Origin of the sequence: Sphingomonas pituitosa NBRC 102491, from assembly GCF_001598435.1 — a bacterium.
GTDB classification, from domain to species: Bacteria; Pseudomonadota; Alphaproteobacteria; order Sphingomonadales; family Sphingomonadaceae; genus Sphingomonas; species Sphingomonas pituitosa.
Genome location: NZ_BCYY01000032.1, coordinates 1 through 44838, shown reverse-complemented (window position 1 = coordinate 44838; position 44838 = coordinate 1). Strand labels below are relative to the sequence as shown.

Annotated in this window: 48 protein-coding genes and 1 tRNA gene; 27 read left to right on the top strand and 22 right to left on the bottom strand. The window is 68.6% G+C overall.

The annotated features are described in order from the left end of the window. Positions 1-113 precede the first annotated feature (113 nt). From gltX to SPI01S_RS19870, 8 genes are all read left to right on the top strand, one after another. Positions 114-1445 (top strand): glutamate--tRNA ligase, encoded by a 1332-nt coding sequence (gene gltX, locus SPI01S_RS19905; protein ID WP_066726797.1) that lies wholly within the window; start codon positions 114-116, stop codon positions 1443-1445. 90 nt (positions 1446-1535) lie between these two features. Continuing rightward, positions 1536-2207 (top strand): energy transducer TonB, encoded by a 672-nt coding sequence (locus tag SPI01S_RS19900; RefSeq protein ID WP_066726809.1) that lies wholly within the window; start codon positions 1536-1538, stop codon positions 2205-2207. Between the two features lie 73 nt (positions 2208-2280). After that, positions 2281-2628, top strand: a complete 348-nt coding sequence (locus SPI01S_RS19895; RefSeq protein ID WP_066726796.1) for a hypothetical protein — start codon at positions 2281-2283, stop codon at positions 2626-2628. A 14-nt stretch (positions 2629-2642) separates the two neighbouring features. Next, positions 2643-3590: a bifunctional diaminohydroxyphosphoribosylaminopyrimidine deaminase/5-amino-6-(5-phosphoribosylamino)uracil reductase RibD gene (gene ribD, locus SPI01S_RS19890; RefSeq protein ID WP_066726794.1), complete on the top strand. Its 948-nt coding sequence runs from the start codon at positions 2643-2645 to the stop codon at positions 3588-3590. After that, positions 3590-4198: a riboflavin synthase gene (locus SPI01S_RS19885; protein WP_066726792.1), complete on the top strand. Its 609-nt coding sequence runs from the start codon at positions 3590-3592 to the stop codon at positions 4196-4198. The genes ribD and SPI01S_RS19885 overlap by 1 nt, the downstream gene beginning before the upstream one ends. Next, positions 4185-5321, top strand: a complete 1137-nt coding sequence (gene ribB / locus SPI01S_RS19880; protein ID WP_066726790.1) for a 3,4-dihydroxy-2-butanone-4-phosphate synthase — start codon at positions 4185-4187, stop codon at positions 5319-5321. Before SPI01S_RS19885 ends, ribB begins: the two co-directional genes overlap by 14 nt. Continuing rightward, entirely contained in the window at positions 5321-5740 is a 420-nt protein-coding gene (gene ribH, locus SPI01S_RS19875) for a 6,7-dimethyl-8-ribityllumazine synthase (RefSeq protein ID WP_066726788.1), read from the top strand. Before ribB ends, ribH begins: the two co-directional genes overlap by 1 nt. A gap of 4 nt (positions 5741-5744) precedes the next feature. Continuing rightward, positions 5745-6221 (top strand): hypothetical protein, encoded by a 477-nt coding sequence (locus SPI01S_RS19870; RefSeq protein ID WP_245653696.1) that lies wholly within the window; start codon positions 5745-5747, stop codon positions 6219-6221. Here SPI01S_RS19870 and SPI01S_RS19865 read toward each other — a convergent pair. Then, complete coding sequence (locus tag SPI01S_RS19865) at positions 6209-7324, bottom strand: alkene reductase (RefSeq protein WP_066726787.1); 1116 nt, start codon at positions 7322-7324, stop codon at positions 6209-6211. The two genes, SPI01S_RS19870 and SPI01S_RS19865, sit on opposite strands and share 13 nt — an antisense overlap. Before the next feature lie 55 nt (positions 7325-7379). On the opposite strand from SPI01S_RS19865, the gene SPI01S_RS19860 reads away from it, so the two are divergent. Together SPI01S_RS19860 and SPI01S_RS19855 are read left to right on the top strand one after the other, a co-directional pair. Then, the gene (locus SPI01S_RS19860; protein WP_066726784.1) at positions 7380-8285 is read left to right on the top strand and encodes a DMT family transporter; all 906 of its coding nucleotides are present in this window, start codon (positions 7380-7382) and stop codon (positions 8283-8285) included. Positions 8286-8331: 46 nt separating this feature from the next. After that, positions 8332-8988, top strand: a complete 657-nt coding sequence (locus tag SPI01S_RS19855; protein ID WP_066726782.1) for a COQ9 family protein — start codon at positions 8332-8334, stop codon at positions 8986-8988. A gap of 132 nt (positions 8989-9120) precedes the next feature. On the opposite strand, the gene SPI01S_RS19850 is transcribed toward SPI01S_RS19855, so the two are convergent. The 6 genes from SPI01S_RS19850 to hemC are packed head-to-tail and all read right to left on the bottom strand — an operon-like array spanning position 9121 to position 14421. Then, entirely contained in the window at positions 9121-10227 is a 1107-nt protein-coding gene (locus SPI01S_RS19850; RefSeq protein ID WP_066726780.1) for a CaiB/BaiF CoA transferase family protein, read from the bottom strand. Continuing rightward, positions 10224-10742 carry a GNAT family N-acetyltransferase gene (locus tag SPI01S_RS19845; RefSeq protein WP_066726779.1) on the bottom strand — a complete coding sequence of 173 codons (519 nt, stop codon included), beginning with the start codon at positions 10740-10742 and terminating at the stop codon, positions 10224-10226. Before SPI01S_RS19845 ends, SPI01S_RS19850 begins: the two co-directional genes overlap by 4 nt. Beyond that, positions 10742-11926 carry an acyl-CoA dehydrogenase gene (locus SPI01S_RS19840; protein WP_066726778.1) on the bottom strand — a complete coding sequence of 395 codons (1185 nt, stop codon included), beginning with the start codon at positions 11924-11926 and terminating at the stop codon, positions 10742-10744. The genes SPI01S_RS19845 and SPI01S_RS19840 overlap by 1 nt, the downstream gene beginning before the upstream one ends. 1 nt (position 11927) lies before the next feature. Continuing rightward, the gene (locus SPI01S_RS19835; RefSeq protein ID WP_066726777.1) at positions 11928-12824 is read right to left on the bottom strand and encodes a hypothetical protein; all 897 of its coding nucleotides are present in this window, start codon (positions 12822-12824) and stop codon (positions 11928-11930) included. Between the two features lie 32 nt (positions 12825-12856). After that, positions 12857-13519: a uroporphyrinogen-III synthase gene (locus SPI01S_RS19830; protein ID WP_066726775.1), complete on the bottom strand. Its 663-nt coding sequence runs from the start codon at positions 13517-13519 to the stop codon at positions 12857-12859. Continuing rightward, complete coding sequence (hemC, locus tag SPI01S_RS19825) at positions 13516-14421, bottom strand: hydroxymethylbilane synthase (protein ID WP_066726773.1); 906 nt, start codon at positions 14419-14421, stop codon at positions 13516-13518. Before hemC ends, SPI01S_RS19830 begins: the two co-directional genes overlap by 4 nt. A gap of 116 nt (positions 14422-14537) precedes the next feature. Here hemC and tsaD point away from each other — a divergent pair, with 116 nt between their 5' ends. Together tsaD and SPI01S_RS19815 are read left to right on the top strand one after the other, a co-directional pair. Continuing rightward, the gene (gene tsaD / locus SPI01S_RS19820) at positions 14538-15563 is read left to right on the top strand and encodes a tRNA (adenosine(37)-N6)-threonylcarbamoyltransferase complex transferase subunit TsaD (RefSeq protein ID WP_066726770.1); all 1026 of its coding nucleotides are present in this window, start codon (positions 14538-14540) and stop codon (positions 15561-15563) included. Beyond that, positions 15560-16537: an NAD(P)H-dependent glycerol-3-phosphate dehydrogenase gene (locus SPI01S_RS19815; protein ID WP_066726768.1), complete on the top strand. Its 978-nt coding sequence runs from the start codon at positions 15560-15562 to the stop codon at positions 16535-16537. The genes tsaD and SPI01S_RS19815 overlap by 4 nt, the downstream gene beginning before the upstream one ends. A gap of 122 nt (positions 16538-16659) precedes the next feature. Here the strand turns inward: SPI01S_RS19815 and SPI01S_RS19810 are convergent, their stop codons facing one another. Further along, entirely contained in the window at positions 16660-17061 is a 402-nt protein-coding gene (locus SPI01S_RS19810) for a DUF1489 family protein (RefSeq protein ID WP_066726805.1), read from the bottom strand. A 37-nt stretch (positions 17062-17098) separates the two neighbouring features. Continuing rightward, positions 17099-18502 (bottom strand): magnesium transporter, encoded by a 1404-nt coding sequence (gene mgtE / locus SPI01S_RS19805; protein ID WP_066726766.1) that lies wholly within the window; start codon positions 18500-18502, stop codon positions 17099-17101. A gap of 116 nt (positions 18503-18618) precedes the next feature. Here mgtE and SPI01S_RS19800 point away from each other — a divergent pair, with 116 nt between their 5' ends. The 6 genes from SPI01S_RS19800 to SPI01S_RS19775 all read left to right on the top strand — a co-directional run bounded on the left by SPI01S_RS19800 (position 18619) and on the right by SPI01S_RS19775 (position 23422). Next, positions 18619-19074: a peptidylprolyl isomerase gene (locus tag SPI01S_RS19800; RefSeq protein ID WP_066726764.1), complete on the top strand. Its 456-nt coding sequence runs from the start codon at positions 18619-18621 to the stop codon at positions 19072-19074. A 269-nt stretch (positions 19075-19343) separates the two neighbouring features. After that, positions 19344-20543, top strand: a complete 1200-nt coding sequence (gene sucC / locus SPI01S_RS19795) for an ADP-forming succinate--CoA ligase subunit beta (RefSeq protein ID WP_066726763.1) — start codon at positions 19344-19346, stop codon at positions 20541-20543. Further along, positions 20540-21013 carry a GFA family protein gene (locus tag SPI01S_RS19790; protein WP_066726761.1) on the top strand — a complete coding sequence of 158 codons (474 nt, stop codon included), beginning with the start codon at positions 20540-20542 and terminating at the stop codon, positions 21011-21013. The genes sucC and SPI01S_RS19790 overlap by 4 nt, the downstream gene beginning before the upstream one ends. Before the next feature lie 60 nt (positions 21014-21073). Then, the gene (locus tag SPI01S_RS19785) at positions 21074-21823 is read left to right on the top strand and encodes an electron transfer flavoprotein subunit beta/FixA family protein (RefSeq protein WP_064313586.1); all 750 of its coding nucleotides are present in this window, start codon (positions 21074-21076) and stop codon (positions 21821-21823) included. Then, complete coding sequence (locus tag SPI01S_RS19780) at positions 21823-22752, top strand: electron transfer flavoprotein subunit alpha/FixB family protein (RefSeq protein WP_066726759.1); 930 nt, start codon at positions 21823-21825, stop codon at positions 22750-22752. Before SPI01S_RS19785 ends, SPI01S_RS19780 begins: the two co-directional genes overlap by 1 nt. 7 nt (positions 22753-22759) lie before the next feature. Continuing rightward, positions 22760-23422, top strand: coding sequence for a phytanoyl-CoA dioxygenase family protein (locus SPI01S_RS19775; protein WP_066726758.1), 663 nt, complete (start codon positions 22760-22762; stop codon positions 23420-23422). Between the two features lie 83 nt (positions 23423-23505). Here the strand turns inward: SPI01S_RS19775 and SPI01S_RS19770 are convergent, their stop codons facing one another. From SPI01S_RS19770 to SPI01S_RS19760, 3 genes are all read right to left on the bottom strand, one after another. Beyond that, entirely contained in the window at positions 23506-24069 is a 564-nt protein-coding gene (locus SPI01S_RS19770; RefSeq protein WP_066726756.1) for a fasciclin domain-containing protein, read from the bottom strand. A gap of 84 nt (positions 24070-24153) precedes the next feature. Further along, positions 24154-24849, bottom strand: a complete 696-nt coding sequence (locus tag SPI01S_RS19765; RefSeq protein WP_066726755.1) for an anti-sigma factor — start codon at positions 24847-24849, stop codon at positions 24154-24156. Continuing rightward, the gene (locus SPI01S_RS19760; RefSeq protein ID WP_066726753.1) at positions 24842-25417 is read right to left on the bottom strand and encodes a sigma-70 family RNA polymerase sigma factor; all 576 of its coding nucleotides are present in this window, start codon (positions 25415-25417) and stop codon (positions 24842-24844) included. Before SPI01S_RS19760 ends, SPI01S_RS19765 begins: the two co-directional genes overlap by 8 nt. Positions 25418-25532: 115 nt before the next feature. Between SPI01S_RS19760 and SPI01S_RS19755 the strand changes: the two genes are divergently transcribed. Beyond that, positions 25533-26600, top strand: coding sequence for an AI-2E family transporter (locus tag SPI01S_RS19755; RefSeq protein WP_245653695.1), 1068 nt, complete (start codon positions 25533-25535; stop codon positions 26598-26600). Between the two features lie 141 nt (positions 26601-26741). Beyond that, positions 26742-27860 carry an MFS transporter gene (locus tag SPI01S_RS19750; protein WP_066726748.1) on the top strand — a complete coding sequence of 373 codons (1119 nt, stop codon included), beginning with the start codon at positions 26742-26744 and terminating at the stop codon, positions 27858-27860. On the opposite strand, the gene nhaA is transcribed toward SPI01S_RS19750, so the two are convergent. From nhaA to SPI01S_RS19725, 5 genes are all read right to left on the bottom strand, one after another. Next, positions 27761-29023 (bottom strand): Na+/H+ antiporter NhaA, encoded by a 1263-nt coding sequence (nhaA, locus tag SPI01S_RS19745; protein WP_066726746.1) that lies wholly within the window; start codon positions 29021-29023, stop codon positions 27761-27763. The two genes, SPI01S_RS19750 and nhaA, sit on opposite strands and share 100 nt — an antisense overlap. Before the next feature lie 171 nt (positions 29024-29194). After that, entirely contained in the window at positions 29195-30790 is a 1596-nt protein-coding gene (locus tag SPI01S_RS19740) for a lysine--tRNA ligase (RefSeq protein WP_066726744.1), read from the bottom strand. Between the two features lie 41 nt (positions 30791-30831). Next, complete coding sequence (gene feoB / locus SPI01S_RS19735; protein ID WP_066726743.1) at positions 30832-32688, bottom strand: ferrous iron transporter B; 1857 nt, start codon at positions 32686-32688, stop codon at positions 30832-30834. After that, complete coding sequence (locus tag SPI01S_RS19730; protein WP_066726742.1) at positions 32685-32963, bottom strand: FeoA family protein; 279 nt, start codon at positions 32961-32963, stop codon at positions 32685-32687. Before SPI01S_RS19730 ends, feoB begins: the two co-directional genes overlap by 4 nt. Positions 32964-33226: 263 nt before the next feature. Next, entirely contained in the window at positions 33227-34030 is an 804-nt protein-coding gene (locus SPI01S_RS19725; protein WP_066726741.1) for a DUF72 domain-containing protein, read from the bottom strand. A gap of 63 nt (positions 34031-34093) precedes the next feature. Between SPI01S_RS19725 and SPI01S_RS19720 the strand changes: the two genes are divergently transcribed. Continuing rightward, positions 34094-34786: a FadR/GntR family transcriptional regulator gene (locus SPI01S_RS19720; protein ID WP_066726740.1), complete on the top strand. Its 693-nt coding sequence runs from the start codon at positions 34094-34096 to the stop codon at positions 34784-34786. A 29-nt stretch (positions 34787-34815) separates the two neighbouring features. Here the strand turns inward: SPI01S_RS19720 and SPI01S_RS19715 are convergent. Next, positions 34816-34890, bottom strand: a tRNA-Gly gene (locus SPI01S_RS19715). A gap of 217 nt (positions 34891-35107) precedes the next feature. On the opposite strand from SPI01S_RS19715, the gene SPI01S_RS19710 reads away from it, so the two are divergent. From SPI01S_RS19710 to SPI01S_RS19695, 4 genes are all read left to right on the top strand, one after another. Further along, a complete protein-coding gene (locus tag SPI01S_RS19710; protein ID WP_066726739.1) occupies positions 35108-36004 on the top strand; it encodes a tetratricopeptide repeat protein in 897 nt (298 codons plus the stop codon). Next, positions 36001-36609 (top strand): LON peptidase substrate-binding domain-containing protein, encoded by a 609-nt coding sequence (locus SPI01S_RS19705; protein ID WP_066726737.1) that lies wholly within the window; start codon positions 36001-36003, stop codon positions 36607-36609. Before SPI01S_RS19710 ends, SPI01S_RS19705 begins: the two co-directional genes overlap by 4 nt. Before the next feature lie 145 nt (positions 36610-36754). Beyond that, on the top strand, positions 36755-37093 hold the full coding sequence (locus tag SPI01S_RS19700) for a P-II family nitrogen regulator (protein WP_010542740.1): 339 nt from the start codon (positions 36755-36757) through the stop codon (positions 37091-37093). 14 nt (positions 37094-37107) lie between these two features. Next, positions 37108-38535, top strand: coding sequence for an ammonium transporter (locus SPI01S_RS19695; protein ID WP_066726735.1), 1428 nt, complete (start codon positions 37108-37110; stop codon positions 38533-38535). 160 nt (positions 38536-38695) lie between these two features. Here SPI01S_RS19695 and SPI01S_RS19690 read toward each other — a convergent pair whose 3' ends face one another. Further along, positions 38696-39121, bottom strand: coding sequence for a protein tyrosine phosphatase family protein (locus SPI01S_RS19690; protein WP_066726730.1), 426 nt, complete (start codon positions 39119-39121; stop codon positions 38696-38698). A gap of 64 nt (positions 39122-39185) precedes the next feature. Beyond that, positions 39186-40955: a DNA helicase RecQ gene (gene recQ, locus SPI01S_RS19685; RefSeq protein ID WP_066726803.1), complete on the bottom strand. Its 1770-nt coding sequence runs from the start codon at positions 40953-40955 to the stop codon at positions 39186-39188. A gap of 110 nt (positions 40956-41065) precedes the next feature. Between recQ and SPI01S_RS19680 the strand changes: the two genes are divergently transcribed. Both SPI01S_RS19680 and SPI01S_RS19675 read left to right on the top strand, forming a co-directional pair. Beyond that, the gene (locus SPI01S_RS19680) at positions 41066-41578 is read left to right on the top strand and encodes a GAF domain-containing protein (RefSeq protein ID WP_066726798.1); all 513 of its coding nucleotides are present in this window, start codon (positions 41066-41068) and stop codon (positions 41576-41578) included. 75 nt (positions 41579-41653) lie between these two features. After that, positions 41654-43105 (top strand): ATP-binding protein, encoded by a 1452-nt coding sequence (locus SPI01S_RS19675; protein ID WP_066726728.1) that lies wholly within the window; start codon positions 41654-41656, stop codon positions 43103-43105. A gap of 2 nt (positions 43106-43107) precedes the next feature. On the opposite strand, the gene SPI01S_RS19670 is transcribed toward SPI01S_RS19675, so the two are convergent. Beyond that, positions 43108-43782, bottom strand: a complete 675-nt coding sequence (locus SPI01S_RS19670; RefSeq protein WP_066726727.1) for a phosphatase PAP2 family protein — start codon at positions 43780-43782, stop codon at positions 43108-43110. Positions 43783-43994: 212 nt separating this feature from the next. Then, the coding region (locus tag SPI01S_RS19665) for an ATP-binding protein (RefSeq protein ID WP_157084806.1) at positions 43995-44838 on the bottom strand (844 nt) is incomplete at its 5' end.

The following is a 44838-nucleotide window of genomic DNA, read 5'->3' as shown; positions in this document are numbered from 1 at the left end:
GTGGTGGCCTCCTGAGCCGCTGCGATGTCCCGATGCCCGCGCCCTTTAGTGCGACGTTTCCGTGACGCAAAGAGGGCATTGCCGCTTTGCCTGTGCCAGCCTAGGCCGGACGCATGACCGTCGTTACCCGTTTCGCCCCCAGCCCCACCGGCACGCTGCATGTCGGCAACCTGCGGACCGCGCTCCACAATTGGCAGTTCGCGCGCCGCCATGGCGGTACCTTCCTGCTGCGGATCGACGATACCGACCAGGCGCGTTCGGAAGAAGCATTTGTCGAGGCGATCCGCGCCGATCTCGCCTGGATGGGGCTGACTCCCGATGCCGAGGAGCGCCAGTCGGCACGATTCGAGCGCTACGAGACGCGATTCGCCCAGCTGGTCGCCGACGGCCGGGTCTACCCCGCCTATGAGACGGCGCAGGAACTCGACCTCAAGCGCAAGGTGCTGCTCGGCCGCGGCCTGCCCCCGGTCTATGATCGCGCCGCGCTGGCGCTCACCGATGCGGATCGCGCCAAGCTGGAGGCCGAAGGCGTGCGCCCGCACTGGCGGTTCAAGCTCGATCACGGCGCCGCGATCGGCTGGGACGATCTGGTGCGCGGGCCGCAGCGCTTCGAGGCGAAGCTGCTCAGCGATCCGGTGGTGCGCCGCGCCGACGGATCGTGGCTGTATCTGCTGCCCAGCGTGATCGACGATATCGACATGGGCGTCACCCATGTCGTGCGCGGCGAGGACCATGTCTCCAACACCGCGACGCAGATCCAGATGTTTGAGGCGCTCGGCGGTGCCGTCCCCGGCTTCGCGCACGAGGCGCTGCTCACCGGCAACGAAGGCAAGCTGTCGAAGCGGCTGGGCTCGCTGGGCATCGACCATTTCCGCGAGGCGGGCATCGAGCCGCAGGCGCTGATCGCGCTGCTCGCGCGGCTCGGCACCAGCGATCCCGTCGAGCCCTTCGCCGATCCGACGCCGCTGATCGCGAGCTTCGATTTCGGGCGGTTCGGCCGGGCGCCGGCGCGGTTCGACGAGGCGGAGCTTGCCCAGCTCAACGCCCGGATCGTGCATCAACTCGATCACGCGGCCGTCGCCGATCGCCTGCCGGCGGGCATCGACGCCGCCGGCTGGGAAGCGATTCGCCCGAACCTCGCCAGCGTCGCCGAGGCGGCGGACTGGTGGGCGGTAGTCGAAGGGCCGATCGCCGCGCCGCCGGTGGCGGACGAAGACCGCGACTTCCTCGCCCAGGCGCAGGCCCTCGCGGGGGGGCTGGACTGGTCCGCCGATCCGTGGCGCGCGCTCACCGATGCGCTGAAGGCCGCCACCGGGCGCAAGGGCAAGGCGCTGTTCCTGCCGCTGCGCCGCGCACTCACCGGCCGGGACCACGGCCCGGACATGGCCGCGCTGCTGCCGCTGATCGGCAAGGATCGTGCGCTGGAACGGCTCGGAGCAGGCTGAGCCGTTCCATCTTTACGCTAGCAATGTAACGTTGTACCATCACCTTCATCCGGCGTTCATAGACCGGTGTTGGAGAAGGAGTGCAACGTCATGCATGCCGATACCCGTTATCATGCCAATGCACCGCGTTCGGTCAGTTTCGGCGCGGCGCTGGCGATCAACGGCGCGATCGTCGCCGGGCTGATCTTCTCGGCGCCCCAATTCATGCCCAAGCCGCAGCCCAAGCCGTTTGAGGGCAAGAACATCCCGCTGCCGCCGCCGCCGGTGGAACCGATCAAGCTGCAACCGAAGCCTGAAAAGGTCGTCACGCCTACCCAGCCGCTCCCGACGATTCCCGATCCCGTGATTGCCCAGCCCACTGACAATCGGATCGAAGCCACGAACGTCATCGCGGATCCGCCGGCGCCTTTCATCAAGCCGGCCGAGACCGGGCCGTCGGTCGTCGCGGATCCCCCCAAGGCGGTTCTGGCGCTGATCGGTGCGACCACGGACCCGCGCTATGCGCAGGATTTCCAGCCCGAATATCCCAGCCAGGAGATGCGCGCGCAGCGCGACGGCCTCGTCACCCTGCGGGTGCTGATCGGCACCGACGGCCGGGTGAAGGCGGTGGAGCAGGTCAGCGCGAGCAGTGACGCCTTCTTCGCGGTCACCAAGCGCCAGGCGCTGGGCAAGTGGCGGTTCCGCCCGGCGACGCGCGGCGGCGTCGCCGAGGAAAGCTGGAAGACGATGACCGTGCGGTTCCGGATCGAAGACGCCCGCTGATCGCCCTCCGATCTCAGCGGCGTGGACGCGGGGGCTGGCCCTGGAGCCCCCGCGTCCCTATCTTCGCCCCTCGATGACCTTCCTCAAGTACATCTCGCCGCTCAAGGCGCTCCGCGACCTGCGTGGCTATCTGGCGACGCGCAAGAAGCACGAATTGTGGTTCATGATGCTCGCGCTGGTGGTGACCTTCGGCATCATCGTCGCGTTCGTGAAGGATTCGCACGTGCCGGTGCCGTACAGGAAGAACATCATCTACGTGGACAGCTGGCCGATCACCCGCACCGAGGAAGAGATCCGCGCCAAGCAGAAGGTCGACGAGGCCAAGCGCAGGCAAGAGGAAGCGGCCTTCCTGGAGCGGCAGAAAAAGCGCGCGGCCGACTTCAAGAAATATGACGACTGGCTGAAGAAGCACGGGATTTGAGCGACGCACGCTGGATGGCGGTGGCGCTCGGCCTGGCCGAGCGTGGACGGGGGCGGACGGCGCCCAACCCTAATGTCGGCTGCGTGCTGGTCCGCGACGGTCGCGTGATCGGCCGCGGCTGGACCCAGCCCGGCGGCCGCCCGCATGCCGAAGCGATGGCGCTGGCAGAGGCCGGCGACGCTGCCCGCGGTGCCACGGCCTATGTCACGCTGGAGCCCTGCGCCCATGTCTCCCCGCGCGGGCCCGCCTGCGCCGAGCTGCTGATCGCGGCGGGCGTCGCGCGCGTGGTCGCCGCGCTGCGCGACCCCGATCCCCGCACCGACGGCACCGGCTTCGCCCGGTTGCAGGAGGCCGGCATCGCGGTCGAATCCGGGCTGATGGAAGCGCAAGCCCGGCGCAGCATGGCGGGTTTCCTGACCCGACTCGCCAGGGGCCGACCGCACGTCACCCTGAAGCTCGCCACCTCGCTCGACGGCCGCATTGCGCTCTCCACCGGCGAGAGCAAATGGATCACCGGTCCGCAGGCCCGCGCGCACGCCCATCTCGAGCGCGCCCGGCACGACGGCATCCTGGTCGGCCGCGGTACCTTTCTCGCCGACGTCCCGAAACTGGACGTCCGCCTGCCCGGCCTCCCCGATCGCGCGCCCCGCCGCATCCTGCTTTCCTCCACCGGCCCTACCCCGCCGGACTGGGAGCGGATCGCCGACATCGCCGATATCCGCCACCTCTCCGGCATCGACACGCTGATGGTGGAAGGCGGCGCCAAGGCGGCGACCGCGTTCCTCCGCGCCGACCTGGTCGACCGGCTGCTTCTCTACCGCGCGCCGATCCTGCTCGGCGGCGGCAAACCCGCGGTCGAGGCGTTCGGCCTCGCCGCATTGTCCGAGGCGCATGATCGCTGGCGCCTGCTGGACTCTCGACTGCTTGGCAGCGATCGGTTCGAGGTCTACGAGCGCAACTGATGTTCACCGGAATCGTAAGCGATGTCGGCACGATCGACGCGGTAGAGCGCCAGGGCGACCTGCGCGTGCGCGTGTCGACGGCCTATCCCACCCATGAGATCGATCTCGGCGCCTCGGTCGCCTGTTCGGGCGTGTGCCTGACGGTGGTCGACAAGGGGCCCGGCTGGCTCGACTTCGACGTGTCGGGCGAAACCGTCTCGCGCACCGCCGACGACCAGTGGACCGCCGGCCGCAAGCTCAACCTCGAGCGCGCGCTGCGCCTGGGCGACGAGCTGGGCGGGCATATCGTCACCGGCCATGTCGACGGCGTCGGCCGGGTCAAGCTGGTCGAGGCGATCGACGGCTCGCACCATGTCGTGATCGCGGCGGGGCCGGAGATCGCGCCGTATGTGGCGCCGAAGGGCTCGATCACCGTCGACGGCGTGTCGCTGACGGTCAACGCGGTGGACGATACCCCGCAAGGTGTCGAATTCCACCTCAACATCATTCCCCACACCGCCACGGTCACCACCTTCGCCACGCTGGCGGAGGGCCAGGCGGTCAATCTGGAGATCGACGTGCTGGCGCGCTATCTCCAGCGCATGGAGGCATTGCGTGCCAAAGGCTGAACTCGCCGCGCTCAAGCACGGCTTCCTCTCCTCGCCCGAGGAACTGATCGACGAGGCCCGCAACGGCCGCATGTTCATCCTGGTCGACGACGAGGATCGCGAGAATGAAGGCGATCTGGTCATCCCCGCCCAGATGGCGACGCCGGACGCGATCAACTTCATGGCCAAATACGGCCGCGGCCTGATCTGCCTGGCGATGACCAAGGCGCGCGTCGACCAGCTCGGGCTCGAGCTGATGAGCCGCGCCAACGGCACCCGCCATGAAACCGCCTTCACCGTCTCGATCGAGGCGAAGGAAGGCGTGACCACCGGCATCTCCGCCGCCGACCGCGCCCGCACCATCTCGGTTGCGATCGACAGCACCAAGGACCGCGCCGACATCGTCACGCCGGGCCATGTCTTCCCGCTGGTCGCGCGCGACGGTGGCGTGCTGGTCCGCGCCGGCCATACCGAGGCGGCAGTCGACGTCGCCCGGCTCGCCGGCCTCAACCCCGCCGGCGTGATCTGCGAGATCATGAAGGACGACGGGACGATGGCCCGGCTCGACGATCTCGTCGGCTTCGCCCAGCTCCACAACCTCAAGATCGGCACGATCCGCGACCTGATCGCCTATCGTCGCCGCCACGACCATCTCGTCGAGCAGCGCGCCGAGGCGAGCTTCACCAGCGATTGGGGCGGCGAGTGGCGCGCGCTCACCTTCTGGAACAAGGCCACCGGCACCGAGCAGGTCGCGCTGGTCAAGGGCCGCATCGATCCGAGCAAGCCCACGCTGGTGCGGATGCACGCGCTCTCTCCCTTCGCCGATGTGTTCGGCGAAGGCGGCACGCGCGGCGGGCTGCTCCGCAAGTCGATGGAGATCATCGGTGCGGAAGGTGCCGGCGTGGTGGTGGTGATCAACCGGCCGCGCCCCGACGGCTATACCGTCGCGCTGCAGACCCGTAGCGGCGCGATCCCGCCCAAGGACATGGACGAGCTGCGCGATTACGGCGTCGGCGCGACCATCCTTACCGAACTCGGCGTGCAGGACATGATCCTGCTCTCCAACACCCATCACACGCTGATCGGGCTCGACGGCTATGGCCTGTCGATCGCCGGCACGCGGCCCATCGATCCGGAGCAATAATGGCCAACATCCTCATCGTCGAAGCACGCTTCTACGAGCATCTCAACGACATGCTGATCGCTGGCGCCAAGGCGGCGATCGAGGCGGCCGGCCACAAGGCCGAGGTGATCACCGTGCCGGGCGCGCTGGAAATTCCGGGCGCGGTGGCGCTGGCGGCGGACAGCGGCCGCTACGACGCGTTCGTGGGCATCGGCGTGGTGATCCGCGGCGAGACCTATCATTTCGAGATCGTGGCGGGCGAGAGCGCGCGCGGGCTGATGGCGCTGTCGATGGACGGGGTCGCGATCGGCAACGGCATCCTCACGGTCGAGAACGAGGCACAGGCGCTGGTCCGCGCCGATCCGAAGCAGAAGGACAAGGGCGGCGAGGCCGCCAAGGCGGCGCTGGCGATGCTGGCGCTCAAGGCCAAGTTCGGCTGATCAGATGGACATGCCGCCCTCCCGCTACCGCGTAGAAGAGCGGGGGCGGCGGCTGGTCGTGGTGGATCGCGCCACGGGGCGCGCAGTGTCCCAGACCAAGTCTCCGCTTCCGCTTGCGGGAGGGGGGGGCGGCAACGGGGCACGCCGGTCGAGAATAGCCCCTCCCCCGGGCGGGCGGGGTGCGCAAGGCTGGAAGTTCGGGTTCAAGCAGCCGCGCGCCACGCCGGACAGCTTCGTCACGCGCAGCTGGTTCGACAAGAAGGCACCCCGCACCATCAAGCTCAACTACACCGCCCATTCGCGGCTGGCGGCGCTGCGCTTCGGCGGCGCGATCCTGATCGCGTTGCTGGTAACCGGCAGCTTCCTGTTCTGGCCGTGGTTCCCCTTCATCCTTGCGGCGGTACTGGCGCCGGCGAAGATGCGCGCGCATCTCCACCAGGCCAGCACGCGCTGGATCGACGGCTTCGATCAGGCCGACTGAAGGACGCTCTCGTCGGCGGTCGGATAGTCGGTATAGCCCTCCGCCCCGCCGACATAGAAGAGGTCCTCGCGCTGCGGGTTGAGCGGCAGGCCCTCGCGCAGGCGACGCGGCAGGTCCGGGTTGGCGAGGAAGGTCCGGCCGAAGGCGATCGCATCAGCCTCGCCCGCATCGAGCGCCGCCTGCGCGCTTGCCGCATCATAGTCCGAGTTGAGCGCCAGCACGCCGCGATACGCCTTGCGCATCAGCGGATGGATCGGCGGCTGGTCGGGCACGCCACGGGTGCCATCGGCCCGCGGTTCGCGCATTTCCAGGAAGGCCACGCCGATATCGTCGAGCGCCGCCGCCGCCGCTTCGAACAGCGGCGCCGGGTTGCTGTCGTTGACGCCCTGCACCTCGCCATTGGGCGACAGGCGCACGCCGGTACGGTCCGCGCCGATCGTGTCGACGACACGCTGGCTCACCTCGCGCAGCAGCCGGATGCGGTTCTCGATGGAGCCGCCATACGCATCCTCGCGGAAGTTCGAATTGTCGCGGAGGAACTGGTCGATCAGATAGCCATTGGCGGCGTGGATCTGCACCCCGTCGAAGCCGGCGCGGATCGCGTTCTCGGCGGCGCGCTGGTAATCGTCCAGGATGCCGGGGATCTCGTCGAGGCGAAGCGGCCGCGCGAGGCTGTACGGCCGCTTGATCTCGCCGGCATCCTCACCTGCATAGGTGCGGACGCTGCCGGGCGCGGTGGTCGCCGATGCCGAGACCGGCGGCTCGCCGCCAAGAAAGTCCGAATGGACCAGCCGGCCCATGTGCCAGAGCTGCGAGACGATTCGGCCGCCCGCTTCGTGCACGGCGGCGGTGATCGGCTTCCACGCCTCGACCTGCGCGTCGCTCCAGATGCCCGGCGCATAGGCCCAGCCGAGCCCCTGCTGGCTGATGCCGGTCGCCTCGGTGATGATCAGCCCGGCGCTGGCCCGCTGGCGGTAATAGTCGACCATGACGGGCGTGGGCACATGGCCGCGGGTCGAGCGCCCCCGGGTGAGCGGCGACATCCACACGCGATTGGCGGCGTGGATCGCGCCGATCTGAATCGGATCGAACAGGCTGGGCATTGAAATTCCCTCATGCAGCTTGTGACTTGGCGGAGATAGGGCGCTAAACGGCGCCATGCACCGCAACGCACCGACAACAAAAACTTCCCCGGCACGAAGCCATGTTGCGACAGCGCTCGTCGCGGCACTGATCGCCAACGCCGCGCTCGCCACCGGCCCGCTGTTCGTGCGGATGGCGGATGTCGGCCCGGTCTCGGCCGCGTTCTGGCGGCTGATCATCGCCACGCCGATCCTGTTCGCCGCCGCCACCGCGATGGGGGAAAAGCCGATCGCGCTGGCACGCGGGCGCTGGTGGCTCCTCTCCATCGCCGGCGTGATCTTCGCGCTCGACCTGGCGAGCTGGCATGTCGGCATCGTCCGCACCACGCTCGCCAACTCGACCCTCTTCGGCAACTCGGCGTCGTTGATCTTCCCGATCTATGGCTTCGTGATCGCGCGCGCCTGGCCGAGCAAGATGCAGGGGGCGGCATTGCTGCTGGCGGCGATCGGCGGCGCGCTGCTGCTGGGACGTTCGGCGGAGCTCTCCTCGCGCCATCTCGCGGGCGACCTGTTCTGCCTGCTCGCGGGCGTGTTCTACGCGGTCTATTTCGCGCTGATGGCGCGGGTGCGGACCAGCCTCGGCCCGGTGCCGGCGCTGGCGCTGTCCTCGCTCGCCACCATCCCGCCGCTGCTGGTGATCGCGCTCGCGCTGGGCGAACAGATCGTGCCGCATCTCTGGTGGCCGCTGCTCGCGCTCGCCATTGTCAGCCAGCTGATCGGGCAAGGCTGCATGATCTACGCGCTCGGCCATCTCTCGCCGCTGGTGATCGGCATCGCGCTGCTGGTGCAGCCGGCGGTGGGCGCGGCGCTCGGCTGGTTCATCTTCGACGAGAAGCTCGCGGCCGCCGACCTGTTCGGCGCGGCGCTGGTTGCCGCGGCGCTGGTGCTGGTGCGGCAGGGCGCGGTACGGCCGAAGGGGTAGACGCCAGCGGTTGCCGGGGCGCGGCTTCGCGCCTAGATCAGGCTCCATGGATCTCGCCGACGCCACCCTCGACGAACTGCGCGCGGCGCTCGCCCCGTCGCTTGCCGCCAACGCCGCCTTCGACGGCTGGAACGCGCGTGCGCTCGACGCCACCGCCGACGGCATGGGCGTCGATCGCGACGTGGCGCGACTCGCCTTTTCGGACGGTCCGCTGGCGATGATCGATGCCTGGTTCGCGCATATCGACCGGGCGATGCTCGACGAACTCTCGCCCGAGACGCTGGCGGGCATGAAAATCCGCGCGCGCATCACCGCGCTGGTCGAGGCGCGGCTGGCGCTGCTCGCCCCGTACCGCGACGCGCTGCGCCGGGCGCTGGCGATCCTGGCCATGCCGCAGAACCTGGCGAAGGCCAGCAAGCTCGGCTGGCGCGCAGCGGACGCGATGTGGCGCGCGGCCGGCGACACTGCGACCGATTACAATCACTATACCAAGCGAATGACGCTCGGCAGCGTCTATGCCGCGACCATCGCCGTGTTCGTCCAGGACGAAAGCGAGGAATGGGCGGATACCCGCGCCTTTCTCGGCCGCCGCATCGACGGCATCATGCGCTTCGAAAAGGCCAAGGCCGGGTTCGTGGGCCGGACGACCAACCGGCCGAGCCTTTCCCGCTTCATCGGCCGGCTGCGCTACCCGGCGATCTAGGCGTCCCACCCCTCATCCGTCACCCCGGCGAAAGCCGGGGTCCATTGGGGTCTCCGCACCGGCTCTCTCTTGCACGGAGTGGCGAAGGGATCCCGGCTTCCGCCGAGATGACGGCCAGTGGGACGCAACTCGTCAGGGCCGCGCGGGGCTCGCGCGCTCGGCGACCATGCGTTCGCCGTCGATCGTGATCGGGCTGGCGAGCCCCGGCAGCCCGTCGCGCACGATCGCCAGCCCCCGCGCGATCACCTGGGGATCGGCGAACACCTCGTCGACGCGGTTGATCGGCCCGGCAGGCACGCCCTGCGCCTCCAGCGCCTCATAGAGATCGGCCTTGGCCCGATCGAGCATCGCGCGGGCGAGCTGCGGGATGAGGGCGTCGCGGTTCGTCACACGCGCCGGATTGGTCGCGAACCGCAGATCGTTCGCGAGGTCGAGGCCGAGGATCGCGCAGAGCTTCGCGAACTGCGAGTCATTGCCCACCGCCACGATCAACTCGCCGTCGCGGCAGGCAAAGGCTTGATAGGGCACCAGGTTCGCATGGCCGTTGCCCATGCGATGCGGCACGATACCGCTCGCCATCCAGTTGAGCGCCTGGTTGGCCAGCACCGCCACCTGCGTGTCAAGCAGCGCCATGTCGATATGCGCGCCGACGCCTTCCACGTCCCGGCGGCGCAGCGCGGCGAGGATCGCGACCGCCGAATAGACCCCGGTGAAGATGTCGGCATAGGCGACGCCCGCCTTTTGCGGCGCGCCGTCGGGCTCGCCGGTGAGGCTCATCGCACCGCCCATGCCCTGGATGATGAAATCATAGCCGGCGCGGCCCGCATAGGGCCCGGTCTGGCCGAAACCGGTGATCGAGCAGACGATCAGCCGCGGGTTCGCCGCGCGGAGGCTGGCGGCATCGAGCCCGTATTTCACCAGCCCGCCGACCTTGTAGTTCTCGATCACCACATCGGCATCGGCGATCAGCGCGCGCGCCGCCGCCTGCCCCTCGGGGGTGGCGATGTCGATGCCGACGCTGGTCTTGCCGCGGTTGCACGCGTGGAAATAGGCGGCGTCGCGGTTCTCACCGTCCGCATCGTGGAGGAACGGCGGGCCCCAGTGCCGGGTATCGTCCCCGGCGCCGGGCCGCTCGACCTTCACCACCTCGGCCCCAAGATCGGCGAGCAGCTGCCCGCACCAGGGGCCGGCGAGGATACGCGCGAGCTCGACGACCTTGATGCCGGCGAGCGGCTTCACGGGCGCCGGATCGCGTAGACGACGTGGTCGGAGAAGACCTGGCCGCCGCCGCGATGGTTGCGCCCCGGAATCAGCTGCCCGCCGATCTTCGCCATCGCCCCGCGCGACCGTACATTGTTCTCGCCGACCAGGAACAACACCGTGCCGACGTAGCGGTGGATATGGTCGAGCATCAGCCGCTTGACCTCGCGATTGTAGGTGCCGCCCCAATAGGCGCGGGCGAGGAAGGTCCAGCCGATCTCGATCTCGTCTTCTTCCGGCACGTGATAGTCGTAGCGGCTCGAGCCGATGATCGCGCCGGTCGCCTTGTCCTCGATCGCCAGGCCGCCGCCACAGGCCAGCGCCTCGGCGAAGAACTGGCGGAACACCGGCTCCTGCCAGCGATCCGGCCGCGGATGCACCTCCCAGATCAGCGGATCGGAGGCGACGGCGTAGAGCGCCTCCCAATCCGCCGCGACCAGCGGCCGGATGCGGACGAGCGCACCCTCCAGCACCGGCTGCCGATCGGGCGCCATCAGAATGCCGCGATGCCGGTGATCGCCCGGCCGAGGATCAGCCCGTGCACGTCATGCGTGCCCTCATAGGTGTTCACCGTCTCGAGGTTGATCGCGTGCCGGAGCACGTGGAATTCGGCCGATATGCCGTTGCCGCCGTGCATGTCGCGCGCGACGCGGGCGATATCGAGCGCCTTGCCGCAATTGTTGCGCTTGATGATGCTGATCGCCTCGGGGCTCAGCGTGCCCGCGTCGAACATCCGCCCGCAGCGCAGCGCCGCCTGCAGCCCCAGCGCGATCTCGGTCTCCATGTTGGCGAGCTTGAGCTGCACCAGCTGCGTCGCGGCGAGCGGCCGGCCGAACTGGTGGCGATCCAGCGTGTACTGGCGCGCGGCGTGGAAGCAGGCCTCGGCCGCGCCCATCGTGCCCCAGGCGATGCCGTAGCGCGCGCGGTTGAGGCAGCCGAACGGGCCCTTGAGCCCCTGGACGTTGGGCAGCAGCGCGTCCTCGCCCACTTCCACCCCGTCCATCACGATCTCGCCGGTCACCGAGGCGCGCAAGCTCAGCTTGCCCTCGATCTTCGGGCTGGTGAGGCCCTTCATCCCCCGCTCCAGCACAAAGCCGCGGATCGCGCCGTCATGCGCATCGCTCTTCGCCCAGACGACGAAGACGTCGGCGATCGGCGAATTGGTGATCCACATCTTGGCGCCGGTGATCCGGTAGCCGCCGTCGATCTTCTCGGCGCGGGTGCGCATGCCCGCCGGGTCCGACCCCGCATCCGGCTCGGTCAGGCCGAAACAGCCGACCCATTCGCCGCTCGCCAGCCTGGGCAGATATTTCCGCCGCTGCTCCTCGCTGCCGTATGCGTGGATCGGGTGCATCACCAGCGAGCTCTGCACGCTCATCGCCGAACGATAGCCCGAATCGACCCGCTCCACCTCGCGCGCGACCAGGCCATAGGCGACATAGCCGAGCCCGGCGCCGCCATAGGTTTCGGGGATCGTCGGCCCGAGCAGGCCCAGCGTGCCCATCTCGGTCATGATCTCGCGGTCGAAGCGTTCCTCCAGATAGGCGGAGGTGACGCGCGGGAGTAGCTCGCCCTGCGCATAATCGCGTGCGGCATCGCGCACCATCCGTTCCTCGTCGGTCAGCTCGCCGTCGAGCCCGAACGGATCCTGCCAGTCGAACCGGCCCATCTCTGCCATTTCAGTCGTTCCTCGGTGTCTCCGGTGCCGGGGCGGGGGCGGGTGCCGGCGCCACGACCGGGGGTTTGGGCGGCGTTGCAGCGGCCGCCTTCTCTATCTCGTCCAGTGCCTTGCGCGCGTTGACATAGCGTGAAGCCGCACCGGTCCAGCCTTCCGCCACCGAGGCGCCGGGCATGTGCGCCACTTCGGCGATCGCGGTCTCGACATTGCCGGCGGCGAGGGCGCTGCGGGCGCGGCGGAGGCGTTCGGCCGGGCGCGGGCTCGGCATGCCGACCTGGTGCAGCACGAACAGGTCGCCCACGAAGCTGCGGAAACGCACCCACAGGCTGTCATCGGGCCCGGTGCCGAGGCGCGGCGCGATCGTATCGAGCGCGATGCGCAGGTCCTCGAGCGTCAGCGGATCCGCGGCCGCGGTGACGATCGCCGCGACGGCCTCCGCATGCCGCTCGCCGAACCGCGCACGCAGCTGCTGCTCCAGGCTGCCCAGCGGCTGGCCGCGCTCGACGGCGCGGCGCACGGCGGCGGCGACCATCAGCCGTTCGGCCTGGGTGGAATATTGCGCCGCATTGCGCGCGCTCTCGTCGGCCCGGCGCAGTTCCAGCTCCAGCGCGTCGAGCCTGGCCGCCAGTGCGCTTTCGCGCGCATCGAGCGTCGCCATGTCGGTCGCGGGCGGCAGCACCGGCGGCGGCATCTTCAGCGGCGGTGCGGCGGGGACGGGCGCAGCGGCGGGCTTGGTCGTGGTGGTGGCGGGCGTGGTCGCCAGGTGCGGGCCGGCCAGCTGGATCGCGCCCGCCGTCAGCGCGACGCCGGCGAGGAAGCCAAGCCCAGCGGGGATCATGCGGTTGCGGCGCGGACTCAGGGTTCGGACCGGCTCGGGCGCCAGGGGCTCGTCGCTCATGGGCGCCCTTTTCGCCGCCTGTGCCCCCCGGGTCAATCGGAGAGCGCGATGGCGGTGTCGATCAGCGCTTCGGTTTCCGGATACGCAGCGATCGCGACCGCGCGCCAGCCGGTCCCCGCGCCTGCCGCCGCGGCCTCGGAAAGCGCGGCCAGCAGCAGCGCGCCGCGATCGGGCACGATCTCCGCCAGCCGGCTGCCCGCCCGTGCGGACTGGATCAGCGCGACGGCACCGTCCAGCGCCGCGACGTCCGCCGGCGCGATCGGCAACGCCTCGCTGGCATAGACCGGGACCACTTGGCCGACGATGCCGCCGGCCTCCAGGGTCCGCTCCCGCCCCGCCAGATGCAGCGCGCGGCGCACGCCCGCGTCCCGCGCAGCCTCGACCAGCGCGGCCGCACCCGCGCTGCCCACGGCAACCACGTCGAGATGCGCGCGGCGCGCGGCCGAAGCGGTGGCCTCGCCGACCGCATGGACGGGCAGGTTGCGCAGGGCGCCCAGCGCTGCTCCGGCAAGGCGGACGGCATTGGCGCTCGTCAGGATCAACGCGTCGAAGCCGAGCGGATCGGGCACCGACCAGGCGAGCGGCCGCGTTTCGAACAACGGCAGGCGCAGCGCGATGCGCCCCCTCCCCTCGATGGCGGCAGCGGTGATGCGGTTGCCCGGCTCTGGCCGCAGCACCGCGATCGGGCGGCTCATCCGGCGAACAGCGTGCGCACGGCCTCCGGCGCACGGTCCAGCAGATCGCGGGCAAGCGTTGGCGGCAGCATCGGATCCTCCGGCGCTCCCTCGATCATGCCATGGACGTGCGCACTGCCATCGGCGGCGTAGAGCTCGGCCTCGATGGTGAGGATCGCGCCCTCGATCGTCGCCAGCGCGGCGACGGGCGAATGGCAATCGGCCATCAGCGCCGCGAGCAATGCGCGCTCGGCCAGCACGCAGGCACGGGTCTTCGGATGGTCGATCGCCGCGAGCAGCGCGAGGATGCGCGTGTCGCCGGCCCGCGCCTCGACGCCCACCGCGCCCTGCGCCGGGGCCGGGAGCAGCACGTTGGTCGGCTGGACATGGCCGACATCCTGCCGCCCCAGCCGCTCCAGCCCGGCCGAGGCGAGCAAGGTCGCGTCCGCCTCGCCCGCGGCGAGCCGGGCGAGCCGCGTGTCGACATTGCCGCGGAACAGCACAGTGGAAACGTCCGGCCGGTGCCGCTTCACCTGCGCGGCCCGGCGCGGCGAGGCGGTGCCGATCACCGCGCCGGGCTTGAGCGCGGCGAGCGACTCGGCGCCGACCAGCCGATCGCGCACGTCCGCGCGTTCCAGGATCGCCGCGATGGCGATGCGCTCCGGCCGAATCGTCTCGACATCCTTCATCGAATGGACCGCACAGTCGATCTCGCCCGCCAGCAGCGCGCGATCCAGTTCCTTGGTCCACAGCGCCTTGCCGCCGATCTCGGCCAGCGGGCGATCCTGCACCTTGTCGCCGGTGGTGCGGACGACGACGATCTCGCCCTCGATGCCGTGCGCGGCCTTCAGCGCGTCGAGGACCATATGAGCCTGGGTCAGGGCGAGCGGCGAACCGCGCGTGCCGATGCGAAGTGCAGTCATGAACGCGGTGCTACGGTCGCGCGGGGAGGACGGCAATGGGGGTAATCGCGGAGCCGCAACCGGGCAAAACCGGCGGCGCCTCTGGACCCTGCCGCCAGTCGGCTTAGATGGGAACCATGGCACTCATCCTCGGACTTGAATCGAGCTGCGATGAAACCGCGGCGGCCCTGGTCGAAAGCGACGGCACGATCCGCGCGCACAAGCTCGCGCGCCAGGAAGAGGCGCACCGCCCCTATGGCGGCGTCGTGCCAGAGATCGCCGCGCGCGCGCATGTCGAGATGCTCGGCCCGCTGATCGAGGCGGCGCTGGAGGAGGCGGGCGTGACGCTCGACCAGGTCGACGCGATCGCCGCGACGGCAGGTCCCGGCCTGATCGGCGGGGTGATGGTGGGCCTCGTCACCGGCAAGGCGCTGGCGCTGGCGGCCGGCAAGCCGCTCGTCGCGGTGAACCATCTGGAGGGCCATGCCCTCTCCCCCCGCCTCGGCGACCGGAGCCTCGCATTTCCCTATCTGCTGCTGCTCGTCTCGGGTGGCCATTGCCAGCTGCTGCTGGTCGAAGGCGTCGGCCGCTATCGCCGGCTGGCCACCACGATCGACGATGCCGCGGGCGAGGCGTTCGACAAGACCGCCAAGCTGCTCGGGCTCGGCTTCCCCGGCGGCCCGGCAGTGGAGAAGGCGGCGGAGCGCGGCAACCCCAGGGCCGTGCCGCTGCCGCGCCCGCTGGTCGGCTCGGGCGAGCCGCATTTCTCCTTCGCCGGGCTCAAGAGCGCAGTGGCGCGCGCAGTGAACGACTATAGCGCCGAGGATCTGGCGGCGTCGTTCCAGCAGGCGGTGGTCGATTGCCTGGTCGATCGTACCCGGCTGGCGCTGGCCGTCACTCGCCGCACCGCGCTGGTCGTCGCGGGCGGCGTCGCGGCCAATAGGGCGGTGCGGACGGCGCTGGAGGCGCTGGCGAGCGAACACGCCCTGCCCTTCGTCGCGCCGCCTTTGTGGCTCTGCACCGACAACGCGGCGATGATCGCCTGGGCCGGTGCCGAGCGTTTCGCGCAGGGCCTTACCGATCCGCTCGATTTCCCGGCGCGGCCCCGCTGGCCGCTCGATCCGGATGCGGAGAAGGTGCGCGGCGCGGGAGTGAAGGCATGAAGATCGGGGTAATCGGCGGCGGCGCCTGGGGCACCGCACTGGCGCAGGTGGCGGCGCGCGGCGACGCGCCGGTGCTGCTCTGGGCGCGCGAGCCCGAGGTGGTGGAGAGCATCAACGCCGCTCATGAGAACCGCCAGTTCCTTGCCGGCGTGCCGCTGTCGCCCGGCATCCGCGCGACTGGCAGCCTGGGCGACCTTGCCGGCTGCGACGCGCTGCTGGTGGTGGCGCCGGCGCAGCATGTCCGCTCGGTGCTGGCGGAGACGGTGATAGACACCACCCCGCTGGTGCTGTGCGCCAAGGGAATCGAGGCGGGCACCCGGCTGCTCGTCGGCGAAGTGGCGCGCAGCGTCGCACCGCAGGCGCCGATCGCGGTGCTGTCCGGCCCCACCTTCGCGCATGAAGTGGCCGCGGGGAAGCCGACGGCGGTGACGCTCGCCTGCGAGGATGCCGAGCTGCGCACCCGGCTGAGCGAGCGGCTCGGCGCGCCCGCCTTCCGCCCCTATGCCTCGGCCGACGTGATCGGCGCGGAGATTGGCGGGGCGGTGAAGAACGTGCTCGCGATTGCCTGCGGCGTGGTCGAGGGCGCCGGCCTCGGCCTCAACGCCCGCGCGGCGCTGATCGCGCGCGGCTTTGCCGAAATGACGCGCTTCGGGCTCGCGCGCGGCGCGCAGGCGGAGACGCTGACCGGGCTTTCGGGGCTGGGCGACCTGGTGCTCACCTGCTCCTCCACCAATTCGCGCAACTTCTCGCTGGGCGTGGGGCTGGGCCAGGGGCGCAGCGCTGCCGAACTGCTGTCCGATCGCAAGACCGTGGCGGAGGGCGCCTTCACTGCGCCGGTGCTGCGCGAGGCGGCGGCGGAAGCAGGCGTGGAGATGCCGGTGACGCTGGCGGTGAACGCGCTGCTCGAAGGCGCGCCGGTGGCCGAGGTGATCGACGCGCTGCTCAGCCGGCCGCTGCGGGCGGAGGCGATTTGACCTCCTTTTAGCCCCTCCTCCTTGGAGGAGGGGTTGGGGTGGAGGGATTCCAGAAACGTAAGTTGGTCTCGGTGAGACACAGCCCCACCCCAACCCCTCCCCTGAAGGGGAGGGCTTAGAGATCACAGCAGCCCCAGTCCCGACAGCTCGCCCATCAGCGACGGCGGCAGTTCGTCCACGCCGCCCTCGAAATCACCGAGATCCCGCGGGGCATCCGCGTCCTCCAGATAACGCCAGCCCTGGTGCGCGCGCTTCGGCCGCGCCTGGACCAGCACCAGCTTCGGTTCCAGCAGGATCGCGGTCCGCCCGCCCTCTGCCTCGCCGAAGCCCAGGATCGGCGAACGGCCGACCAGCTGGTGCTTGAGGATCCAGAACAGCGAGCCGCCCTCGATCTCCTCATGACGTTTCGGCAGATAGCGCGTGGTCAGCGCGACACCGCCCAGGGCCGCGCGGGCCTCCAGACGTTCACGCAGGAAATCGACGCTGTCGCAGGCAAAGGCGACCTTGGTGAGATGAAGTGGCACGCCCGCCGATTTGGGCGGTCCGGCGCCCGCGATCAAGTCAGCCGCCCAGCCCCACCAGCGTCGCCAGGCCGAGGAACGAGAAGAATCCCATCACATCGGTCATCATCGTGACGAACACCGCCGACGACACCGCCGGATCGATGCGCAGCCGATCGAGCGTCACCGGGATCAGCACGCCCGCCATGCCGGCGATCAGATTGTTGATCACCATCGCCAGCGCGATCACGCCGGCCAGCCACGGGATGCCGTAGACCAGCATCGTGCCGGCGCCGATCGCCAGCCCCAGCGTCGCGCCATTGGCGGCGGCGATGCGCAGCTCGCGCCAGATCATGCGCAGCGTGTTCGATTCGGTCAGCTGGTTGGTCGCGATCGCGCGCACCACCACCGCCAGCGTCTGCGTGCCGGCATTGCCGCCCATGCCCGAGACGATCGGCATCAGCACCGCAAGCAGCGCGAACTTGGCGATCTCGCCCTGGAACAGCCCGACCACCGACGCGGCGAGCATCGCCGTGCCGAGGTTGACAAACAGCCAGGTCAGCCGCGTCTTCACCGTCAGCAGCACCGGCTCGTTGATGTCGCCCTCGCCGGCGCCCGACAGGCGCAGAATGTCCTCGCCGGCTTCCTGCGAGATGATGTGGACGATGTCGTCCACCGTGATCATGCCGACCAGCCGGCCGCTGAGATCGACCACGGCGGCGGAGATCAGCGCGTATTTCTGGAAGCGCAGCGCCACTTCCTCCTGGTCCATGTCGATCGGAATCAGCGTCTGCTCGCGCTTCATCACGTCGCTGATGGTGATGCCGCGCGGGGTGCGCAGAATCCAGGAAAGCGCGCAGGTGCCGATCGGCTTGTGCGACGGATCGACGACGAAGATTTCCCAGAAATCGGTGGTCAGCGCGTCATTGCCGCGCAGATAGTCGAGCACGTCGCCGACGGTCCAATGCTCGGGCACCGCGATCAGCTCGCGCTGCATCAGGCGGCCGGCGGATTCCTCGGGGTAGGACAGCGCCTCCTCGATCGCGGCGCGGTCGTCGGGGTCGAGCGCGCGGAGCACCTCGCGCTGGTCCTCGACGTCCATGTCCTCGATGATCGCGACGGCGTCGTCGGTATCGAGCTCCGCGGCGAGGTCCGCCACCTGGTGCGGCTCGAGCGCGTCGACCAGCGCCTCGCGCACCCAGTCGTTCATCTCGGCGAGGACGTCGCCGTCGATCAGGTCGGAAATCGCGGTGACGACGTCGGCGCGCTGTTCCGAAGGCACCAGCTCGATCAGGTCGGCGATGTCGGCAGGATGGAGCGGCGCGACCAGCATGTGCGCGGTCTCGTTGTCGCCCTCTTCCACCGCCGCGAGCACCGCGCTGACGAATTCGGGCTTGAGCCGGTCGTCCTCGTCGAGCTGGCTCTCCGGCGCAGCCACGTCCTCGTGCAGTTCGGTCTCGCTCATGTCCGACCTCTCACGCTGCGGCCCCGTCCCGGGGGCGCTGCCACCCCCGGCGGGGATTTGCAAGTCGGCAGCGCACCGCTTAGGGCTTCGTTCCAGTTTTAGAGAAGAGGTGCCCCATGGCCGAACCCACTACGCTCGTACTCACGCTCGATACGGGCGACGTCCGCATCCGTCTCCGCCCCGATCTCGCGCCGAACCATGTCGCGCGCATCGCCGGCCTGGCCGACGAAGGCTTTTACGACGGTGTGATCTTCCACCGCGTGATCAACGGCTTCATGGCGCAGGGCGGCGATCCCTCGGGCACCGGCATGGGCGGTTCGGACAAGCCCGACCTGGCGCAGGAATTCTCCAAGGAGCCGCACGTCCGCGGCGTCTGCTCGATGGCGCGCACCAACAACCCGAACAGCGCGAACTCGCAGTTCTTCATCTGCCTCGACGACGCGACCTTCCTCGACGGCCAGTACACCGTCTGGGGCGAAGTGATCGAAGGCATGGAGCATGTCGACGCACTGCCCAAGGGCGAGCCGCCCGCGAAGCCGGGCAAGATCGTCAAGGCCAGCACCGAGGCGTGATCCGTCCAGACCCTCTCCCCGCCCGGGAGAGGGAAGGCCCCGCCGCCACGGGCGGCGGGGGGGAGAGGGGCAGTCGCGTATTGCCCTCTCCCGCTTCACCGGATGGTAAGCTCGCCGGACCTATGAGTCCGCGCTCCATCTGGATTATACGCGGTGTTGCAAACCATTCGCAATCGCATTAATCCCTAAAAAAGGTGGATTTCGCGCGCGCGCTGTGCTTAGGCGGGCGCGATCCTTTCCCCGTTCCCTTGAAAAGGCGGACTGCTCCCATGAACATCCACGAATATCAGGCCAAGGAACTGCTCGCGAAGTTCGGCGTGCCCGTGCCGGCCGGCTTTGCCGCAATGAGCGTCGAGGAGGCCGTCGAAGCCTCCAAGAAGCTGCCTGGGCCGCTTTATGTCGTGAAGGCGCAGATCCATGCCGGCGGCCGCGGCAAGGGCAAGTTCAAGGAACTGCCGGCCGAAGCCAAGGGCGGCGTCCGCCTCGCCAAGACCGAGGACGAAGTCCGTCACGCCGCGACCGAGATGCTCGGCAACACGCTGGTGACGATCCAGACCGGCGCCGCCGGCAAGCAGGTCAACCGCCTGTACGTCACCGACGGCGTCGACATCGCCAAGGAATTCTACCTCGCGCTGCTGGTCGATCGCGCCACCGGCCGAGTCGCCTTCGTCGTCTCGACCGAAGGCGGCATGGACATCGAAACCGTCGCGCATGACACGCCGGAAAAGATCCACACCTTCGACGTCGATCCCGCGACCGGCTTCATGCCGCACCACGGCCGCGCCGTCGCCAATGCGCTCGGCCTCGAAGGCGATCTCGCCAAGCAGGCGCAGAGCCTCGCCGGCAAGGTGTACAACACCTTCCTCGGCACCGACGCGTCGCAGATCGAGATCAACCCCCTCGCCGTCACCGACGATGGCAAGCTGATGGTGCTCGACGCCAAGGTCGGCTTCGATTCGAACGCGATGTACCGTCACAAGGACCTGATGGAACTGCGCGACGAGACCGAAGAGGATCCGATGGAGCTCGAGGCGTCGAAGTACGACCTCGCCTATATCAAGCTCGACGGCGACATCGGCTGCATGGTCAACGGCGCCGGCCTGGCGATGGCCACGATGGACATCATCAAGCTGAACGGCATGTTCCCGGCCAACTTCCTCGACGTCGGCGGCGGCGCGAACAAGGAGAAGGTCACCGCGGCGTTCAAGATCATCCTGAGCGATCCGGCGGTGAAGGGCATCCTCGTCAACATCTTCGGCGGCATCATGCGCTGCGACATCATCGCAGAGGGCATCGTCGCCGCGGCGAAGGAAGTGAACCTATCGGTGCCGCTGGTCGTCCGCCTCGAGGGCACCAACGTCCAGCAGGGCAAGGACATCCTGGCCAATTCGGGCCTGCCGATCGTCGCCGCCAACGACCTGGGCGATGCCGCCCAGAAGATCGTGGCGGAGGTGAAGAACGCGGCGTGAGCGATGCTGCCGCCTCGACTGTGAAGACGGTCGAAGGCGGCTGCCGCTGCGGCCGCGTGCAGTTCCAGGTGACGGGCAATGCGCTCGTCACCATGGCCTGCCACTGCACCGGCTGCCAGCGCATGACGGCCAGCGCCTATTCGCTGAGCGGTCTCTACCCGGCGGAAGCCTTCGCAGTGACGCAAGGGGAGCCGGTGATCGGCGGCCTGCACGGCCCCACCCGGCATTTCCATTGCGATCATTGCAAGAGCTGGTTGTTCACCCGGCCCGAAGGTCTCGACGCATTCGTGAACGTCCGCTCGACGATGCTGGGGGTTACGATGTTCGCCCCGCCCTTCCTCGAGACCTATACCGAGGAAGCGCTGCCCTGGGCCGCGACTGGCGCTTCGTACAGCTATCCAAAATTTCCGCCCCCGGAATCCTTCGGCACGCTGATGCAGGCGTACGCCGAATCGCTTGCGAGCGGTTGACGTTCGCGTAAACGTAACCCACTTGTTCAGGGGATAGCCCTGGCAGACAGGAAGGATGCGATGAAGGTCTTGGTACCGGTCAAGCGCGTGCTTGATTACAACGTGAAGCCCCGCGTGAAAGCGGACGGGACGGGCGTCGATCTGGCGAACGTCAAGATGAGCATGAACCCCTTCGACGAAATTGCGATCGAGGAAGCGGTACGGCTGAAGGAGAAGGGCGCGGCGACCGAGATCGTCGTCGTCACCATCGGCGTCGCCAAGGCGGAAACCGATGTGCTGCTCACCGCGCGCGCCATGGGCGCCGATCGCGGCATCCTGATCCAAACCGACGAGACGGTCGAGCCGCTGGCGGTGGCCAAGCTGCTCGCCAAGGTCGCGGAAGAGGAACAGCCCGGGCTGATCATCCTCGGCAAGCAGGCGATCGACGACGATTCGAACCAGACCGGCCAGATGCTCGCCGCGCTGCTCGGCTGGGCGCAGGGCACCTTCGCCTCGAAGGTCGAGATCGCCGGCGACCGCGTGCACGTCACGCGCGAGATCGACGGCGGCCTCGAAACCGTGGACCTTAAGCTGCCGGCGATCGTCACCACCGACCTTCGGCTCAACGAGCCGCGCTATGCGACGCTGCCGAACATCATGAAGGCCAAGACCAAGCCGGTCGCGAAGAAGACCGTGGCGGACTACGGCGTCGACATCACGCCGCGCCTCACGACGCTGAAGGTGGTCGAGCCGGCCAAGCGCCAGGCCGGCATCAAGGTGGGCTCGGTCGACGAGCTGGTCGAGAAGCTCAAGGGCATGGGAGTCGCGTGATGAAGACGCTGGTTTGGGTCGAACACGACAATCAGAGCGTCAAGGACGCGACGCTCTCCACCGTCACCGCGGCTGCCAAGCTGGGTGACGTCCACCTGCTCGTCGCCGGCAAGGGCGTTTCGGGCGTGGCCGAGGCCGCGGCGAAGATCGAAGGCGTGGGCAAGGTCCATGTCGCCGACGATGCGGCGTACGAGCATTTCCTCGCCGAAAACGTCGCACCGCTGATCGTCCAGCTGATGGGCGATCATGACGCGGTGCTGTTCCCGGCGACCACCACCGGCAAGAACGTGGCGCCGCGCGTCGCCGCCGCGCTCGACGTGATGCAGATCTCCGACATCCTCTCGGTCGAGGGTGCGGACACCTTCACCCGGCCGATCTATGCCGGCAACGCGATCGCCACCGTGCAGACCAGCGACAAGAAGCTGGTCCTCACCGTGCGCGGCACCGCGTTCGACAAGGCGGCGACGACCGGCGGCAGCGGCACGGTGGAAGCCGTGGCCGCCGCGGGCGACACGGGCCTCTCCACCTTCGCGGGCGCGGAAATCGCCGCGTCGGAGCGTCCGGAGCTGACCAGCGCCAAGATCATCGTCTCGGGCGGCCGCGCGCTCGGCTCGTCGGAGCAGTTCCACGCGCTGATCGATCCGCTGGCCGACAAGCTGGGGGCCGCGGTCGGCGCCAGCCGCGCGGCGGTCGATGCGGGCTATGCGCCCAACGACTATCAGGTCGGCCAGACCGGCAAGATCGTGGCACCCATGGTCTATGTCGCGGTCGGCATTTCGGGGGCGATCCAGCACCTGGCCGGCATGAAGGATTCGAAGACGATCGTCGCGATCAACAAGGACGAGGACGCTCCCATCTTCCAGGTGGCGGACATCGGCCTGGTCGGCGACCTTTTCACGCTGGTGCCGGAGCTGACGGAAAAGCTCTGAGCCCCGCGTGACGCTCGATCTCGAACGCGATGGGGCGGCGCACCTTGCCGGTGCGGCCGCCCCTTTTCTCGCCCGTCTGCACGCGCTGGCAGCGTCGCTGCCGGCCGACAAGGCCGGGCTGCGGCTGCACGGCGTGACCGAGCTGGTCGGGCTGCTGGCACCTGATGCACTGGGCGCTGCGGCCATCGAACGACTTGGCACCGCCGCCCGCCCAGTCCGCGCGATCCTGTTCGACAAGAGCGCCACGACCAATTGGGCGCTAGGCTGGCACCAGGACCGCACCATCGCCGTGCGCGCACGGGTGGATGTGCCGGGCTATGGCCCCTGGTCTACCAAGCAGGGGCTACTCCACGTCGAGCCGCCCTTCGCGCTGTTCGAATCGATGGTCACGCTGCGCATCCATCTCGATGCCGTGCCGGCGGACAACGCGCCGCTGCTGATTGCCCCCGGCTCGCACCGGCTGGGCCGCGTGCCGGAGACGGAGATCGCCGATGCCGTTGCACGCTGCGGCACGGCGACCTGCCTCGCGGAGGCCGGCGATGTCTGGATCTACAGAACCCCGATCCTCCATGCCTCCGGCGCGAGCAGTGTGAACGCCCATCGCCGGGTGCTGCAGGTTGATTATACCCCCGCCGACCTTCCCGCTTCACTGACATGGCTCGGCGTCTAAAGGCGTAAAGCCCGCCGGCAAGGAGGGTCGCCGGCGGGCCGGGCCTCGCCCAAAGGGGGGAGCGTGCGAGGCCCTCGACAGCGTCAGGGCATGAGGACGCTGTCGATCACGTGAATCACGCCGTTCGACTGGTTCACATTCGGGATCGTGATCTTGGCCTTGCCGCCCTTCGCGTCCTGGATCATCCAGCCGCCGCTCGGCCCCTTCATGATCGTGATCGGCTCGCCCTGCACGGTGGTGAGCGTCGCCTTGCCGCCATGCGCCTTGGCATTCGCCGCGATATCGGCCGCGCTGAGCTTGCCCGCGACGACATGGTAGGTGAGGATCTTGGTCAGCGTCGCCTTGTTCTCAGGCTTAACCAGCGTGTCGACGGTACCGGCGGGGAGCTTGGCGAAGGCGGCGTTGGTCGGCGCGAACACCGTGAACGGGCCCGGACCCGACAGCGTATCCACCAGCCCGGCAGCCTTGACGGCGGCGACCAGCGTGGTGTGATCCTTCGAGTTCACCGCATTCTCGACGATGTTCTTGGTCGGATACATCGCGGCACCCCCGACCATCGGATATTTCTGGACGGCGGCGACGGCGCCCGTGGCGAGCAGGGCGGCACCCACGATACCGGTGAGCGAGGCGAGACGGGTCTTGCGCATCTTCTAGCTTCCTCTTGTTTCACACCTCTCTTGCGGAGGTGCGACGAAGCTACGGGGCAGCACGGCCCCCGGATGCAGCGGACCTCAAAGAATCGTGATTTTTCCTGCGGCGACCGGCGGTCCGCTGGGGCCGGCATGCGGCGCGGTGGCGGCGTCTTCCATCGTCACGGCGAGCGTCGCCCCCTCCGCCATCAGCGCGCGGTGCGCCGGGGATACCGCCATGTCGCGGCCGCCGCGGTTCGCGAGCAGGCCCAGCGACACAGGCTTGCCGCCGGCCGGGATAACCCACAACTCGGGCGCTCGGCTGCTGGAAGGCATGCTTTCGGTGCGGACGTGGAGCATGCCCTGATCGGCATCGTAGCGGGCGGCGAACACCGCCCCTTCCGTCCCGGTCATCTGCGCCACCACAACCGGCGGGGGTGGCAGCACCACCGGCTGGGGCATCGGGCGCAGCAGCACGATCGCGAGCAGTACCGCCGCAGCCGCGCTGGCCGCGATCGCCGTCGCCCGCCAGCGCCGCAGTGCTACGACGGTGCCCTGGTCGGCGGCCGGCAGCCGGGTCGCGATCCGCTGCCACAACCCGGCGGGGACCGGCCCATCGACACCGCCCAGCACGAGCGGCGCGAGATCGCGCACCCAGCGCTCCACGGCCTCGGCGAAACCAGGGTCCGCCAATTGCCGGCGGCGTGCTGCAGCGAGATCCTCGCCCTCCAGCAGCCCCAGCACCAGTTCGGCGGCGAGCACGACTTCTTCCTCTTCGGGACGTAGCGGATCAGCCATCGCCGAGGCATCCCCGCAATTGCAGCAGCCCGCGCCGGATCCAGCTCTTCATCGTGCCGAGCGGCACGGCGGCCACCTGGGCAAGTTCGGAATAGGTGCAGCCCTGGAAGAACGCTGCGCGGATCGCGGCCCGCGGCTTCTCGTCCAGTGCCTCGATGCAGTCGAAGATTCGCGCCTGCGTCTCCCCCGCCTCCAGCAGCGCCTCGGCAGAGGGCCGGCCGTCCGGCAGCGCCAGCGCTGCCTCCACGGGCGCGGTTTCGCCCAGCCCGCGGGCGCGGCGCCAGTCGATCGCGGTGTTGCGGGCAATCGTGCACAGCCAGGTGATCGGGCTCGCGCGCGACGCATCGAAGCGCCCTGCCCGGTCCCACACCTTCAGATACACGTCCTGCATCACATCCTCTGCGGCCTCGCGGTCCTGGCAGATACGCAGGCAGACGCCCATCAGCTTCGCCGCCGTCAGATCATAGACGGTTTTCAGCGCCTTGCGGTCCCCGCCCGCCACGGCCGAAAGCGCCTGGACGAGCCGTTCGCGCGCGCGGTCGCCGGCGATGGGGAGCGTAGAAGACACGCCGCGCAGGTGTAACGGCAAATCCGGCCGGGGCAAGCCGGCGGGCAGCCGCTGGACGAAGGGGTAGCGCGACCGCTAGGCCGGAGCCGACGCGGCGGACGAGGGGAGCAAGGCGGTGACGACGAACTGGGTACGATCGATGGCGCTGCCGGCGGTAGCGGTGGGGCTGGCGGTGCTGTGCCTGCGCGTCTTCCTGCCCTTTCTCGACGAGATCCTGTGGAGCATCGTCGGCACCTTGCTCTTCCTGCCGGTCAAGCGCTGGTATCTTCGCCGCCATCCGGGGCAGGAAAATCGCGCGGCGTTGATCGCCCTCGCCGCGATGTCGGTCACGCTGATGCTGCCGATGGCGCTGCTGATCGTGGTCGCGATCGACCAGGTGACCGCGCTGACGCAGAGCCTGACGAGCGGTCGCTTCAACCCCGCCGCATCGCTGGAAACCACCGTCGCACACCTGCCCGAAAGCATCCGCGGCCCGCTCGCGCGCGCCGGGCTGGGCGATTTCGAAACGATCCAGTCGAAGCTGGTGGCGGCCCTGGGCCGCGGCATCCCCGGTTTCGCGAACCAGGCGCTGGCGCTGGGCGGCGGGGTGCTGAACCTGCTGCTGTCGCTCACCGTGATCCTCTATCTCGGCTTCTTCTTCCTGCGCGACGGCGAGAAGATCGCCCGGCGCTTCGCCGTTCTGGCGCCGATCGATGCGGGATATCAGGCGCTGATCGGGTCCACCTTCGTCACCGTCGTGCGCGCGACGGTGAAAGGCGGCATCCTCGTCGCGCTGGCGCAGGGCGCGGTCGGCGCGGTGGTGCTGGCGCTGCTCGGCGTGCAGAGCTGGCTGCTGCTCGGCATCGTCATGGCGGTCGCCGCGCTGCTGCCGGCGGTGGGAACGGGTCTCGTCTGGGTGCCGGTGTCGCTCTACCTGTTCGCCACCGGCCAGGCGGTCCAGGGCGTCATCCTCGTCCTGTGCGGCCTGTTCGTGATCGGCATGGTCGACAACATCCTGCGGCCGATGCTGATCGGCTCGGAGACGAAGATGCCCGATTTCATCGTGCTGCTCTCCACCCTCGGCGGTGTCGAGGCGTTCGGGTTCGACGGGCTGCTGATCGGCCCGCTCGTCGCCGCGCTGGGACAGGCGGTGTTCACCCGGATCCTGGACCGGCCCAAGCAGGCGGAACCCGCAATTCCCTGATGGCGCTTGCAGGCGGCGCAGTGGCGGTTGCAACCAAGCGATGTTGACGCTGCACTGCAGCAAACCCATTTGCGCTGCGTGCACGCCCCCCTCCCCCGTTCCGCCGCCCGCTCGCCCGGGCTGGTCCATTGCGCGCTCGCCATGGGCGGGTTCGCGATCGGTACCACCGAATTCGCGACGATGAGCCTCGTCCCCTATTTCTCCAGGGGGCTCGGCATCGACGAACCCACCGCCGGCCATGTGATCAGCGCCTATGCGCTGGGCGTGGTGGTGGGTGCCCCGCTGCTGGCGGTGGCGGCGGCGAAATGGTCGCGGCGCACGCTGCTGATCGCGCTGATGGCAAGCTTCGCGCTGTTCAATGCGCTGAGCGCGCTGGCCCCCACCTATCACTGGATGCTGCTGTTCCGGTTCCTCAGCGGCCTGCCCCACGGCGCCTATTTCGGCATCGCGGCGCTCGTGGCGGCGTCGCTGGTGCCCACCGGCCAGCGCTCGCAGGCAGTCGGCCGCGTGATGCTGGGTCTCGCGGTCTCCACCGTGCTGGGCGTGCCGGCGGCCAACTGGCTGGGCCAGGCGGTCGGCTGGCGCTGGGGCTTTGCGGTGGTCGCGGCGCTGGCGCTGCTCACGGTGGCGCTGGTCGTCTGGCTGGCCCCCAGGGACAAGCCCGAGCAGGGCGCCAGTCCCCTGCGCGAGCTCAGCGCGCTGGCGAACGGCCAGGTGTGGCTGACGCTGGGCGTCAGCGCGATCGGCTTTGGCGGGCTGTTCTGCGTCTATACCTATGTCGCCTCGACGCTGATGCACGTCACCGGCACCCCGCCCTGGGCGGTGCCGCTGGTGCTGGCGATCTTCGGCATGGGAATGATCGCGGGCAACATCGTGGTGCCCCGCTTCGCCGATCGCGCGCTGATGCCGACCGGCGCGGCGCTGCTGATCGCCAGCGCCGCCGCGCTCGCGCTCTATCCGCTGGCGGCGCATTCGCTGCTTTGGGTATCGATCGACGTGTTCGCGATCGGCTTTGCCGGCGCGCTGGGCCCGGTATTGCAGACCCGGCTGATGGACGTGGCGGGCGACGCGCAGGCGCTGGCCGCCGCGCTCAACCACTCGGCGTTCAACACCGCCAACGCGCTCGGCCCCTGGCTGGGCGGCCTGGCGATCGCCGCCGGTTACGGCTGGACGTCGACCGGCTGGGTCGGTGCGCTGCTCGCGCTGGGCGGGCTCGCCATTTTGGGAATCGCGGTGCTGGTCGATCGCAGGACCGCGTAACCGGCCACCGCCGACAGGATCGATCCGAGCAGCACGCCGATCTTCACCTCGTCGACCAGCAGCGCGTTGCCGGGAAAGGCGAGGCCGCCGATGAACAGGCTCATCGTGAAGCCGATACCGGCGAGCAGCGACACGCCGTAGATCTGCCGCCAGCCGGCATTGCCCGGCCGCTTGGCGATGCCGGTCTTCACCGCCAGCCAGATGCTGCCGAAGATGCCGAGCTGCTTGCCGAGGAACAGCCCCGCGGCGATGCCCAGCGGCAGCGGCTCGAGCAGGATCGACGGCGACAGCCCCTCGAATGACACGCCGGCATTGGCGAAGCCGAACAGCGGCACGATCAGGAAGGCCGACCAGGGGTGCAGCGCATGCTCCAGCTTGTGGAGCGGCGAATCCACCGCATCGGGCGCGGCCGGCGACTTGACCAGCGGGATGGTCATCGCCGCGGCCACGCCCGCGATGGTGGCATGCACACCGGACTGGAACACCAGCACCCACAGCACCACCGCCAACGCGAGATAGACGGCGAGGTTGCGCACCCCCAGCCGGTTGCAGGCGATCATCGCGCCCAGCACCACGCCCGCGCCGCCCAGCGCCAGCAGGTCGATATGCGCGGTATAGGCCACCGCGATGATCGCCACCGCACCCATGTCGTCGACGATCGCCACCGTCGTCAGGAACAGCTTGAGCGCGGCCGGCGCGCGGCTGCCCAGGATGGCCAGCACGCCGATCGCGAAGGCGATGTCGGTGGCGGCGGGGATCGCCCAGCCCGCGGCCACGCCCGGCGTGCGCCCGGCGATCAGCAGGTAGATCAGCGCCGGCACCGCCATGCCGGCGGCGGCGGCGATCACCGGCAGGCGGCGGCGTTCCCAGCTCGCCAGCCGGCCGTCGACGAACTCGCGCTTGATCTCCAGCCCGACGAGCAGGAAGAACACCGCCATCAGCCCGTCGTTGATCCACAGATGCACGGTCATCGGCCCGTATATCGGGGCGATCACCGGCCCGGTTTCCCGATGCAGCGTGTGGAAATAGGTCTCGGAGACGCCGGGCAGGTTCGCCGCGAGCATCGCCAGCGCGGCGGCGGCGATCAGGGCGATTCCCCCCGCCGCCTCGCCATGGAGGAAGGCGCGCGTCGCCGAACGGATATTCCGGATCCTGCGTCGCATGGTGTTCCTCCCTCATTGGCATCGAGAACGCGATTCCACGTTCTCCATCTACGTCATCCCGGCGAAAGCCGGGATCCATTGCCCTCTACGGCTCGGCTCTTGCTTGAACGGAGAAGCGAATGGATCCCGGCTTTCGCCGGGATGACGGGGTAGAGGTTTCCCGCCCGCCCCTTAGGCCACCTTGGCCAGCGCCTCCGCGATCAGCTTGCGGCTGTTGTCGATGCCGTACAGCGCGATGAAGCTGCCCATGCGCGGCCCCTGCTCGGAGCCGAGCAGCGTCTCGTACAGCGCCTTGAACCAGTCGCGCAGATTCTCGAAGCCGCCGGTCTTGCCGATCTCGTACACCTGGTCCTGGATCGCCTCGGCCGTCGCATCCGCCGGCAGTGCGGCGAGCTCGGCGTCGAGCCGCCGGAGCGCCTCGATCTCCACGCCCGCGGGCGCGCGCTTCTTGAGCGTCGGGGCAACGAAATCGCGGGCATAGGCAAGCGCATAGCCGATCAGACGGTCGAGCGCCGGATAGGTTTCCGGGGTCGCGTCGGGGACATAATTCGTCAGATAGCCCCAGACCTGCGCCTTGCTCGCCTCGCCCATCACGCCGACCAGGTTGAGCAGCAGCCCGAAGGTTACCGGCAGCGTCTCCGCCGGCGGCTCGCCATTGTGGATGTGGTGGACCGGGTTGCCCAGCCGCTGCTCGACCGCCTGGCCGGCATAATTGCCGCGGAACTGCCAGTACTCGTCGATCGCGCGCGGGATCACGCCCAGGTGCAGCTGCTTGGCCTTTTTCGGCTCGCGATAGGCGTAGAAGGCGATGCTCTCCTCGGGACCATAGGTCAGCCACTGTTCGAGGCTGAGGCCGTTGCCCTTGGACTTGGAGATCTTCTCGCCCTTCTCGTCGAGGAACATCTCGTAGTTGAAGCCCTCGGGCGGACGGCCGCCGAGCACGCGGGCGATCTTGCCCGACTGGGTGACCGAATCGATCAGGTCCTTGCCCGCCATCTCGTAATCGACGTCGAGCGCGACCCAGCGCATCGCCCAGTCGACCTTCCACTGGAGCTTGGCCTTGCCGCCGAGCACGCTCTGCACGATCCGCTCGCCCTCATCCTCGAAGGCGATCAGGCCGGCCTCGGCATCGACCACCTCGACCGGCACCTGCAACACGATGCCCGATTTCGGGCTGATCGGCAGCACCGGCGAATAGGTCGCCTGGCGCTCGGCGCGGAGCGTCGGCAGCATCACGTCCATGATGCCGGAATAGTGGCGCAGCACCTTCTTCAGCGCGTCGTCGAAGCGGCCGCCGGTGTAATAGTCGGTCGAGGAGGCGAACTCGTACTCGAAGCCGAACTGGTCGAGGAATTCGCGCAGGCGCGCATTGTTGTGGTGCGCGAAGCTCTCATATTTCTCGAACGGATCGGGCACTTGGGTGAGCGGCTTGCCGAGATGCTCGCGCAGCATCGCCTGGTTCGGCACATTGTCCGGCACCTTGCGCAGCCCGTCCATGTCGTCGCTGAACGCGATCAGGCGGGTGGGCACGTCGCACAGGCTCTCGAAGGCGCGGCGGACCATGGTGGTGCGCAGCACTTCGTTGAACGTGCCGATATGCGGCAGCCCCGAGGGGCCATAGCCGGTCTCGAACAGCACATGGCCTTTCTCCGGCGCGCCACCCTCTGCGATCTGCGGATAGCGTTTGAGCAGCTTGCGCGCCTCTTCATAGGGCCAGGCCTTGGAGACGAGCGCGGCTGCGCGGAGTTCGGGGGTGACAGTGCTCATAGTCCCCTGCCTCTGCCGTTTTCGCAGCCGGGATGCAATTGCTAGAGGCCGAGGGCTATCGCGCTCCAATAGGTGATGCCGGCCGCGACATAGGCGAGCGCGAACAGATAGCCGATCATGAAGGCCGGCCATTTCCAGCCATTGGTCTCGCGCCTGGTGACCGCGATGGTCGAGATGCACTGCGGCGCGAAGACGAACCACATCAGGAAGGCGAGCGCGCTCGGCAGGCTCCAATGCTTCTGGAGCTGCGCGCGGATCGATTCCTCGCCCGCCTCGTCGTCGGGATTGTCGACCGCGTAGACGGTGCCGATCGCCGCCACCGCGACTTCGCGCGCGGCCATCGCCGGGATCAGCGCCAGCGCCATGTCGCGGTTGAAGCCGATCGGCGCGACCAGCGCCTGCAACCCGCTGCCGATGCGGCCGGCGATCGAATAATCGACCTTGGAGACGGTGCTGCCCTCGGGCGGCTTGGGGAAGCTGAGCAGCGCCCACAGCACCACGGTGGTGTAGAGGATGATCGTGCCGGCGCGCTTCAGGAAGATCAGCGCGCGCTGCCAAAGCCCCAGCAGCACGTCGCGGATGCTGGGCCACTGGTATTTCGGCATCTCCATCATGAAGCCCGAGGTCGCGCCCCTGGTGACCGTGTGGCGCAGCACCAGCGCGACGCAGAAGGCGCCAAGGATGCCGAGGATGTACAGCGCGAACAGCACCAGCCCCTGCAGCCCCACGCCCGGCAGCACGGCCCGATCCGGGATCAGCGCGCCGATGATGATGGTGTAGACCGGCAGCCGCGCCGAACAGGTCATCAGCGGCGCGATCAGGATGGTGGTCAGCCGGTCCTTCTCGTCGGAGATGGTGCGCGTCGCCATGATCCCCGGCACTGCGCAGGCGAAGCTGGAGAGCAGCGGGATGAAGGCGCGGCCCGAAAGGCCGACGCTGGCCATCACCCGGTCCATCAGGAAGGCGGCGCGGACCATGTAGCCGGTCGCCTCCAGCACCAGGATGAAGGCGAACAGGATCAGGATCTGCGGCAGGAACACCACCACCGCGCCGACGCCGGCGATCACGCCATCGACGATCAGCGAGCGGAACACGCCGTCCGGCAGCGCGGTGCCGACCTCGCCGCCGAGCCACTTCATCCCCTCCTCGATCCATCCGATCGGCACCTGCGACCAGGCGAACACCGCCTGGAACATCAGGAACATCGTGCCGAGCAGGATCACCGGCCCGGCGACCGGGTGGAGGAACAGCGCGTCGAGCCGGTGCGTCCAACGGCGCGCGGCGGTTTCCGAAACGGTGACCGCGGTGGCGATCTGGCGCGCGCGGCGCTGGAGCAGGACGATGTCATGCTGCACGCCGGGGGAGGGGCGGATCTTGGTCACGCCCTTCACCATCTCGGCCATGCGCTCCTTGAGCGCATCGAGCCCGCGGCGGCGCACGGCGACCGTGGCGATCACCGGCACGCCCAGTTCGCGCTCCAGCGCTTCGGGATCGAGCTTGAGGCCGTCGCGCTCGGCGAGATCGACCATGTTGAGCGCCACCACGATCGGCAGCCCCAGCGCGATCAGCTGCAGCGTGAAGCGGAGATGGTTGTCGAGATTGGAGGCATCGACCACGGTGAGGATCGCGTCCGGCAGCCGCTCGCCCTGCTGGCGGCCGAGCAGCACGTCGCGCGTCACCTGCTCGTCCGGGCTACCGGGGTCGAGGCTGTAGGCGCCGGGCAGGTCGATCAGCTCGATCGGCCGGCCGTCGGGCAGCGCCATGCGGCCTGAATGGCGTTCGACGGTGACGCCGGGATAGTTGCCCACCTTCTGCCGCGCGCCGGTCAGCGCGTTGAACAGCGCGCTCTTGCCGGCATTGGGATTGCCGACCAGCGCAACCAATGGCGTGGTGTTCATGGGCGCTCGGCCAGCGGCGTCACATGAATGGCAGCGGCGACATGGCGACGCAGGGCAACGGTCATGCGACCGATGCGGCAGGCAAGCGGGCCGCCGAACAGGCCGGAACGATGCAGCAGTTCCACCTCCACGCCTTCGTCCAGACCCAGCTCGCGCAGGCGTCGCGCCTCGGGCTCGGCCAATCGATCCCAGTCGACTCCGGCCACGGTACCGGGGGCATGACGGTGCAGCTGGGCAAGGCGAACAGGCACGGGAATCGCAGCGGTGGCGTTCATGCTGCGAGTGATTATCAATTACTTGGCACCATGGCTAGGTCCAAAACGCCATGGGCGTGCGCGGCAGGCGGGGAGGCCGCCGCCGCGCAACGAGGCTTATTGATATCCGCCTTCTTCCTCGCGTTCCTCGGCGGCGTCCTTCTGCGCTTCTTCCATCGCCTCGGCTTCGTCGTCCTGCGGCGTCTGCTGTTCGGGATCGTGGATCATGCTGGCCTCCTGGGTTGCCCGCGACCAACGAAGCGGCGCGGCAAAGGGTTCGGCGTTCAGCGCAGGCGGCGGATGAACGCTTGGGCACCCGCTGGCGCACGCACCTTGCCGCCATGGATGAAGAAGACGAAGGTTTCGCGTGGGCACACCGGCGCCGGCTCGGGCGCGAAGGTGGGCAGACCCTCGGGCTGGCCGCCCGCCGCCCAGGTCTTGGCCGCGTCCACCCAGCGCGGCAGCGCGTCTTCGGGGTAGCAAAAGGGATTGTCATCCTCGCCCGCCTCCAGCCGCACATAGACAACGTCGCCGCTGACATCGGCCACGCCGGGATATTGCGGCGAATCGGCAAAGACGATTCCCACGCCCGCCGCCCGGCACAGCGCGACGAATTCGGGCGTCTGGAAGCTGTCGTGCCGCACCTGCACCGCGTGGCGCAGCTTCACGCCGTCCTGCCGGGCCGGCAGCAGCTTCAGGAATGCGCCGAAATCCTCCGCGTCGAACTTCTTGGTCGCCATGAACTGCCAGAAGATGGGGCCCAATTTGTCCCCCAGCTCGGTCAGCCCTTGGCCGCAGAAGCGCGCGATCGATTCGCCCGCCTCCGCCAGCACCTTGCGGTTGGTGACGAAGCGCGAGCCCTTCACCGTGTAGACGAAACCGTCGGGGGCCGCCGCCGCCCAGCCGGCGAAGCTCGCCGGCTTGAAGGTGGAATAATAGGTGCCGTTGATCTCGATCGCGGTAAGCGCCCCGGCGGCATATTCCAGTTCGCGCTTCTGCGGCAGCTTGTCGGGATAGAAGGTGCCGCGCCACGGTTCGAACGTCCAGCCGCCGATACCGACGCGGATGGGGGCGGGGGAATCGGACATCGGCTTCTCCTAAGGCAATGGCACGACTCGCCATTTCCGAAGGTCTTAGTATCGTGGCGCACCATGCTGCGAAACCATGCACCCAGCGACCAGCGCCTTGCCGACCAGGCCTATTCGCGCATCGTCGAGATCATCCTGGGCGGGCTGGGCGTCGGCGACCGCCTGCCCTCCGAATCGCGGCTGGCGGAAAGCTTCGGCATGTCACGCACCGTCGTGCGTGAGGCGCTGGTGCGGCTGGCAGCCGACGGCATCACCGAATCGCGCCGCGGCGCCGGCTCCTATGTGATGCGCCGCCCGTCGCTCCGGCTCGGCGCACACATGGCGTTCGACGAGCTTTCCGCGACGCTCGGCACCTATGAAGTACGATTCGCCCTCGAATCGGAAGCTGCGCGGCTCGCCGCGCGTCGCCGCTCGCCCGAACAGATGGCGGAGATCGAATCGGCGATGACCGACCTGCGCAAGGCGCTGCTCTCCAGCGATCCCGCGCATGACGAGGATTGGCGGCTGCACCGCGCAATCTTTCGCGCCACCGCGAATCCGGCGTTCGAGAAGGCGTTCGAGCATCTGCACGAGGAAACGATGCGAATCATGCGCGCCGGCGTCGACATCGCCCGCCTGCGCGAGCCGGAGCCGATCGCGGCGATGGTGCGCGAACACGAGACGATCGTGCAGGCGATCCGCGCGCAGGACGCGGATGGCGCGGCACTGGCGATGCGGTGGCATTTGTCGGAAGGTCGAAAACGGCTGATGCCGTGAGACCGACGGTACAGTCGCTGGTTGGCGACTGGAGCGGGCGAAGGGATTCGAACCCTCGACCCCAACCTTGGCAAGGTTGTGCTCTACCCCTGAGCTACGCCCGCTCTGGCGTCGTGGCCGGGAGCGTTTCGAAGCGCTCTCGGCGGGTGAGGCGGGCCAACTAACAGCGGCTTCCGAAGTGCGCAACCCCCCTTTTGCACTTTTTGGAAAAGGCTTGGCGGTTTGCCCCCGAACGCCCAAATAGGGGCCGACCCGCCCACGTGCCCTTCAGAGGCGCCGGCACCCGCAGTTCGCAAGGAGCGCATTTTGGCTACGCTTGGTATGAGCCCCGCCGACAAACAGGCCGTCGACGCCTTTCGCAAGGACGTCGTAGAGCCGTCGATGTCGAAGCTCGTCATCATCGATTTCTGGGCGGAATGGTGCGGGCCGTGCAAGGCGCTGGGTCCGGTCATCGAGAAGGTGACGGCGGAATATGCCCCCAAGGGCGTGATGCTGGCCAAGATCGACGTCGATGCGAACAACTTCATCGCCAGCCAATTCCAGGTCCGCTCGATCCCGACGGTCTATGCGATGTTCCAGGGCCAGCTGGTCGCCGACCTGACCAGCGCGCGCACCGAATCGCAGCTGCGCACGATGCTCGACCAGATCCTCCGCCAGCTGCCGATCAGCGGCGAGGCAGCGGAGGCCGAGGCCGAACTGGAGCCGCTGATCGCGATGGCCGAGCAGGTGCTGGCCGATGGCGATGCCGAGCGTGCCCTCTCGATCTTCGACCAGATCGCCGAGATCGCGCCCGACCACGCTGTCGTGGCCGCGGGCCGCGTTCGCGCGCTGACCGAACTGGGCCGTCATGACGAAGCGCAGACGGCGCTCGATGCCATTGCCGGCGATGCCGCAAAGGCGCCCGAAGTGGAGCGTGCCCGCGCCGCGCTGAGCCTGGCGCGCGAAGTCCAGCCCGTCGGCGATCTTGCCGGCCTCGCTGCCCGTGCCGCCGCGAACCCGGAAGACATGGACGCGCGCTACGAGCTCGCGGGCGGCCAGATGGCGGCAGGCGATCGCGAAGGCGCAGCCGAGACGCTGCTCGCCATGATCCGCGACGATCGTGCCTGGAACGAGGGCGCCGCACGCCAGCGGCTGCTCAAGTTGTTCGAAGTCGTCGGGCTGGAAGATCCCTGGGTCTCCGCCCAGCGTCGCAAGCTTTCGCAGATCCTGTTCGGATGAAGACGACGCGGCTTTCGGTGTTTCCGCTGGCGGGTGCGCTGCTGTTTCCACGCATGCACCTGCCGCTCCACATCTTCGAGCCGCGCTACCGGGCGATGGTCTCCGAAGCGCTGGCCCGCGACCGGCGCATCGGCATGGTCCAGCCGCGCGACGACCGCGATCCTCCGACGCTGTTCGACGTGGGCTGCGTCGGCCGCATCGCCGATGTCGAGGCACTGGACGACGGCCGCTACAACATCGTGCTCGAAGGCCTGACGCGCTTCACCATCGTCCGCGAACTCGAGCTTGGCACGCCGTTCCGCCAGGTCGAGGCGGCGCTGGAGGTGGTGGGCGAGTCCGAATCGCTCTCGCTCGCCGGCCGCGCATCGATCGAGATGGAATCGCGTCGCTTCGCCGACGGCCTGGGCTACATGGTCGATTGGGAGGCGGTGACGCGCCTCGACGACGAATCGCTGGTCAACGGCATTGCCCAGATCGCGCCGTTCGATGCCGCGTCGAAGCAGGCGCTGCTCGAAGCGCCCAGACTCGAAGATCGCGCCGAACTGATCGTGCAGCTGATGCAATTCTTCGGCCGCCACGGCGAGGACAGCGCAACGCTGCAGTGAACTGCTCACTTTTTAAGCAGAGCAGCGTCACAAAATTCACCAGTTGGTAATATTGGGTGGCCCGAAACGCACATCCCCCCTGTGCGTTCCATTTGGCACGGCCCTTGCGAAGTAGCTCCCCGGGACAACCGCCAGAGGGGGCGACATGAAGCTCATCATCGCCATCATCAAACCCTTCAAGCTCGACGAGGTGCGCGAAGCGCTCACCACCGTCGGGGTGACGGGCATGACCGTTACCGAAGTGAAGGGGTTCGGCCGCCAGAAGGGCCAGACCGAGATCTATCGCGGCGCCGAGTACAGCACGAACATGGTGCCGAAGATCAAGATCGAGGTCGCCGTGGGGAGCGATCTTGCCGACCGCGCCGTGGAAGCGATCCAGGCGGCGGCGAGCACCGGCGCGATCGGTGACGGCAAGATCTTCGTTCTCGACATGGGCCAGGCCGTGCGCATCCGCACCGGCGAGACCGACGAGACGGCGCTGTGAGCAAGGGGGTAGCTATGAAGCAAGGATGGAAGACCGCCGGGCTCGCGCTCGGCGCGGCCGCGCTGGTATCGGCGATGCCCGCCTGGGCGCAGACCGCAGCACTGATCAAGGCGCCCACCGTCGCCCAGCAGGCGACGATGGTGAACAAGGGCGACACCGCCTGGATGCTGATCTCCTCGGCCCTGGTGCTGATGATGTCGGTGCCGGCGCTGGCGCTGTTCTATGGCGGCCTGGTGCGCACCAAGAACATGCTCTCGGTGCTGATGCAGGTGTTCATGATCGTCTCGGTCGCATCGCTCGTCTGGTGCACCTGGGGCTATTCGATCGCCTTCACCTCGGGCGGCGAGAACCACTTCTTCGGCGGCCTCTCCAAGGCGTTCCTGGTCGGGGTGAGCAGCGGTACCTATGCCGCAACCTTCTCGAACAACGTCTATATCCCTGAATTCGCGTTCGTCTGCTTCCAGATGACCTTCGCCTGCATCACGCCGGCGCTGATCGTGGGTGCCTTTGCCGAGCGCGTGAAGTTCACCCCCCTCATCATCTTCACCGTGCTGTGGATGACGATCGTCTATTTCCCGATCGCGCACATGGTCTGGTACTGGGCCGGCCCGGACTTCCTGGTCGATGCGCCGACGGACTATGGCTTCCTGTGGGGCAAGGGCGCGCTCGATTTCGCCGGCGGCACCGTCGTCCACATCAATGCGGGCATCGCCGGCCTGGTCGGCTGCCTCGTGATCGGCAAGCGCGTGGGCTTCAAGAGCGAGCCGATGCCGCCGCACTCGCTGACCATGACCATGATCGGCGCCTCGCTGCTGTGGGTGGGCTGGTTCGGCTTCAACGCCGGCTCCAACCTCGAATCGAACGGCGTGACCGCGGTTGCCTTCATCAACACCTTCGTCGCCACGGCTGCCGCGGCGGTGAGCTGGGCGGTGATCGAGCAGATCGTGCACAAGAAGCCGTCGCTGCTGGGTGGCGTGACCGGTGCGGTCGCCGGCCTTGTCGCGATCACCCCGGCCTCGGGCTTCGCCGCGCCGATGACCTCGATCGTGCTCGGCCTGGTCGTCTCGCCGATCTGCTTCTTCTTCGTCACCACGGTGAAGAACAAGCTGAAGTATGACGACTCGCTCGACGTGTTCGGCGTGCACTGCATCGGCGGCATCATCGGCGCCCTCGGCACCGCGATCGTCGCCGATCCGGCGCTCGGCGGCCAGGGCATCATCGACTATACCAAGTTCCCGGCAATCGCCGCGCCCAGTTACGACATGGTGGCGCAGCTGATCACGCAAGCCGAAGCGGTGGCGCTGACGCTGGTCTGGTCGGGCGGTGTCTCGGCGATCCTCTTCTACGGCCTCAAGCTCACCATCGGCATCCGTCCTTCCAAGGAAGTGGAAGTCGAAGGGCTCGACATCAACGAGCATGGCGAGCGCGCCTACAACTACTGACGAAATCGGGCGCCGCGCAGGCCTCTCCTGGCGCGGCGTCCCACCGAGGTTCCTCCTGCGGACAACTGGGCTGGTGGGCAACCACCGGCCCATTTTTTGTTTGGGAAGAGAGCTGTGCCTTCATTAACTCCCCCTCCGCTTGCGGGAGGGGGGAGAAAGCTCAGCGGCCCGAGAGCTGCTCCAGCGCCGGGCGGATGCCCGACAGGTCGTAGCCTGCGCCCGCACCCTTTTCGACCAGTTCGGCCGGCGCGGCGCCCTTGTGCGCGGCGGCGAGCGCCCAGAGGTTGCAGGAGCGCGTCCCCGAGCGGCAATAGGCCAGCACCGGCCCCTCGACCGAGGCAAGCGCGTCGGCCATCGCCTCGACCTGCGCCATCGAGAAGCCGCCCGGCGTCACCGGAATTTCGGTATAGCCCAGCCCCGCCGCCTCGGCCGCCTCGGCAATCTCCGCACCGGTCGGCTGGCCGAACTCCTCGCCCTCGGGGCGATTGTTGATGATGTGGACGAACCCCGCCGCCGCGAGCGCCGGCACGTCCTCCGGCCGGATCTGCGGCGCCACCGAGATGCGGTCGTCGATCTTGTTCGGCATGGCAGGTCCTCCTTCTGATTCCAGCGCGAGGCTGTAGCGCGGGGCGGCGCCCTGCGGAAGCCGATCAGAACTGGCGGAGGACGTTCAGGAAATCCTGCCCATAGGCATCGAGCTTGCGCGCGCCGACGCCGGAGAGCTGCCCCATCTCCGCCAGCGACGAGGGCCGCACCATCGCCATGTCGCGCAGCACCGAATCGTGGAAGATCACATAGGGTGGCAGCCCGGTTTCCTGCGCGATCTCGCGCCGCTTGGCCCGCAGCGCCTCGAACAGCGGATTGCCGACCGGATTGGGAACGCCCCCGGCGGCACCGCGCCGCCGTCGCTCGCGCTTGGGCGGGAGGACCAGCTTCAGCGCTGCCTCGCCCTTCAGGATCGCCCGCGCCTCGGGCCCGAATTCGAGCCCGCCATGCTCATTGGTACGCAAGGCATCGCGCAGCAGCAGCGCGCGCGACACCGGCTTGAGCATCGCTACCTCGTCGCCATCGACGATGCCGAACACCGACAGCTTCTCGTGCCCGTTCATCAGGCTGCGCTCGGTCGAAACGCCGGTGAGGATGCCCTCGATATAGCCGATGCCGTACAGCATGCCGGTGCGGAACACCGCCGAGAGGAATTTCTGCGCGGTCACGCTGACGTCGATTGCGGCGGGTGGATTGAGGCAGTTGTCGCAATTGCCGCAGGTCTCCGGCGCGTCCTCGCCGAAGTGCTTGAGCAGGATGCGGCGACGGCAGCCCGCAGTCTCGACCAGCGCCCCCAGCGCGGTGAGGCGGGTGCGCTCGCCCGGCTGGCGCGAAGGCTCGACCTCGCCGATCCGCTGGCGGGCGCGGGCAAAATCGTCGGCGCCCCAGAAAAGATGCGCCACCGCCGGATCGCCGTCGCGGCCGGCGCGGCCGGTTTCCTGGTAATAGGCCTCGATCGACTTGGGCAGCCCGGCATGCGCGACGAAGCGCACGTCGGGCTTGTCGATCCCCATGCCGAACGCGACGGTCGCGACGACGACCATGTCCTCGCTGGCGACGAACTTCGCCTGGTTGCGGCGGCGCACGTCAGGATCGAGCCCGGCATGATAGGGCAGCACCGACCGCCCGGTCTCCGCCGCCAGCTTCTCGGCGAGCTGCTCCACGCCCTTGCGCGTCTGGGCATAGACGATGCCGGGGCCGGGATTCTCCGACACCACATCGATGATCTGCCGCGTCGTGTTTTCGCGGGGCATGATATGGTAGCGGATGTTCGGCCGATCGAAGCCGGCGACGATCAGCCCCTCTTCCGGGATTCCCAGCTGCTCGAGAATGTCGGCGCGGGTATGCGCATCGGCGGTGGCGGTCAGCGCCAGCCGCGGCACCTCCGGGAAGCGATCGAGCAGCGGGCGCAGCAGCCGGTAATCGGGCCGGAAATCATGCCCCCATTCGGACACGCAATGCGCCTCGTCGATCGCGAACAGGCTGAGCGGGGCCTGGGTGAGCAGGTTGCGGAAGCCCTCGCCCGAGGCGCGTTCGGGCGCGATGTAGAGCAGGTCGAGTTCACCCGCGCGAAACCGCTCGATCGTCTCGGCGCGGTTATCGTCGACGCTGGTCAGCGTGGCGGCACGGATGCCCACCGCCTCGGCCGCGCGGAGCTGGTCGTGCATCAGCGCGATCAGCGGGCTTACGACGACGCAGGTCCCCTCCAGCATCACCGAGGGCAGCTGGTAGGTGAGCGACTTGCCGGCACCCGTGGGCATCACCGCCAGCGTGCGCTGCCCCGCCATCACGCGGTCGACCACCGAGGCCTGCACGCCGCGAAAGGCGTCATAGCCGAAAACGCGGCGGAGATGTTCAATGGGATCGGGACGCATGGCTGCCATCAGACTGCCCGGCACATGCTTGCACTGTCGAGCAAATGTTAACTTGTCCCACCGTAGTAGCCCGAATGTGCCGGGGGGCGCAAACGCAGGAAGACGAAGTGATGCCGATCGAGCCCTCGGATGAAACCGCGCGCCTCTCCGAACTGAAGGGCTATGGCGTGCTCGATACGCCGAACGAAGCCGAGTTCGATGCCATCGTGCGCGAAGCCGCCGCCGCGCTGGGCGTGCCGATTGCGCTGATCTCGCTGATCGACGAGAATCGGCAATGGTTCAAGGCGCGGGTCGGGCTGGAGCCGCAGGAGACGCCGCGCTCGATCTCGTTCTGCACCCATGCGATCCGCGGTCCCGACGTGTTCGTGGTGCACGACGCGCAGGCCGATCCGCGCTTCGCCGAAAACCCGCTGGTTACCGGCGATCCCAACATCCGCTTCTATGCCGGCGCGCCCTTGCGCACCGCCAGCGGCAAGCGGATCGGCACGCTGTGCGTGATCGACAGCACCGCCCGCCCGCAGCTGACCGAGCAGGATACCGCACGGCTGACGTTGCTCGCCGAGAAGACGATGGAAGCGCTGGAGCGCCGCCGCCAGCGCCTGGGCGCCGCCAACGCGGCCTGAAGCGAAACAAACACCCACAGTTTTCGGTGACGCGGCCCTTGCCGCTGCCCCCCCTGATCCGGCAAAGCGGCCGCGATGACCGTCAGCGTGGACATGGGCGTCGACGGCACGGGCAGCCCCGTGCCGGTCGATCTGGAGGAGTTGCTTGCGACCCGGTTGCTCGTCCAGGGCAATTCGGGCTCGGGCAAGTCGCACCTGCTGCGGCGGTTGCTCGAACAATCCGCCGGCCATGTCCAGCAGGTGGTGATCGATCCCGAGGGCGATTTCGTCACCCTTTCCGATCGCTACGGCCATCTCGCGATCGAGGCGGTCGATCATAGCGAGCGCGACGTCGCCCGGTTCGCCGCGCGTATTCGGGAGCACCGTGCTTCGGTCGTGCTCAGCCTCGAAGGGCTGGAGGCGGAAGGCCAGATGCGCTGCGCCGCCACCTTCCTCAACGCCCTGTTCGATGCGCCGCGCGACCATTGGTATCCCGCGCTCGTGGTGGTGGACGAGGCCCAGCTGTTCGCGCCCGCCGGCGGCGGCGAAGTCGCGGAGGAGGTGCGGCGCGCCTCGCTTTCCGCGATGACCAATCTGATGTGCCGCGGCCGCAAGCGCGGCCTCGCCGGGGTGATCGCGACGCAGCGCCTCGCAAAGCTCGCCAAGAACGTCGCGGCGGAAGCGTCGAACTTCCTGATGGGCCGCACCTTTCTCGACATCGACATGCAGCGTGCGGCCGATCTGCTCGGCATGGAGCGCCGCCAAGCCGAGGCGATCCGCGACCTCGCCCGCGGCCATTTCCTCGGTCTCGGCCCGGCGATCACCCGGCGGCCGGTGGCGATCCGGATCGGATCGGTGGAAACCAGCGCACGCAGCTCCAGCCCCAAGCTGACCCCGCTCCCGCAGGCGCCCACCGACGACATGAAGGACCTGCTGCTCGCCCCCGCCGAGCCCGAATGGGTGCCGCCGGCGCCGCCGCCTGCGCCGACCTATGCCCATTCCGAGACGATGCTCGAGGCGCTGGCCCGCTCGGTGCCCGCACCGATGGAAATCGAGCCCGATCGCGATCCGGAGGAGGTTGCCACCCACGTCGCCGACGTGCTGCGCGCGATCGTCGAGGACGAGCAATCGGCGCTGCGCTCGCCGGCGGTGCTGTACCAGGATTTCCAGGTGCGCTGCCGGATGGTGGGGCTCAACCGCCCGCCGCTCGACCTTTCCGGCTTCGTCCGGCGGCTGTCGGCGGCGCGTGCGGGCATCCACGGCGATCCCGACGACGACTGGGCGCAGGCGCTGGAAGCGGCGCGGGCGCTGCCCGACGACATGCTCGGGCCCTTCCTGCTCGTCGCCAAGGCGGCGCGCGAGGGGCTGCCGTGCCCCAGCGATACCGATATCGCGACCAGCTATGGTACCGGCTCGCTCGGGCGCGTGCGGCGGCTGATGCAGTATATCGAAACCAAGGGGCTGTTCGTCACCCGCGTCGACCTGTCGGGCAAGCGCTCGATCACGATCCCCCGACTCGGCTGGACGACGCAGGCGTCCGAAGGCTGATCCTAGCGCCGGTGCAGCCGGGCGTTGAGCGCGAACATGCACAGCGCCCAGATCGCCCCGAAGCACCAGCCGGCCAGCACGTCCGAGGGCCAGTGGACGCCGAGGAACACGCGGCTGCAGCCGATCAGCAGCACCAGCAGCACCGAAAAGCCGAGCAGATAGGCTCGCGCCCAGCGGCTCGCCTGGGTCTGCGCGACCATCATGCCGAGCGTGAGGTAGACCGCGGCCGAGATCATCGCATGGCCGCTGGGGAAGCTGGCGCTGGATACTTCGGCAAGGTGGGGCACCACGTCCGGGCGGGGGCGGTGGAGGACGATCTTGAGCAGCGCGTTGATGACCGAAGCGCCGATCAGCGATCCGCCAAGCAGCAGCGCCTCGGCGCGCTTGCCGAACGCCAGCAGGAAGATCAGCGTCGCCGCACCCGCCAGCCACAGGACGGTATAGCCGCCGAGCGCGCTGATATCGATCGCCGACTGGAGCAGCCAGGCCGGGCCGATCGGCGTAGCCAGGTCGCCGGGGCGTCGGAACGCGAGCAGCAGCGCGGGATCGAACGCGAATCCGCTGGCGAAGCGGAGGCAGAGGAACGCCGCCAGCCCGGCAAGCGAAAGGCCCAGCAGCGCGAGCGCCGGCCAGAGCCATTGGCGGTTGGCGGGTTGAAGCGGGTTGGAATCGGTCATGCTGCTCGCGTGTTCGAGGGAAGGGCTATCGGGTATGGGAGGAAAGAGCGCGGCGGCTCAAAAATCCACCGTCATTCCCGCGAAGGCAGGAATCCATTCGCCTGTGCGTTTCATGAACGAACCGCAGCGTCAGCGCCAATGGATCCCCGCCTACGCGGGGATGACGGAGTATTTGGGCAGAAGGGACGGCTCTGCCCAGAACAAGGCAGAGCTTACCCCTTCGACCCGCGCCCTTCCAGCATGCCCGGCGCGATGAAGCCGATCGGCTGGATCGACGAGGCCTGCTGCTTCAGCTTGCCCTGCATTGCCGCATAGTCGCTTTCCATTTCGGGCGTGACGGTCGCGCGCGAGTCCTTCAGCGCTTCCTCGAAATGCGCCATCGTCACTTCGCGCGTCGCCAGCGACTGGCGGAGCGCGACGAGACCGGCGCGGCGGACCACGTCTTCCAGATCCGCGCCGGTATAGCGCTCGGTCTGCTCGGCGATCGACCCCAAGTCGACATCCGCCGCCAGGGGCATCTTGCCGGTCTGGATGCGCAGGATGCGCTCGCGCCCGGCCTTGTCCGGCACGCCGACATAGACGAGCTCGTCGAACCGGCCCGGGCGGAGCAGCGCCGGGTCGATCAGGTTCGGCCGGTTGGTCGCGCCGATCACCACCACCGACTGGAGCTCCTCCAGCCCGTCCATCTCGGCGAGGATGGTGTTGACCACGCGCTCGGTCACCTGCGGCTCGCCCATCGCACCGCCCCGGGCGGGGACCAGCGAGTCGAGTTCGTCGATGAAGATCACGCAGGGTGCGACCTGCCGCGCGCGGGCGAACAGCCGCGCGATCTGCTGCTCGCTCTCGCCATACCATTTGGAGAGCAAGTCGCTCGACTTGGTGGCGATGAAGTTCGCCTCCGCCTCGCGCGCCACGGCCTTGGCGAGCAGCGTCTTGCCGGTGCCCGGCGGGCCATAGAGCAAAAAGCCCTTGGCCGGACGGATGCCGAGGCGCCGGAACGCGTCCGGATCCTTGAGCGGCAGCTCCACGCCTTCCTTCAGCCGCACCTGCGCGTCG

What these genes read in the sequence shown, in the direction of transcription:
- SPI01S_RS19845 (WP_066726779.1), bottom strand. Translation starts at nt 10,742, where the DNA reads ATGGCGCCCGATCGGCAGCCGGTGCTGGAGGGTGCGCTCGTCCGCATC.
- SPI01S_RS19720 (WP_066726740.1), top strand. Translation starts at nt 34,094, where the DNA reads ATGCTGCGAAACCATGCACCCAGCGACCAGCGCCTTGCCGACCAGGCC.
- SPI01S_RS19700 (WP_010542740.1), top strand. Translation starts at nt 36,755, where the DNA reads ATGAAGCTCATCATCGCCATCATCAAACCCTTCAAGCTCGACGAGGTG.
- SPI01S_RS19670 (WP_066726727.1), bottom strand. Translation starts at nt 43,782, where the DNA reads ATGACCGATTCCAACCCGCTTCAACCCGCCAACCGCCAATGGCTCTGG.
- SPI01S_RS19690 (WP_066726730.1), bottom strand. Translation starts at nt 39,121, where the DNA reads ATGCCGAACAAGATCGACGACCGCATCTCGGTGGCGCCGCAGATCCGG.
- sucC (WP_066726763.1), top strand. Translation starts at nt 19,344, where the DNA reads ATGAACATCCACGAATATCAGGCCAAGGAACTGCTCGCGAAGTTCGGC.
- mgtE (WP_066726766.1), bottom strand. Translation starts at nt 18,502, where the DNA reads ATGAGCGAGACCGAACTGCACGAGGACGTGGCTGCGCCGGAGAGCCAG.
- hemC (WP_066726773.1), bottom strand. Translation starts at nt 14,421, where the DNA reads ATGACTGCACTTCGCATCGGCACGCGCGGTTCGCCGCTCGCCCTGACC.
- SPI01S_RS19885 (WP_066726792.1), top strand. Translation starts at nt 3,590, where the DNA reads ATGTTCACCGGAATCGTAAGCGATGTCGGCACGATCGACGCGGTAGAG.
- SPI01S_RS19740 (WP_066726744.1), bottom strand. Translation starts at nt 30,790, where the DNA reads ATGAGCACTGTCACCCCCGAACTCCGCGCAGCCGCGCTCGTCTCCAAG.
- SPI01S_RS19750 (WP_066726748.1), top strand. Translation starts at nt 26,742, where the DNA reads ATGGGCGGGTTCGCGATCGGTACCACCGAATTCGCGACGATGAGCCTC.
- SPI01S_RS19895 (WP_066726796.1), top strand. Translation starts at nt 2,281, where the DNA reads ATGACCTTCCTCAAGTACATCTCGCCGCTCAAGGCGCTCCGCGACCTG.
- SPI01S_RS19710 (WP_066726739.1), top strand. Translation starts at nt 35,108, where the DNA reads ATGAGCCCCGCCGACAAACAGGCCGTCGACGCCTTTCGCAAGGACGTC.
- SPI01S_RS19780 (WP_066726759.1), top strand. Translation starts at nt 21,823, where the DNA reads ATGAAGACGCTGGTTTGGGTCGAACACGACAATCAGAGCGTCAAGGAC.
- SPI01S_RS19830 (WP_066726775.1), bottom strand. Translation starts at nt 13,519, where the DNA reads ATGAGCCGCCCGATCGCGGTGCTGCGGCCAGAGCCGGGCAACCGCATC.
- SPI01S_RS19785 (WP_064313586.1), top strand. Translation starts at nt 21,074, where the DNA reads ATGAAGGTCTTGGTACCGGTCAAGCGCGTGCTTGATTACAACGTGAAG.
- nhaA (WP_066726746.1), bottom strand. Translation starts at nt 29,023, where the DNA reads ATGCGACGCAGGATCCGGAATATCCGTTCGGCGACGCGCGCCTTCCTC.
- SPI01S_RS19855 (WP_066726782.1), top strand. Translation starts at nt 8,332, where the DNA reads ATGGATCTCGCCGACGCCACCCTCGACGAACTGCGCGCGGCGCTCGCC.
- ribD (WP_066726794.1), top strand. Translation starts at nt 2,643, where the DNA reads ATGGCGGTGGCGCTCGGCCTGGCCGAGCGTGGACGGGGGCGGACGGCG.
- SPI01S_RS19675 (WP_066726728.1), top strand. Translation starts at nt 41,654, where the DNA reads ATGACCGTCAGCGTGGACATGGGCGTCGACGGCACGGGCAGCCCCGTG.
- SPI01S_RS19770 (WP_066726756.1), bottom strand. Translation starts at nt 24,069, where the DNA reads ATGCGCAAGACCCGTCTCGCCTCGCTCACCGGTATCGTGGGTGCCGCC.
- SPI01S_RS19835 (WP_066726777.1), bottom strand. Translation starts at nt 12,824, where the DNA reads ATGAGCGACGAGCCCCTGGCGCCCGAGCCGGTCCGAACCCTGAGTCCG.
- SPI01S_RS19840 (WP_066726778.1), bottom strand. Translation starts at nt 11,926, where the DNA reads ATGGCAGAGATGGGCCGGTTCGACTGGCAGGATCCGTTCGGGCTCGAC.
- SPI01S_RS19705 (WP_066726737.1), top strand. Translation starts at nt 36,001, where the DNA reads ATGAAGACGACGCGGCTTTCGGTGTTTCCGCTGGCGGGTGCGCTGCTG.
- SPI01S_RS19860 (WP_066726784.1), top strand. Translation starts at nt 7,380, where the DNA reads ATGCACCGCAACGCACCGACAACAAAAACTTCCCCGGCACGAAGCCAT.
- SPI01S_RS19870 (WP_245653696.1), top strand. Translation starts at nt 5,745, where the DNA reads ATGGACATGCCGCCCTCCCGCTACCGCGTAGAAGAGCGGGGGCGGCGG.
- SPI01S_RS19730 (WP_066726742.1), bottom strand. Translation starts at nt 32,963, where the DNA reads ATGAACGCCACCGCTGCGATTCCCGTGCCTGTTCGCCTTGCCCAGCTG.
- SPI01S_RS19800 (WP_066726764.1), top strand. Translation starts at nt 18,619, where the DNA reads ATGGCCGAACCCACTACGCTCGTACTCACGCTCGATACGGGCGACGTC.
- tsaD (WP_066726770.1), top strand. Translation starts at nt 14,538, where the DNA reads ATGGCACTCATCCTCGGACTTGAATCGAGCTGCGATGAAACCGCGGCG.
- feoB (WP_066726743.1), bottom strand. Translation starts at nt 32,688, where the DNA reads ATGAACACCACGCCATTGGTTGCGCTGGTCGGCAATCCCAATGCCGGC.
- SPI01S_RS19695 (WP_066726735.1), top strand. Translation starts at nt 37,108, where the DNA reads ATGAAGCAAGGATGGAAGACCGCCGGGCTCGCGCTCGGCGCGGCCGCG.
- SPI01S_RS19765 (WP_066726755.1), bottom strand. Translation starts at nt 24,849, where the DNA reads ATGGCTGATCCGCTACGTCCCGAAGAGGAAGAAGTCGTGCTCGCCGCC.
- SPI01S_RS19815 (WP_066726768.1), top strand. Translation starts at nt 15,560, where the DNA reads ATGAAGATCGGGGTAATCGGCGGCGGCGCCTGGGGCACCGCACTGGCG.
- ribH (WP_066726788.1), top strand. Translation starts at nt 5,321, where the DNA reads ATGGCCAACATCCTCATCGTCGAAGCACGCTTCTACGAGCATCTCAAC.
- SPI01S_RS19680 (WP_066726798.1), top strand. Translation starts at nt 41,066, where the DNA reads ATGCCGATCGAGCCCTCGGATGAAACCGCGCGCCTCTCCGAACTGAAG.
- recQ (WP_066726803.1), bottom strand. Translation starts at nt 40,955, where the DNA reads ATGCGTCCCGATCCCATTGAACATCTCCGCCGCGTTTTCGGCTATGAC.
- SPI01S_RS19900 (WP_066726809.1), top strand. Translation starts at nt 1,536, where the DNA reads ATGCATGCCGATACCCGTTATCATGCCAATGCACCGCGTTCGGTCAGT.
- SPI01S_RS19865 (WP_066726787.1), bottom strand. Translation starts at nt 7,324, where the DNA reads ATGCCCAGCCTGTTCGATCCGATTCAGATCGGCGCGATCCACGCCGCC.
- gltX (WP_066726797.1), top strand. Translation starts at nt 114, where the DNA reads ATGACCGTCGTTACCCGTTTCGCCCCCAGCCCCACCGGCACGCTGCAT.
- SPI01S_RS19725 (WP_066726741.1), bottom strand. Translation starts at nt 34,030, where the DNA reads ATGTCCGATTCCCCCGCCCCCATCCGCGTCGGTATCGGCGGCTGGACG.